This window comes from Mycetocola sp. Y444, assembly GCF_059445295.1.
Genome location: NZ_JCAIUB010000002.1, coordinates 1 through 56,931 on the forward strand (window position 1 = coordinate 1; position 56,931 = coordinate 56,931).

Consider the following 56,931-nt stretch of genomic DNA (forward strand, 5'->3'; position numbering starts at 1 on the left):
TCGTGATCGATAAAATTCACGATGCGTAGCGTCCACTATGTGGTTCTCGATGTACGGTCGAGAACCGAACAAGCAAACATGTTTGTTCGATTCAGCTTTTGACTAACGTCACAAGATGTTTCGGCGGCCATAGCAAGAGGGAAACGCCCGGTCACATTCCGAACCCGGAAGCTAAGACTCTTTGCGCCGATGGTACTGCAGGGGGGACCCTGTGGGAGAGTAGGACACCGCCGGACTTAACTTAGAAGAGCCCACCCCTCGGGGTGGGCTCTTCGTCTTTAACCCACCATCTTTACCGCACCGTCTTTAACCCACAGCACCACGGCACCACAACAGCGGCACCAGCACCAGCGCGAGCACCACGCCAGGCGCACCCCGCACCCCCGCAGCTCTCGACAACCAAGCCACCCAGCCGGGTGGCTTTTATTCGTTAACGCGCGGTCACGGCATCCGCGGCGCCGCATCACGGTCGCCCCCGCCCCAATGCTCGGCGACAAACGGCTGTACACCGGTGCCTCGGCGGGGGACGGTCGTTCGCGCTGCTCCGACAGAAGCGGCTGCTCTGACGATCGAACGCACGCCATTACTGGCCGGGGAGCGCGGGAACTGCCGCGGTGTCCCGATCTTCCGATGGGCCGTTTGGACTCCGCCGTTCAGCCGACGACCCGATCAGTCGATCAGGAAGTGGCTCGCGTCGGACGCCGCCGACCCGGGTTACAGGCCGAGGCTGAGTTAGCGCGAATGGGTTGGCGCGGGGGCGTGGCTTTCTGCGGGGACGCTCTTGTCAGCCGGGCGCTTCGCATCACGGCGTGTTCCACGAGCGAGGTCCGGCAGCGAAATGGGAGAGGTCAGTGCGACCTCCTCGGAGAAGTCCTCGGGCACGATCGACGACACGGGGAGTGGGCGACCGGCGTGCGTGACGACGAGGCGCCAGCGAGAGTCGGGGTGCACGCGCAACCTCAGCTGCCGTGCCGCCACCGCCCAGGTCAGCGCGAACGTGCAGGCGATCAGCGCCGCAACTCCGGCTGCGGCAAGTGCCCATCGAGGGCCCCACGCGTTGGCGATGCCGCCGACGATCGGGGCTCCGAGCGGAGTGCCACCCATCAGGACCGCCATGTACAGCGCCATCACGCGGCCGCGCACCGCGGCATTCGTCGTGGTCTGTACGAAAGCGTTTGCCGTCGTCAGCATGGTGACCGTCGCGAAGCCGATGAAGATGAGGGCGAACGCGAAGGTCCAGAACGTGGGCATGACGGATGCCGTAAACGCGGCGACCGAGAACAACCCGACGGCGGCGATGATGACACGCATCCGGGCGCGGTCGCGGCGCGCGGCGAGCAGGGCCCCGGTGAGCGAGCCGATAGCGAGGATCGACGACAGCAAACCGTAGTCGCCGGCGCCGCCGCCGAGCTCGACCGCCATCGTTGACGCGAAGATCGGGAAGTTCATGCCGAACGCACCCATGATGAACACGATGACGAAGATGACGCCGAGGTCGGGTCGGCTCAGAACGTAGCGGAAGCCCTCGGCGAGCTGTCCACGCTGGCGCGGTGCGCGCGGGCGGGCGCGCAGCTGGCTCGAGCGCAGCTTGTAGAGCGCGAACAGCACAGCGAGGAACGTGGCGCCGTTGACGATGAACACCCAGCCGGAGCCGATCACGACGATAAGGAGACCGGCGAGGGCGGGGCCGATCATGCGCGCGGCATTGAATGACGCGGAGTTGAGGGCGACGGCGTTCGACATGTTGTGCTCGTCGACGAGGTCGGAGACGAAGGTCTGGCGCGCCGGCCCGTCGACGGCGTTCACGATGCCGAGGAGGAGTGCGAAGACGTAGAGGTGCCAGAGCTCGGCGTGACCGAGGATGAGTAAGAGCCCGAGACCAACACCGAGAAGCATCAGTGCGCTCTGCGTGATCATAAGGATCTTGCGCCGGTCGAACCGGTCGGCGATGAGGCCGGTGATGGGCACGAGCAGCAGTTGCGGCCCGAACTGCAGGGCCATCGTGATGCCGACGGCAACGGCGTCGTTGTCGGTCAGTACCGTGAGCACGACCCAGCTCTGGGTCGTCGACTGCATCCACGCACCGATGTTGGACACGAGGGCGCCAATGAACCACAGGCGGTAGTTATAGCTCGAAAGCGAACGGAACATTGCACTCACTGGGTGGCGAGTCTCCTCATCAGGTCGGCGGCCTTGGCCAGGGTTTCTCTGTCGGCGGGATCGAGGGCGCGCAGCTGGTGGTTAAGCCAGGCATCCCTCTTCTTGACTGTTGCTTTGACGATTGCAGCACCGGCATCCGTCAGTTCGATGGTCACGCGGCGCTTGTCTGCGGCATCGGCGACCCGGGTGAGGTACCCGGATTCCTCCAGGCAATTCACCGTGCGGTTCATCGACGGCGCTGAAACGTGGTCGCGCTCCGCAAGCCCGCTCAGGGTGTGCGACCCGTGGGTGTACAGGCCTCCGAGCACCGAGAACTGGCCGTCACTGAGCTCGTCGTTAGCCCGTTCGGCGCGAAGACGCCTGGCCAGTCGGAACGTTGCCATGCGCAGGTCTGATGCCTGCTCCGCGATTGTCTTTGCCACAGAAGGACAGCTTATCAAATTACTTAGCGAAGGTAAAGATCTGATTAGCATCGCTAACTATGTGCCTGCTGCTGCGATCCGCCCTGTTCTGCGGATACGCTGGGGCGCATGACAGGCGACGATCACTCAGGCGCGGATGCCGCGACGCACGAAACGCGAACGGATGCCACGGCGCCCGAGTCAAGGACGCTGGTCGACGCCGACGGGGTCACCATTTACTACTACACCTGGTCAGTGCCGAATCCGAAGGGCGTCATTCACCTGAGCCATGGAGTGGGTGAACACGCCCGCCGCTATGCGCCGCTCGCCAGGGAACTCAACGCGGCCGGCTACACAGTCATCGCTCACGATCAGCGCGGACACGGCCAGACCGGAATTCATCACCTCGGAATGGGCAAACTCGGCGATCGCAACATACGAGCCGCGATCGACACCGCACAGTTCGTCGGCGAGCGGATTCGGGATGAGCACTCAGAGTTGCCCCTGGTGCTGCTCGCGCACAGCTGGGGCTCGATGATGGCGCAAAAGATCATCAATCGTGCGAGCATTTACGACGCTGTTGTTCTTTCCGGATCGTCGCTCGCCATCCCTGGCGTTGTCGGAGCCGGCAACTACAACCGCAGGTGGAAATCACCGACGGCGACCGGGCTGGAGTGGCTCAGTCGGGACGAGTCCGTGTGGGAGGGGTTCTCTGCCGACGAGTTCAACTTCGACATTGCCGTGACCCCGGTGTGGACGCCGGCGCAGGCGTTTTTTGTACTCGTTGGACTCCCGCCGAGAAAGATGCCCCGCGACATCCCGATGCTGATCCAGGGCGGTTCGGATGATCCCCTCGGCGGCACGCGGGGACTGACACTATTGCGCGACGCGTACGTCAAACGAGCGAAACTCAGCGACGTCACGCTGAAGATCTATCAGGGTGCCAGGCACGAGATATACAACGAGACGAACCGGGACGAGATCATTGCAGACCTCGTGGGCTGGCTCAACGCGCACACCGCTGACGTCCTGTCCGGACCTCAGTAGCGGTGGGCAGCAGCGCTCGCGGGGACGTTGAACGCATAGAGCCGCGCCTTCCCCGCTGTGTATTCGAGCGTGGTGACCGCGCCGTTCTGAACGACAGGCATGAGCTCGCGGTAGCAGTTCGGGTCGATCCCCAGCAGTGAACACAGTGTCAGCCGGAGCGCCGTGCCGTGGCAGCTGACGAGCACGCGACCCTGGGGGAACGCGGCCTCGATCCGGTCGAACGCGCGAAGGTACCGGGTGATGCCGTGAAGGCCCTGCTCGCCGCCCGGCAGCACCGCCTCGGCGGGCCTGGCGACGAAAGCGTCCACCTCCGTGGCATAGGTCGGTCGCAACTCGTCGAGCGTGCGTCCCTCGCCGACCCCGAACCCGACCTCGAGGAGATCCGGGTCTGTCTCGACGATCTGTCCGGTGACCCGGGCGCTCGGCTCGGCCGTGAGGATCGCGCGGCTCAGCGGCGACGAGTAAATCGCGTCGAGGCGGGCATCGTTCGCCCAGTCCGCGAGGGTCTCGGCCTCGCGCAACCCGTTTTCGTTGAGCTGCACATCGGCGGTGCCGGCGTATCGGTGGTCAGCATGCCAGACCGTCTCGCCGTGGCGGGCCAAAAACAGAGTAGTCATAGCCCCATTGTCACCCACGGTGCGCGATTCGGCGCCCTCTCCTCGTGCGCCTGCCACGGCTAGGCTGGACACATGCATGGTGAGTACAAGGTTCCCGGCGGCAAGCTCGTCGTTGTCGACCTCGATGTCGATGAGGGCCGGATCGCAAATTTCCGTCTCGCCGGCGACTTCTTTCTCGAGCCAGACAGTGCTCTCGAAGACATCAACAGGGCCGTCAACGGCCTTCCGGTCGAGACGGATGCCACGGCGCTGGCATCCGCGATCCGCCGCGGCCTTCCGGAAGGGGCGACGCTCCTCGGCTTCAGTCCTGAAGCCGTAGCGACAGCGATTCGCCGCTCACTCTCCGGGGCCGCAGACTGGCGTGACTTCCCGTGGGAGCTGATCCACTCGAAACCGGTTTCGCCACGGATGCACCTCGCCCTGGACGAGGTGCTCACCGCCGAGGTTGGCGCCGGGCGCCGCGGCCCGACACTCCGGATCTGGGAGTGGGAGGAGTCGGCCGTTGTTCTTGGCAGCTTCCAGTCGGTCAGGAACGAGGTCGACCTGGAACAGGCCAGGGCCAACGGATTCGACGTGGTTCGTCGCATCTCCGGCGGCGGCGCGATGCTCATGGGCAAGGGCCAGATCATCACGTACTCGCTCTACGTGCCTGCGGAACTGGTCAAGGGGATGACGTTCGCGGACAGTTACGCCTATCTCGACGACTGGGTGCTCAGCGCACTCCGCTCCGTCGGCATTGAGGCGACGTACCAGCCACTCAACGACATCACGAGCCCGAGCGGCAAGATCGGCGGGGCCGCCCAGAAGCGACTCGGCAACGGAGCTGTACTCCACCACGTCACCATGAGCTACGACATGGACGGTGAACTCATGGCGAAGGTGCTCCGCATCGGGCGCGAGAAGCTCAGCGACAAGGGCACGAAGTCGGCCGCGAAGCGGGTCGACCCGCTGCGCAGCCAGACCGGACTCAGCCGCGCCGAGATCATCGAGCGCATGAAGGCCACCTTCGTCAGTCTCACCGACGCCGTTCCCGGCGACATAACGCCCGAGGAATATGCCGAGGCCGAGGCTCTCGTAGAGTCCAAGTTCGCCACTGACGCGTGGCTGAATCGGGTGCCGTGACCGTGACCGCCGACGAGACGGCTGACGTCTCCGTCGTGAACGACCCGTGCCTCGTGAACGGCCCGTCCGTCGTGAACGACCCCGCTCCAGTGGCGAACATGGTCATCGAGGGCGACAACCTCCAGATCCTGCCCACCCTGCCTGACGCATCCGTCACCCTCGTCTACATCGACCCGCCATTCAACACAGGGCGGGAGCAACAGCGCCACGTGACCTCGAGCGTTCGCGTGGAGAACGGTGGCAGCACGGGGTTCAAGGGCAAGAGCTACGAACGCATCCGCGGAGAACTGCGCCGTTACGACGACACGTTCGACGACTACTGGACCTTCCTCGAGCCAAGGCTCCTCGAGGCATGGCGACTGCTCGCCGACGACGGCACCCTGTACCTGCACCTCGACTATCGTGAGGCGCACTACGCAAAGGTGCTGCTCGACGCCATCTTCGGCCGCGACTGTTTCCTCAACGAGCTGATCTGGGCTTACGACTACGGAGCGAAGTCCAAGAGCAAGTGGCCGACGAAACACGACACGATCCTCGTCTACGTGAAGAATCCGAAAACGTACTATTTCAACTCGGATGCCGTCGATCGCGAACCGTACATGGCTCCAGGACTCGTCACGCCAGAGAAGGTGGAGCGCGGCAAGCTCCCCACCGACGTCTGGTGGCACACGATCGTCTCGCCCACCGGCAGGGAGAAGACCGGGTATCCAACCCAAAAGCCCGTCGGGATACTGCGCCGCATCATCCAGGCATCCAGCAGGGAAGGCGACGTCGTCCTCGACTTCTTCGCCGGCAGCGGCACGACGGGCGCGGTTGCGTCGACCCTGGGCCGGCGCTTCATCATGATCGACCAGAACCCCGAAGCGATCGCCGTCATGCGAGCCAGGCTCGCGGCCGCTGACGTCGACTGGCGCACACTCAACGACAAGAAAGGCGATTTGTGAAGTTCAGGATTTTCACCGAACCGCAGCAGGGAGCAACCTACGACGACCAGCTCGCGGTGGCACAGGCCGCTGAGCGCCTCGGTTTCGACGCGTACTTCCGCAGCGACCACTACCTGAAGATGGGCGACCACTTCTCGGGGCTTCCCGGACCAACCGACGCCTGGACCACTCTCGCCGGACTGGCTCGCGAGACCTCGCGGATTCGCCTCGGCACCCTCGTGTCGAGCGTGACGTACCGACCGCCGGGCATCCTCGCCATCCAGGTGGCCCAGGTCGACCAAATGTCAGGCGGCAGGGTCGAGCTCGGGCTCGGAACGGGCTGGTACAAGGAAGAGCATGCTGCGTACGGAATACCCTTCCCGCCGAAGCGGTTCGGCATGCTCGAGGAGCAACTCGAGATCGTGACGGGGCTGTTCGGCACGCCGGTCGGCGAGAGCTATTCGTTCAGCGGCGAGCACTACTCACTCGAGAACTCGCCGGCCCTGCCGAAGCCCGTGCAGGACCGCGTGCCCGTAATCGTCGGCGGTGGAGGGCCCAAGCGAACCCCGGCGATGGCCGCTCGATTCGCTACAGAGTTCAACGCGCCGTTTGTACCATTCGACAAGATCGCCGCCACGTTTGCCGGTGTTCGCGGGGCCTGCGAAGCCATCGAACGCGACCCCGACGACCTCACCTACTCCGCGGCGTTTGTCGCCGCCGTCGCGTCAGACGAAGCGGGGTACGCCGGGCGGGCTGCCGCAATCGGCCGGGAGACCGGTGAGCTGCGCGAGAACGGCCTGGCCGGAACCCCGTCCGAGGTCATCGACCGGCTCGGCGCGCTGCAGGACGACGGGGTCGAAACCGTGTACCTGCAGATTCTCGATCTGTCGGACCTCGATCACCTCGAGCTGATCGCCGCCGAGGTCACGCCGCACTTCGCGTAAGCCCTGAGTACCTCGCCCGGTTCTACTTCTGGAGCTGGGCGAGGTCGGCCTCGAGGGCAACCCACGCGAGCATGGCGCACTTGACTCGCGCCATGTACTTGGCGACGCCCTCGAGCACGACGGCGTCGCCGAGCGGCTCATCGTTGTCCACTCCAGCGCCCTTCGAGTGCATGAGTTCACGGAACAGCTCGATCCGTGATCGCATCTCGTCGACGGAGAGCCCCGGCGCCAGGTCGTGCAGCAGCGAGGCTGATGCCATTGAGATGGAGCAGCCGGCACCCTCCCAGCTGAGCGAACGAACCACGTCGCCGTCGAGGTGAAGCTGCATCGTCAGTTCGTCACCGCAGGTGGGGTTCAACTGGTGGCTCGAGGCATCCGCTTCTGGCTCCAGGCCGAAGCCGTGCTTCTCGCGCGAGTGCTCGAGAATGACCTGCTGGTACATCCCTGCCAGATCTCCGGATGCCATTACTTCACTCCGAAGAATGCGCGGACGGATGCCATGGCGTCGATGGCCGCGTCGACATCGGCGGTCGTGTTGTAGAGATACGCGCTCGCACGGGTCGACGCTGTAACACCGAACCGGCGGTGCAGCGGCTGGGCGCAGTGGTGCCCGACCCGAACGGCGATGCCGCGGTCGTCGAGGAACTGGCCGACGTCGTGGGCGTGGACCCCTTCGACGTCAACGCTCGCGAGGCCGGCGCGGTGCACGCCGGCGGCGGACCCGAGCACGCGCACTCCGGGCAGCGCGCCGAATCCCTCAACGAGTCGTGCTCCGAGGGATGATTCCCACCGCTCGATCCGGTCCATGCCCACCGCCGTGAGGTAGCCGACGGCGGCGGCGAGTGCGATGGCCTGTGAGACTTTTTGCGTGCCTGCCTCGAACCGCTGGGGAGCGGGCAGGTAACCGGATGCCTCCATGGTCACCGTCGTGATCATCGATCCGCCGGTGAGGAATGGTGGCATCGCATCGAGCAACTCTGCCCGGCCGTAAAGCACACCGATCCCCGTCGGAGCGAGCATCTTGTGTCCGGAGAACACGGCAAAGTCCACGTCGAGAGCGGCAAGATCGAGAGCGCGATGCGGCGCGGACTGGCAGGCGTCGAGCACGACCAGCGCACCGACGGCGTGTGCCAACCGAACCAGAGTATCGACCGGGTTGATCACGCCGGTGACGTTGGAGACGTGGGTGAACGTGACGATCTTCGTGCGGTCGGTGATCAGGCGCTCCGCCTCCTCCATCCTGAGTGTGCCGTCATCGTTCACCGGGATGTAGCGCAGCGTCGCACCGGTGCGGGCGGCGAGTTCCTGCCACGGCACGACGTTGGAGTGGTGTTCACCCTCTGTGGTCAGGATTTCGTCGCCAGCCTTCAGAACGAAGCGCGCGGCATCCGCACCGCCACGACCGAGGCTGGCGTTGGAGAAAGCGTAGGCGAGGAGGTTGATGCCCTCCGTCGCGTTGGAGGTCCAGATGATTTCGTTGTCGCGCGCGCCGACGAAGCGGGCGACTGTGGCACGGGCGTTCTCGAACAGCTCGGTGGCGTTCGCGGCGAGGGTGTGCGCACCGCGGTGCACCGCTGAGTTGTCGTGCTCGTAGAAGGAGCGTTCGGCGTCGAGCACGCTCGCCGGCTTCTGTGAGGTGGCCCCCGAGTCGAGGTAGACGAGGTCGTTGCCGTTGACCTTCTGGTTCAGCGCGGGGAAATCGCGGCGGAGAACCAGCACCTCGTCGTCGGTCAGAGAGCCGCTGAGCTCCGTCGTCGCTGCGAGAGGGTGGGACATGCGGAACTCACGATCTTGGGTCGGATTGCGAAAGAGGCGAGGCAACGCGGTGCCTCGAGGCCTCTTTCAGTCAAGCGCAAACGGCGCCGGGCTATTCCTTCTATTGTGCTCCCCCGCGCTCGGAACAGCCACACCACCGGAAACGTGATTGCGCCGGGCGCTGGCGCTGTTCTCCGTCAGGCGGAGTCGCGCACGACGAGCTTCGTCGGCATGGTCGTCGCCGTGTCGATCTCTTCGCCGTCGATCAGCCGCACGACGATCTCCGCCATCTTTGCTCCCATCGCTGCAGGCGCCTGGTTAACCGTCGTGAGCGGCGGGTCGATGGTGCTCGCGTAGCGGTCGTCGTCATAACCGACGACCGCGATATCGCCGGGGATCGTCAGCCCTGCCTCGCGGATCACCGAGTACGCCCCTGCGGCGAGCTGGTCGCTGAATGAAAAGAGCCCGTCGATCGGAACTCCCCGTGCGAGCAGCCGTCGCATCGCTTCGGCGCCGTCATCCGGCGAGTAGTCGCCGTACTCGATGAGCGAGTCATTAAGCCCGGCGGAGGCGAGAGCCTCACGCCAGCCGGCAAGCCGGTCGATGCCGGGCGGCATGTCCTGCGGACCGGCGATCGTCGCGATCGAGCGACATCCCCGATCGATGAGCCGTTGGGTGGCGACACGGGCACCGGCGACGTTGTCGACGTCGACGTAGTGCCCCTCCGCGGTCTCGGGGTTGATCGGCCGACCACCGAAAACGATCGGCAACTGCTGCCCAAGGCGGGTGTACGAGTGGTCACCTGAGTGGTGCGAAACCACGAGGGCGCCATCGACGTTTCCGCCGAGCAGGTAGCGTCTCGTCTTGTCTGACTTGGTCTCCGACGCGATCAGCAGGTTGAGTGTGTAGTCGGTGTCGGCGAGGTACAGCGCAACGCCCTGAACCACCGATGCAAAGAACGGGTCGTCGAAGACCTTCGCGGCCGACTCCGGAACCACGAGGGCGATGACCTGGGTCTTTCGACTGGCCAGCGACCTCGCGGCCCGGTTCGGCACGTAATTGAGCTCGGCAATCGCGTTCTGGACGAGCGCGACCACCTCCGCTGTCACCTTGGGGGAGGAGTTGACGACGCGTGACACCGTCGCTCTCGACACCCCGGCGCGGGCGGCAACCATTTCGAGCGTCGGTGACTGCCCGGCGGATGCCGGCGCGCGTGTCGGTTCGATGTCTTGCGTTGTCATCCGCGTCACCCCCTCGGTCGTCCTACTCTAGTGTGCGAGCTCCGCCGTCTTGGCAGCAGCGATCATCTCTGCGTACGCCAGTCCCGAGTCCTTGATCGTCCGCTCCTGGCTTGCATAATCGACGCGGACGATCCCGAATCGCTTGTCGTATCCCCACGACCACTCGAAGTTGTCGAGGAGGGACCAGACGAAGTACCCGCGAACATCCGCGCCGTCGCCGATGGCGTCCGACACGGCCTGCACGTGGTCAACGATGTATTGCGTACGCTCGGTGTCGTGCACGCGCCCGCCCTCGAGAACGTCCTGGTATGCCGAGCCGTTCTCGGTGACGAAGAGCGGTGGCATGTTCGGGTATTCGCGGCCCAGCCGAACCAGCAGCTTGTGCAGCCCGGAGGGGTTCACCTCCCAGTTCATGGCCGTACGCGGCAGGCCGCGGCTCGGGAACGTGATGTACTCGGAGCCGATCCAGCACGACTTGATGTCGCGCTCGGTCGCGCCGGAGTGACCGTCTGTTCCTGAATCGTCCGGGTGGCCCGAGACCTGATCGTCGTGGTAATGGTTGACGCCGAGGAAGTCGATCTTCGTTCCGATGATCTCCATGTCGCCCGGCTGGATGATGTCGCGAAGGCCGAACTGCTCGAGGTCGTTGAGCGTGTCATCGGCGTATGCGCCGGTGACGATGGGGTCGAGGAACACCCGGTTCTGGAGTACGTCGAACCGGCGAGCTGCTTCGACATCGACCGGGTCGTTGGCGTCGAGGGGGATCGCGTTCGACAGGTTGAGCGTGATGCCGATCTGCTCTGCACCGAGTTCACGCAGCCGGTTCACGGCGAGACCGTGGGCCAGGTGCTGGTGGTGAATCGCTGAAACGGCGTCCGTCGGGTTCTGCCGGCCGGGTGCGTGAACGCCCGAGGCGTACCCGAGCAGGGAGGAGCAGAACGGCTCGTTGAACGTCGTCCAGTTCTTCACCCGGTCGCCCAGGGTGCCATAGACGGTCTCGGCGTAGTCGGCGAAGCGCTCGGCTGTGTCGCGGTTGGCCCATCCGCCCTTTTCTTCGAGGGCCTGCGGCAGGTCCCAGTGGTAGAGGGTCAGCCAGGGCAGGATTCCGGCGCCGAGCAGTTCATCGACGAGCCTGGAGTAGAAGTCGAGGCCGGCCTGGTTCGGCTCGCGGTCGCCCGGCACAACGCGCGCCCAGCTGGTGGAGAACCTGTACGAGTCGAGGCCGAGCTTTTTCATGATTGCGACGTCACCGGCATAGCGGTGGTAGTGGTCGACGGCGACCTCGAGGTCATCGCCACCGGCGATCGCTCCCGGAACGCGAGAGAAAGCATCCCAGATCGAGTCTTCCTTGCCGTCCTCGTGGCGTGCCCCTTCGACCTGGGCCGCAGCTGTTGCCGACCCCCAGATAAAGGTGGGGGGAAAGTTGAGTGCCATTAACCTTTCACTGCTCCTTGCATGATGCCTGAAATGAGTTGTTTGCCCGCCACGATAAAGAGGATGAGCAATGGGACTGTAGCCATAATGGCCCCAGCGAGCACTATCGAGTAATCGACGTACCGCGCCGACTGCAGCTGGCTGAGCGCCGTCTGCAGTGTGGGGTTGCTCGCGTTGAGGACGAGGAGCGGCCAGAGGAAGTCGGTCCACGCCGTCATGAAGGTGAACAGGCCAAGGATCGCCATTGCAGGCCTGGCCGCGGGGACCGCGACGTGCCAGAAGGTCGAGATCATGCTTGCGCCATCCATGCGGGCCGCTTCGATGAGTTCGTCCGGGATCACGTCCACCAGATACTGGCGCATGAAGAAGACGCCGAACGCCGTGACGAGGGTCGGGATGATCACCGCACCGATCTCTCCGGTCCAGCCGAGCGTCCTCATCACCATGAACAGGGGGATGATGCCGAGCTGGGTCGGAATCGCCATCGTCGCGATGACGAAGAGCATCAAGCCATCGCGGCCCTTGAAACGGAGTTTGGCGAACGCATAGCCGGCGAGCGTCGAGAAGGTGACGACGGACACCGTGATGATGCTCGAGATGAGCACGCTGTTGCCGAGCGCGAGCCAGAACGGCACCGTGTCGAAGACCTCACCGACGTTCTTCCAGAAGTTTCCTCCTGGCAGGAGCGGGGGCCAGGTCGAGCCGAACGCGGCGTTGCTCCGAGTGCCCATGACGAACGACCACCACAGGGGGTAGGCCGACGAGAGGAAGAACACCCCGAGCAGCGTGTAGGTCAGCCACCCGGGACGCTTGTCGATTCCGAAGAACTTCGCTTTGCGTCGCGTTGGCAGGCTCGGAGGAGTCTCCGTCTGGCGGGTGAGGGTGTTCGCGCTCATCGGTTACCCCTCTCTTCTGTCGGTGCTGGTGGGTCTGTCGGATTGGCGGGGCCAGGCGCGGGGAGCGTCTCCGCCACGACTGAGGTCGCAGCGCCGCGCTTCACGGCGTCCCGCGCTTCGCGCTGGCGGACCTTGAGCAGCCGGCGCTGTGCTCGTGCGTTCGCACCTCTGCCCTCTGCCGTCGCGATGCTGCGGGACAGGAGGAAGTTGATCAGGCCGAAGATCACGATGAGCAGGAACAGCAGCCAGGCAATGGCCGAGGCCTTGCCGAAGTTCTGGCGGAAGAAGGCCATCTCCCAGAGGTAGAGCACCGTGGTCTGGAACTGCCGCTGTGATCCGCCGGCGGTGACCGGGTCGAAGAGGCGGGGTTCCGTGAAGATCTGCAGGCCGCCGATTGTCGCCGTGATGATGACGAAGATCATCGTGGGGCGAATGGAGGGAAGGGTGATGCTGAAGAACCGGCGGAGAGCCCCAGCGCCGTCGAGAGCGGCAGATTCGTGGATGTCGCGGGGTACCGACTGCATCGCTGCGAGCAGGATCAACGCGTTGTATCCCGTCCACCGCCAGTTGACCATCGTCGCTATCGCGATGTGGCTTGGCAGCGTCTCGTTGCGCCACATGATCGGGTCGATGCCGAAGCTCTCGAGGATGTTGTTGATCAGTCCGTATTCCTCGCCGAAGACGTTCGAGAAGATCATCGCGACGGCGACCGGCGTGACGACGTACGGCAGGAGCACGCTCATCCGCCAGAACGTCTTACCCCGCAGGTTCTGGTCCAGCACCGCGGCGATGATGACGGCGGCGGTGAGCTGCGGAATCGAGGAGAGGAAGAAGATGCTCACCGTGTTGAACAGCGAGTTCCAGAAGAAACGGTCTCCGAGGACCGCCGTGAAGTTTCCCAGCCCCACGAACTCGCCCTGCCCCTTGAGCAGGTGCCAGTCGTACAGCGATACAACGAACGTATAGACCAGAGGGAAGAGACCGACGATGGCGAAGAGGATGAAGAAGGGGGCGACGTACAGGTAGGGGGAGGCCTTCACATCGAGGGCACTCAACCGGTGCTTCATCGACATGGGCGCCTTCTTGGGGGTGCGCGACGCGCGGGGAGATGGACTCTCGACCGGCGGCCGGTTCAGTGTGCTTGTCATGTTCTCGCGTCCAGGTGGAGGCCCCCGGACGGATCCGGGGGCCTCTTGGTCGGGTGCTTGCTAGTTGTTGACTACCAGGTCGTTGAGGAGCGAGATGGCTTCATCCCATGCCTCGTCGGCGCTCGTGGTCTTGCCCGTGTCGAGCAGCTTCAGTGCGGGGCCGAAGACGTTCTCCTGGATGAGCGAGTCGTCAGGTCCCTTGAACTGGGCTTCAACTCCCTCGGCGCGTGACGCGAGGATCGCTCCGGTCGGGGCGTTGTTGAACAGCTCGTTCGGAGTGGCCTCTTCTGCGAGCTTCTTCTGGGCTTCGATGGTGCTGGGGAAGTTGCCGGCTGCTTCGGACTGCTTCACCTGCTGCTCGGGAGCGGTCAGCCATTCGGCGAGGGCCGCGGCTTCCTTGGGGTGTTCCGATGATGTTGGGACCGAGAGGAAGGCGCCGCCCCAGTTGGACGCTCCGCCGGGGAAGACGTCGGCGAAGTCCCAGCCGGTCGAGGCGTCGCCGCCACCGGACTCGAGTGATCCCTTGATGGTGCCGAGCATCCAGCCCGGGCAGACGAACGTGGCGAAGGAGCCATCAACGAATGCCTTGCCCTTGCCCCAGTCCCACGCGGTCTGGTTGGCCGAGAGGCCGTTCGCCGTGCCGGCTGCGAGCTGGTCGAAACGCTCGCGCATTTCGGCGTTGTCCTCGATGTTGAGGTCACCGTCCCTGGTGTAGTAACCCTCATCCATCTGGTTCACCATGGAGTTCCAGACGAAGCCCGAGTGGTCGTACCAGGCTTTGCCGGTTGCAGCCTTGTACTGCTCACCGAGTTCGAAGTACCGTTCCCAGGTCGCTTCGTCGCCTCCGAAGAGTTCCGCGACGGCTTCACGGTCGCTCGGCAGTCCGGCGGCTTCGAAGAGCTTGCCGTTGTAGCAGAGACCCTGCGGGCCGATGTCGGTGCCGTAGCCGATGACACGGCCATCGGGGTCTGTGCCCTGATCGAACTTCCAGGGCACCCAGTTGTCCTTGATGTCGGCTGCGCCGTACTCGTTGAGGTCGACGAACTGGTCGGAGACCCCCATGATCTGTCCGAGCCAGCCTTCCTCGATCGCGACAATGTCGGTGAGGCCGGAACCGGCGGAGATCTTGGTGAAGGCGTCCGTGCGGGCGTTTCCGCCGGTGTCGATGTTGTCGGCCTTGATCGTGATGTTCGGGTTGGCTTTCTCGTACTCCTTGTAGAGCTCGTCGTACCCGAAGGTGCCGAACGTGGTGATGGACAGTTCGATCTTGCCGTCAGCGGAGTCGGCGCCTCCTGAGGCGCAGCCGGTGGCGATGAGTGCAAAGGCTGCGGCGCCGGCGATGCCGGACGCGAGCCTGGTGCGGCGTGAGAGGTTCACGATCACTCCTTTGTGTGTGTGGACTGGTGCAGCTGAGAGCGCTCTCATTTGCAGTGCTGAGAGCGCTCTCACGGATTAGTGGACAAGCTACGCGACCCTGCGCGCACGTGTCAAGCCTTTCTTTCGGGAGCACGGTCGGCCGACGTGCGGGGGAGTGTCACGGTCTTCTTTCGACCGCGTCGATTACCATGGGAATCAGCTCTCAACCAAAGGATTCTTCGTGCAAAACCCGTTCCAGTCCGTCAGCCCCCGCGTCAGGAAGCGCCGCATCGCGGTGCTGGCGGGCATCGTGGCAATGGGAACTGTCGTTGCCGGATGCGCAACAGAGACGGGCTCAACCGGAGCAACGGGAGATCGCCCGCAACCGTCTGTCTCCGCGACCCCCGACGTGGTCAGCCAGGTCAGCGCAGTGGAGCCGGCGACCGGATCGGTCACCGGTGGCACGACGGTTTCCGTTTCCGGCACCGGCCTCAAGAGCGCAACAGCCGTGACGGTGGGAGGCGTCCCCGCGTCGGATGTGACGGTGAAGGATGACACGTCGCTGAGTTTCGTGGCTCCCGCGGCCGTCAACTTCCAGCCTGTTGCCGCTGATGTCGTCGTTCTTGACGGGGAGACGCCGATCGGATCACCCGTGCCGCTGACGTATGCGGTGGAGACCGGTATCGACGCCCAGATGTCATACGCGATGACTCACTGGAGCACGTACAACGAGGCCGAGTGGGGCAACCTCAACCCGGTCGGCGGTGACTGTGCCAACTTCGTCAGCCAGACGCTGATCGAACGCGGCTGGGAGCAGACGGATGCCTGGCACAACAAGCGGGCCGGTGCCGACTGGACCCCGGCGTGGGGATACGTCCCCGCCATGGACGACTGGTTCGCCAGTTCCGAGGGGCCGGAGGCTACCCGGCTGTCCCTCGATGAGCGCGACAAGGTCAAGGTCGGCGACGTCGCCATGTTCGACTGGAACCTCAACGACACTCCGGACCACGTGATGATCGTGTCGAAGGTGTTCGTCGAGGGGGATAAGACCGTGATTCAGCTCGTCGGCCACAACAAGGACTTCGACTACAGGGACCTCGACACCACCATCACCGTCGAGCACCCGGGCGGAACCGCGTGGTTCTGGAGTATTCCCGCCTAACCGCCCCCTCTGGATCGGACCGCGCATGCACCGCACGAACCGGACGCCTCACGTGCTTCTCGCGCTCGCGCTTCTTGGCGTTGGGGCCGGACTCGTCGCGTGTTCTGCGACAGGTCCAGGGCAGCGGTCCCCGGACCCCGGCCAGCCGGTGGCGGCCTTTTACGGTGATTCGTACACGCAAGGGGTTGGCGCAAGCGATCCGTCACTCCGATGGTCGACACTCATCGCCGCCGACCGGAACTGGACCGAGTTCAACCCCAGCGTGAGCGGGCTCGGCTTCGTGAACAATCGCGACGCTCTGGCCGACGACCTCGTCGGGCTCATCGTCGATGAGAAACCCGACATCGTCATCGTCACGATGGGGCTCAACGACAACTTTGCTCCGCCGAGTGCGGCCGACGGCCTCAGGCAGGCCATCGGGGACGACCTGGAAACCTTCGCCGAGGAGCTTCCCGACGCCCGCCTCGTGGTCGTCGAGCCGTTCTGGTACACCGACGAGAGGCCCGAAACGGTCGACGCCATCATCGGCTGGGTGCGGGATGCCGCCACCGCCGTCGACGCGGACTACATCGAGGGAGCCTCGCGGTGGCTGGAAGGCCACCCGGAATGGATGTCGGCCGACGGCATCCACCCCAACGACGCGGGATACGCCGAGATCGCCGAGCGCATGGACGAGGAACTGACCGCACTCGGTCTGTAGTCAGTTGCCGAGAGCATCAGTTCCGGCCCAAAGCATCAGTTGCGCCGGGTGTTCTCGACCGCAACTGATGCTCTCGGGGTAGGAGCTATCCGCCGAGCGCCGCGTCGACGATGAGCTTCGCCTCGGCCTGGACCTGCTTCAGGTGCTCGGCACCCCGGAACGACTCAGCGTAGATCTTGTAGACATCTTCGGTCCCGCTCGGCCTCGCGGCGAACCAGGCGTTCTCGGTCACGACCTTCACCCCGCCAACGGGTGCGCCGTTGCCTGGCGCTGTGCTGAGCTTCGCGACGATGGGATCGCCGGCCAGCTCGGTCGCCGTGATCGCCGCTCCATCCAGCTTGCCGAGTGCCGCTTTCTGGGCTTTCGTGGCAGCGGCATCGACGCGCTCATACACCGGGTCGCCGTACTTGTCGGTGAGTTCCCGGTACAGCTCCGATGGGGTCTTGCCGGTCACCGCGAGGATCTCCGCGGCGAGCAGGCACAGCAGGATGCCGTCCTTGTCTGTGGTCCACACGGTGCCGTCCATCCGCAGGAAGCTCGCGCCAGCACTCTCCTCGCCGCCGAAGCCGACAGAGCCGTCGATGAGTCCGGGGACAAACCACTTGAACCCGACCGGCACCTCCCACAGCGTGCGGCCGAGTGAGTCAGCCACCCGGTCGATGATGGAGCTGGAGACCAGGGTCTTGCCGATCTTCGCGCCCTGATCCCAGCCGGAACGGTTGCGGTAGAGGTAGTCGATGGCGACCGCGAGGAAGTGGTTCGGGTTCATCAGCCCGCCGTCCGGCGTCACGATGCCGTGCCTGTCGGCATCCGCGTCGTTGCCGGTGAGGATGTCGTACTCATCCTTATGCGCGAGAACGGATGCCATCGCGAAGGAACTCGACGGATCCATCCGGATCTTGCCGTCCCAGTCGAGAGTCATGAACCGCCAGGTCGGGTCGACGTGAGGGTTCACCACTGTGAGGTTGAGGTTGTACTTGTCTGCGATCGCCTGCCAGTAGCTCACGCTCGCCCCGCCAAGCGGATCGGCGCCGATCTTGATTCCCGACTCACGAATCGCGTCCATGTTGATGATCGTCGCGAGGTCATCGACGTAGTTTGTGCGGAAGTCGTAGGTTTCGACGGCGCTCGGTTCGGCCATCTGGACATCGATCATTCCGTTTGCGATGATTTCGTTCGCACGGTTGGCGATCCAGCTCGTCGCATCGCTGTCGGCCGGCCCGCCGTGCGGCGGGTTGTACTTGAAGCCGCCGTCTGCCGGAGGGTTGTGGCTCGGCGTGACGACGATGCCGTCCGCCTGTTCCTCGGCGCCGGAGTTGTTGTACTTGAGGATCGCGTGGCTGAGCGACGGGGTTGGGACGAAGTCGTCGAACTCGTCGACCAGGACGCGCACGTCGTTGCCCACAAGCACCTTGAGCGCCGTGGTCTGCGCCGGGTGGCTCAGCGCGTGGGTGTCCGACCCGATGAACAGCGGACCGGTGATGCCCTGGTCTGCCCGGTATTCGACGATCGCCTGTGTGGTCGCGGCGATGTGATGCTCGTTGAAGGCCGTGTTGAGGGATGACCCCCTGTGCCCGCTGGTTCCGAAGACCACGCGTTGTTCCGGAATCGACACGTCGGGCTGCAGCTCGAAGTACGCCTCGAGAAGCGCCGTGACGTCGACGAGATCGGATTCAGCTGCTGGGGTGCCTGCTCGCTCATTCATGAGCCCATTGTGGCATCAGCGCCCCCTGCTCGTCAGGGCCTTGCGCCGGACCCCTCGGCGAGGAGGGTGGTATCGGCCGCAAGAGTTCCCGAGCCAGGCGTGATGCCGTGGCGCTCCCCGGTGATGATCTTCCGGATGTCGTAGAGGCTCTCTGTGCCGTCGCCGAGGTATTTGTCATGGTCGAAGTGGTGGGATGCTCCAACCGCGTCGTGCGCTTTCACCGCTGCCAGGATGGTGCCGTCTTCGAGCGTTGTGCCGTCGCTGCCGAAGAACTGAGCGCCCCATCCCGGTTCTGCTGGATTGGCTCGACCTGACCAGAACCGCCCGGTGTCAGCGAGCGCATCCTCGCGTGCCTGGGAGACGTACACCCGTTCCGGCTGCACGTGGAGGTCGGTGATCGTCAACCCGGCAGGAACACCGGCGGAACCGATGATGACGAACGAATTCACCCCGTAATTGCCATTAGCGAGAGCGAGGGCCGCGGTCGTCGAGCCGTAGGAATGGCCGATGACCGTCACCTCCGCAAGCGGCTCGGCTTCGTCCCGCACGGCGTCATACCCGGCGAGGGCGGCGGCGAGCCGTACAGACCCCGCCTCGGCGTGCTCGGTCGAAACCGTGTCGACGGGTCCCGGGCTCGCGTAACCCAGCCAGAGCACGGCGGCGCTGTCGACCGATGCCTCCTGCATCCGTTCGACGCCACGCAGGTAGTCCGACAACTGGAGCACGCTCGAGTCCATGCCCGGCACGAAGAAGCTCGCGAACTTCGCACTGTCGAGATCTCCGACCGCAACGGCAGCGAGCGGGGGGCCGGCCACCGTTCCATCGAGCTCGATGAGGTAGTGCGGCACCGAGTCGGACAGATCGGCCCCGGACCCGAATCGTTGAACGAGGAGATCGACGCCGCGCAGCCTGTCGGTCGCCTCCATGGTGATGTGAGCGCTCTGGGCGTCGCCCGAAGAAAGGCTGTGCCCAAGCGCGAGCCGCAGGTCCGCTTCCGCCTGGTCTTTTAGATCGGCGAGCCGCGCCACGTTTGCGCTGCTGCGGTCGACATACGAAACCCCGCCGAGGTTGCCGATTGCGTCCGGCCGATCCTCGACCAGGCGGTTCCGGAAGTCGTCGGGCAGGTCGGTCCAGAGCGCTGCGACCTGGCGCGGCTTGAGCGCCTGCAGTGCACCCACGGCGGCGTCGAGATCGCCGGAGAACTCGGTGGCGAATCCGAGGCCGGACAGGGAGCCGATGACCCTCATGGACGGCGAGTCGGATGCCTGTGACCTGGCATGCTGACCGGTGAACGAATGGTGAACCTGGCTGGCGAGCCCCGGGCCGGTGATGAGCAGCGCGAGCACCGTTGTCGCACCACCGAGGCGGGACAGTCGGGACGCGCCACGAAGCGCCGACTTACCACTGTTGACCGCGGATGCGACCACCCTCAACGAATACAACCGACTACTCCCCGCACAACGACCGGAATGTCGCTCCCCCTGGTACGCGCGCGTAGCCAGCCTCGAAAGCATATCGATTCGTGCAGGCCGTGCACAGTCCCACATTCGGGGCGCTTCACCGATACTCCACCGTTGGTGGAGAGACTGGCCGGTAGGCTCGATTCTATGGCACAGACCCGCGACCCGGTTTCGCTCCGCACGTACAGCTACCTGGGGCCCCGCGGAACGTTTACCGAAGCCGCCCTCGCGCAGGTGCCTGAGGCGGTCGGCCAGAACTGGCGGTCGGTCAACAATGTTGGTGAAGCGCTCGGAGATGTCATCGCCGGGCGAAGCGATGGAGCGGTCATCGCCATCGAGAACTCCATCGAGGGTGGGGTTTCCGTCGCCCAGGACGCCCTCGCAACAATGCCGGGGCTTCGCATCGTCGGTGAGTACCTCGTGTCGGTGAATTTCGTCCTCGTCGCCCGTCGCGGAACGCGGCTCGAGGATGTCAGGGTTGTCAACGCGCACCCGGTTGCTTACGCGCAGTGTCACCAGTGGATGGACGCAACGCTCCCTGATCACGGGCACATTCCCGCCACGAGCAACGTGGCCGCGGCATCCGCCCTGTTCGAAACCGAACTGGCAGACGCCGCCATTGCGCCGCCAGGAATCGTGGACTCGTACGACGTCGACGTGCTCGCCGAGGCGATCGGTGACAACCCGAATGCCGTCACGCGGTTCCTCCACGTGAGCAGGACAACCCGGATTCCCGACGCAACCGGGGCAGACAAGACGAGCCTCGTCGCCGAGCTTCCCGTCGACCGTGCCGGTGCCCTGCTCGAGCTGCTGCAGCAGTTTTCGACGCGCGGTGTAAACATGAGCCTCATCGAATCGAGGCCGATCGGCGATGAGCTGGGCAGGTACCGATTCATCATCGACGCCGACGGTCACATCAGCGACGAGCGGGTTGCGGATGCTCTTCTCGGCGTCAGGCGGTTCAGTCCCGGTGTCATGTTCCTCGGCTCGTACCCTCGTGCGGACAAGTCCCCGATCGTCTTCGATGAGAAGTACTCGGACGAGGTCTTCGTCGACGCACGCGAATGGTTGCGGGAACTTCTCGCCGGTGAGTCCGACGGAACCGCGGCGGCGGCTTCGTTCGCTGGCTAGAATCCGAGTCAGGCATTCCGCGCGAAGGAGCATCGGATGAGCGACGAAGGCGGGTTCGACCCCAGGTACAGTCCGGAGTTCCAGCGTGGCTACGAGCCCAGCCGACGCGATCGGGCCGGTGAGTCGCCGCAGGCCCCAGCCCGGGTAGCGCCGATGCCCGTTGCCCCGGTTCCCGATCTGGTTGTTCGGCAAGCCGAGGGGCCGGACCGGATCGAAACGTTGCTTTCCGGCGGCACGGATGCTGCGGGCGATGCCGAGGACGTGGCCCCACCCGCTGAACTGCGCCCGTGGCGAAACCCCTACCTGATCAGCCTCGCGGTCATCGGGACCGTGATGACGATCGCGGGGGTGACGCTCTATCGCTGGGCGGTCACCCAGATGTACTCCGGGCAGATCGGCGGAGGACAAACCAGTGAAGAAGCGCGCTTGGACTGGATTTGGGTCCAGGTCGCGTGGGGCATTGCCCCGCTCCTGTGTATCGCCGGAGTTCTGACCGTGATCGGCGTTGTTTTCTTCCTGGCGACCAGGTGGACGCCCGTGAGACACAGGACCAGCGGTTCGGACGGCGAGCTGGACGGATAGCTCGCTCGTGGCATCCGTTCGGCACCGTCGTCGACGTCATCGGGCCCGCTGGATCGCCGGCGCGGGAGCCCTGCTGGTGATCAGCGGCCTTGGCCTGCTGCTTGGCGACGCGCAGGCAAGGCTGGACGCTGCTGAGCGGGTTATCTCGCTGACCGCGGAAGAGCGTGAATTTTTCGGCGAGGATGCGGACGCGATGGTCGGATCATTTGTGGTGTCATCGCTCATTCAGAGTCTGGTGTCTGGCTCTGGCACGCCCACGTTCGACGTGACGGTGACGGAGGCGGGAATCGAGGGCCGTGAGGTCTCGATCATTCAGTCGTCATCGTCGATGGTCTCAGTCTTCGACGGGAGCTGGCACGCCGCTCCTGCCGCGATCCCGGTGTTCGCCGGGATCGCGTTGCTCGTCGTCGCGCTCTTCGAGCGAGCGGCCAGGTGGCGACCGCAGCCCGATGCTGAGCGGCGAAATTGACTGGCGCGCCCGGCGCGATCAAACTGTTCTCGGTCGAACAACGACCTTTCTCGCGCGTCGCACCCCTCCTCATCCGGAATCTGGCTGCCGTGCGTCGCCCGGGCGGTGTTGCCCGTTTTCCTGATCAGAAAGTTCTCCCTTGTTCCAAACCTCACCCAGTTCAGAAGCCATTTCCGAGGTGTATGAGACCGCCGTCGCCCGCAACGCAGGGGAGCCGGAATTCCATCAGGCCATGCACGAGGTGCTCGAGTCGATAGCGCCAGCGCTTGACGATCACCCCGAGTTCCTCGAGGCGGGAATCCTCCAGCGGATCGTCGAGCCCGAGCGTCAGGTCATGTTCCGCGTGCCGTGGACCGACGACCAGAATCGCGTGCAGGTCAACCGGGGTTTCCGGGTGCAATTCAACTCAGCGCTCGGTCCGTACAAGGGCGGTCTCCGGTTCCACCCGACGGTGAACCTGTCGATCATCAAATTCCTCGGTTTCGAGCAGATCTTCAAGAACGCGCTCACCGCGCAGGGGATCGGCGGTGCCAAGGGCGGAAGCGACTTCAACCCGCAGGGCAAGAGCGACGCCGAAATCATGCGGTTCTGCCAGAGCTTCATGAACGAGCTCTACCGCCACCTCGGCGAGCACACCGATGTGCCGGCCGGTGACATCGGCGTCGGCGGACGCGAGATCGGCTACCTCTTCGGCCAGTACCGCAAGATCACCAACCGCCATGAGTCCGGCATGTTCACCGGGAAGGGCACCGGATGGGGCGGCGCCGAAGTCCGTACGGAGGCCACGGGCTACGGCGCGGTGTTCTTCACCGAGGAGATGCTCGCGACCAGGGGTGAATCCATCGAGGGCAAGACCGCCGTCGTGTCCGGCTCCGGCAACGTCGCGATCTACGCCATCGAGAAAGTGCAGCAGCTCGGCGGACGTGCGATCACGGCATCCGACTCTTCCGGTTACATCGTGGACGAGGCCGGAATCGACGTTGACCTGCTCAAGCAGATCAAGGAAGTCGAGCGGCTGCGCATCGCCGAGTACGCCGAGCGGCGCACGAGTGCACGGTTCATTTCGGGTGGAAGCGTGTGGGATGTGCCTGGCCAGATCGCCCTGCCGTGCGCCACGCAGAACGAGCTCTCGTTGCGAGACGCCGAGGCGCTCATCGCCAACGGCGTCGAGGCTGTCGCGGAGGGCGCAAACATGCCGTGTCTGCCAGACGCCGTGCACGCCTTCCAGCAGGCCGGTGTGCTGTTCGGTCCCGGTAAGGCGGCAAACGCCGGCGGCGTGGCCACGAGCGCACTCGAGATGAGCCAGAACGCATCGCGTCAGCGCTGGAACTTCAGCGACAGCGAGGACCGCCTGCACAACATCATGCGCGGGGTTCACGCTGCGGCTTTCGAGGCTGCCGACCGTTACGGTCGCCCCGGCGATTATGTCGTCGGCGCCAACACGGCGGCATTCGTGAAGGTCGCTGACGCGATGCTCGCGCAGGGCGTCATCTAGCGGCGGATGCCTGCGGGGCCGGCCGACGGCATCCGACCGTCCGCGGGGACGCGGACGCGCCCACCTTGCTCGGCCAGAAACGGCTGGTGACCCGGTTGCTCGGCCACAAACGGCTGGAGTTAATCGCGAGAAGCAACCGTTTTTGTCCGGGCAGGGCGCGTGCGACCATGTGTGGCCGAGCAGCGCCCGTTGCCTAGCCGATCCAGCCGAGCATCCGCAGTCGTCGCTCGACTCGACGCCGCAGCCCGGGCAGGTCGGCGAGGTCGTCCCCGGTGAATTGCAGTGTCTGCCAGCCTTCGTCGCCGATGTCGTTGGCCCGGCGCACGTCACTTCGCCATTGGCGGATGTCGGTGCGGTGCTGATCGCCGTGGTACTCCAGCTCGAGCTTCTGTTCGGGGAACGCGAGGTCGAGATATACCGTGCGGCGCGCCAGTGTGAGGAACACTTCGTGGTTCGCGAGGGGAGTGGGAAGCCCGCTCAGCGCCAGGTCGACGCGAACCAGTGATTCGGGGCGAGACCGAGAGTGGTCGGAGGTGAGGGCGAGCGCTCGCCGCAGCACCCGGCGTCCTGCTCGCGAGGTGTATGCGTCGACAGCACTGGCGAGCTGCGCGGCGGTCGTGCGTTGTGCCTCGTGCCAGAGGAGGAAATCCGCCGCCGCGACCAGATCGGGCAGATCCAGCATGGCAGCGAGCTCGCACCAGGTGCGCTCAACGGTTGTGACGGGCAGGCCGGCGAGCGTGGTGACGTCGCTCTGCTCCATCCTGGCGCTGTGCCCGTGGACCCCACGCCGACGCAGAGCGCGTCCTGGCGATCGGACCGTGACGTGGATCGCTGCGTCGGGTGACAGTGGCAGGGGCATGCCGTGGAGGAGCGCGGCGGTTCGGTGGCTGAGGGCCGCACCCCGCGGCATCCGTGTTGCCATCGCCCGGCACGCAAGTTCGAGGTTGAGACTGGTCGTGGCGAGCACCCTGATGCCGTGAAACGGCGCGACGAGGGACTTATTCCGCATCTGCGCGCGCGTGAAGCCGTGCTCGTATGCGTCTGCCACGGAGAACGCGGAGGGCAACGCGCACGGCAGTGGTTTACGGAAGGTCACGGCATCGAGGATGCCCCACGGCGTGGAGGCGCGGCAGGCTCGATCCACGCCTGTGGAGGTCAGGGGTCACCCGGCCGCCGGTTGAGGGATGGACGGGTTGCGCGGATCCCCCTTTGCTCGGCCAGAAAGGGCTGGTCGCGCGCTGCTCGGCCAGAAACGGCGGGAGCTTTCGCGAAAGTTCGACCATTTTCGACCGAGCAACGGCGCGGGCGGTGAGTGTGACCATTTCTGGCCGATCAACAGGTCGAGCAGCAGCCGGAGCGGCAGGAGCGGCTAACGCACCCGGACGGCCAGCGCCCCCGGGTCGGTCGCGAACCGCACCCCGGCCACGATGCCGAACCCGTCGCCGTCGAGCTCGATGGCGCGGGGTTTCTCGAGCGACACCGTGATGCCGGCGCTCCGCAGGTAGGTGATCGTCGACGAGTTCCCCGACGTCGCCTTGATGATGCGGCGGCCGATCACCGACTTGCGGAGCGGACCATTGTCGACCCGCAGCCTGCGCGCCACGTCGATCCAGCCCACCGTTCCGCGGGGCTGCAACACGGCGACGTCGAGCAGTCCGTCATCGACGACGGCGTCCGGCATCATCTCGAGCCCGCCGGTCAGCGTTCCACAGTTGCCGAACAAGATCGTCGAGACGTGGGCGCTGTGCACGGGCTTGCCCTCGAGCTGGTACCGAATACGGAACGGCTTTGCCCCCGGCAGCACACGGATGCCGGCGTCGACGTAGGCAAGCCAGCCAAACGATTTCTTGAGCGCGTCGCTCGTGTTCGCCATGATGTCGGCGTCGATTCCCATGCCGGCCATCACGAGAAAGCCGTGCTCTTCGATGCTGCCGTCGGTGCGGCTGAGCGTCGCAATGCCGAGGTCTATGTGACGTGTGTTTCCCTCGAAAGCGATGCGGATGGCATCCGCAGTGTTGGTGATCGGCACGCCGATGTTGCGCGCGAGGACGTTACCCGTGCCGCGGGGGAGGAGCGCGAGCGGAACGCCGGAATCGCGGAGGCCCTCTGCAACGCTTCGCACTGTGCCGTCTCCGCCGGCAGCGAGCACCATGGCCGCACCGGCGTCGACCGCCTGCTGGGCGATGCCGCGCCCCGGGTCCTCGATGCTCGTCTCGAACCACAGCGACTCGCCCCACCCGGCGGCGGTGGCTGCGGCGTCGATCTGGCGACGCAACTCCTGGATGCGGCCCTTGGTCGGGTTGAAGATCACAGCGGCGCGAGGGGACTCTGTGCTCGTCATATCTTCAACGGTACCCCGCGCGGCTAGACTTGCCAGCGTGATTGATCCAGTGCTCCTCCGCGAAAACCCAGACCTCATCCGGCGTTCGCAGGAGGCGAGGCGATCGCCCGTCGACCTCGTCGACCAGGCCCTCGATGCCGACCGTGAACGCCGCACGGCGATCACCACCTTCGAGGAGCTGCGCGCCGAGCAGAATGCGTTTGGCAAGACCGTGGCGCAGGCGCCCAAAGACGAGAAGGCGGCGCTCGTCGCCCAGGTCAAGGGCCTGTCCGAGCGGGTCAAGCTCGCGCAGCAGCAGGTGACGGATGCCGAGACTCGCTTTAACGAGATCGTCGGCGCGATCCAGAACCCGATTATCGACGGCGTGCCCGCTGGCGGCGAAGACGACTTCGTCACCCTTCGAGAGGTCGGTGAGAAGCCGACGTTCGACTTCGAGCCGAAAGACCACCTCGAACTCGGCGAACTCCTCGGCGCCATCGACATGCAGCGTGGCACCAAGGTCTCCGGCGCTCGCTTCTACTACCTCCGCGGCATCGGTGCCCGCCTCGAACTCGCCATCATGAACATGGCACTCGATCGCGCGCTGACCGAGGGGTTCATTCCGCTCATCACCCCGACGCTCGTGAAGCCCGAGATCATGGCCGGAACCGGGTTCCTCGGCGCCCACGCCGACGAGGTGTACTACCTTCCCGCCGACGACCTCTACCTGACCGGTACGAGCGAGGTGGCGCTCGCCGGATACCACTCCGACGAGATCATCGACGTGGCGGATGCCCCGATCCGCTATGCGGGCTGGTCCACCTGCTACCGCCGCGAGGCTGGCTCGTACGGCCGCGACACCCGCGGAATCATCCGGGTGCACCAGTTCAACAAGCTCGAGATGTTCGTGTACACGACACCGGAAGAGGCAGAGGCCGAGCACCTCCGTCTGCTCGGCTGGCAGGAAGGCATGCTCCAGGCCCTCGGCCTGAGCTACCGCGTTATCGACACCGCCGCCGGCGACCTCGGCTCGAGCGCCGCACGCAAGTACGACGTCGAAGCCTGGGTTCCGACGCAGGACGCGTTCCGCGAACTCACCTCAACCTCCAACTGCACGACGTACCAGGCGCGCCGCCTCAACATCCGTTACCGCGGTGAGAGCGGCAAGACCAGCCCGGTCGCGACCCTCAACGGCACCCTGGCAACGACCCGCTGGCTCGTCGCGCTCCTCGAAACCCACCAGCAGGCCGACGGATCGGTCGTTGTTCCCGAAGCGCTCCGCCCGTACCTCGGCGGGCTCGATGTGATCCAGCCGCTGTGAGCGAAGCCGGTTTCCTCGTCGCGCTCGACGTTGACGGCACCCTGCTCCACGAAGATGGATCGATGTCGGATGCCGTCATCGATGCCGCTCGCGCGGCATCCGCCCGCGGTCACCAGCTGATGCTCGCAACGGGGCGCAGCTGGGAAACAACCCTGCCTGTCGTCGAGCAGCTGGGAATCGACCCGGAGTACGTCGTCTGCGCGAACGGCGCACTCGTCATGAAACGCGACCAGGGAGCGGTCGGTGGATACCACCGGCATCTCATCGAGACCTTCGATCCGAGCGACGTGCTCAAGACCATCCGATCCCACCTCGCCGACGGCCGATACATGGTCGAGTACCCGAGCGGATACCGCAGATACACGGTCGGAATGACCGACTGGAATCTCGAGAACGCCGAAGAGGTCGAGTTCGAGGGGCTGTTGAGCGAGCCGGTGACGCGAGTGGTGGTCGTCTCTCCAGAGCATGATGAACTCGAGTTCCTCAAGATCGTGGAGAGCATGGGCCTGCACCAGGTCGCGTATGCCATCGGCTGGACCGCGTGGCTTGACATCGCTCCGCTTGGCGTCAACAAGTCGACCGCCCTCGAGAGGGTACGTGGATGGCTCGATGTGCCGCGGGATCGCGTCGTCGCCGTTGGTGACGGCCGCAACGACGTCGAAATGTTCGAGTGGGCGGGAGCCCAGGGGCGAGCGATCGCCATGGGGCAGGCGCCGGACGAGGTCAAAGCGGCGGCGACCGAGGTGACCGGGTCGGTTGCCGATGACGGACTCGTGGCCGTTCTCGAGTCGCTCTGAAGCCCGGATTAGGGCTGCGGGTACTCGGTTCTCACTCAGGGACCGTCCAGAATGCCCTGTGAGTATGGACTTGCCCTGATCCGCTAGGATCGAGTGTTGCGTGCTGTCCCGACAGCGCGGCATGGAGGGCTGTCCGAGCGGCCGATGGAGCCAGTCTTGAAAACTGGTGGGCAGAAATGTCTCGTGGGTTCGAATCCCACGCCCTCCGCCAAAGCCCTGCCGACCCGAAAGGACCGTCGAGTGAGTGAGCCTTCACGCCGTACCCGGCGGACCGAACCGGTCTCAACGATCGCCAGGCACGGCCGGCTGAAGAAGTCCCACCCGATCCGGACCATCATCAAGGTTCTCTCCGGCGCGCTTGCCGTTCTGCTCGTCAGCGGAACCGCCGTTTCGGCGTATGCGCTCTGGGACATCGCGAAAGACGTGCAGCCATCCGTCACGCTCGCGAATGAGACGCCGGGTGTCTCGGCTCCGAACATCGACGCGATCGAGGGTGGCGTCAACCTGCTTCTCGTCGGCAGCGATAGCAGGGCCGGCCAGGACGGTGTATTCGGTGACCCGAATAAGGAAACCAGCGTCCTCAACGACGTCACGATGCTGATGCACATCTCGGAGGACCACACGGCGGCGACGGTCATCAGCTTCCCGCGCGATATGTTCGTCTCCATTCCGGAATGCCCGAAAGAGGACGGCGGCACGTACAAGGCGCTGGCTTCGCAGAAGATCAACTCGAGCCTGCAGTACGGCGGACTCGCCTGCACCGTGCTCACCGTTGAAAAGCTGACGGGCATGAGCATTCCATTCGCCGCCGAAGTCCAGTTCAACGGTGTTATCGAGCTGTCGAACGCCGTCGGGGGAGTCGACGTCTGTGTCGCCGAACCGATCGACGACGACTACACCCAGACCTACCTCGACGAGGGAACCCACACGCTTCAGGGCATGGCGGCGCTTCAGTTCCTCCGCACACGTCACGGCGTTGGCGATGGATCGGACCTTGGACGGATCAGCAATCAGCAGGTGTTCCTCTCCTCGCTCGTACGTCAGTTGAAGAGCAGTGAGACGCTCACCGATCCGACGAAGCTCTTCAGCATCGCCAAGGCCGCCGCGGGCAACATGACCCTCTCGAACAGCCTCTCGAACGTCAACACGATGGTGTCGATTGCCATGGCGCTCAAGAACATCCCGCTCGAGCAGGTCGTGTTCGTGCAGTATCCCAACGCCGCCGGAACGAGTGGCGGACAGAGCGGCGTCCTTCCGCTGAAGGCCCCGGCAAAGCAACTGTTCGATGCGCTCGCCGCCGACCAGCCGATTACGCTCACGGGTGACACGGGTGTCGGCTCCGTTCTTGACCCGAATGCACCGGTCACCGAAGCACCTCCTGCCCAGACTCCCGCTCCCGAAACGCCGGCTCCGGATGCCACTCAGCCGGCATCCCCGGAGACCCCGGCCGCGCCCGATGTCGTCGCGTTGCCCGAGGCAGTGCAGGGCCAGACTGCTGGCGACTACACGTGCTCCAAGGGAAACAACTAAAGCTCACGCGTCCGGGGTATCAGGGTTCCGCGACCGTGGCGGTTTAGAGTGGTGCTGTGAGCCACCGACGAGCGCCGATGATGAAGCATGGACGGCAACCTCGGCGGGGTGCGGCAGCAGTGCTGTTGAAGACAACGGCGATTGCCCTCGCCGTTGTCCTGGTGAGCGGCGCGTCGGTTGCCGCGTGGATTGTCTACGACCTGGCGTCCAACGTGTCGTCCAATGCGGTCGATATCACGCAGCCCGATGCGGCCGGTGATGCCGTCCCGAACATCGGTGCCATTGAAGGCGGCTTCAACATGCTCGTTGTCGGTGCGGACAACGATGAGAACCAGGACAGGGGCGCGTACGGGAAACGTGATGTCACACTCAATGACGTCAATGTGCTTCTGCACGTCTCGGAGGACCACTCCTCAGCTGTCGTCGTCAGTTTTCCGCGCGACCTGGTTATTCCGCAGCCGAAGTGTGTCGATCCCGAAACCGAGGAGACTGCGCGCGCCGTCTCAGCCCAGTCGCTCAACGCGTCATTCGGCAGGGGCGGATTGTCCTGCGTCGTTGCAACGATATCTGAACTGACCGGGCTGGAGATCGAGTATGCGGCGCTGATGTCATTCGACGCCGTTGTGCAAATGACCAATGCCGTCGGCGGGGTCCCTGTCTGTCTTACGGAGCGTGTGCGCGACAGGTATTCGGGGCTGGACCTCCCCGCTGGAACGACGACTATTTCCGGCGCGACCGCGCTCGCCTTCCTTCGCACCCGTCACGGAGTTGGTGATGGCAGTGACCTCGCGCGCATCGGTTCGCAGCAGCAGTACATCTCGTCCCTTCTGCGCACGATCAAGAGCGATGACACACTCACCGACATCACCAAGTTGTACGGGCTCGCTCAGGTGGCGGCCAAACACGTGAAGCTGTCCACGTCGCTCACGAACGTGAACCAGATGGTCGCGATGGCGAGGACGTTCCAGACGATCGACCTCGATAAGCTGGCGCTCGTTCAGTTTCCCGTGGTGACGCACCCGGACAACCCCAACAAGGTGGCTCCCAACAAGTCAGTGGCGAAAACGTTGTTCGACGCGATCGCCGAAGACGCGTCATTCGCGCCGGACCCGAACGTCGAGAGGAACGGCGTTGAGGCCGACCCGAACGCGCCTGCCCCGCCCCCTGTAGCGGGTCCGCCCGCTACAGAATCGCCGGCTCCTCAGCCGCCGACGACCGCCCCGTCCGATCCGGGCACAGGTGGGTCGCCGACGCCGACGCCAACTCCGACCTCGAACGTGATCGAAGGGCTCTCGGGCCAGACCGCCCTCGAACAGACCTGTTCGGTCGCGAATCGATAGCGGTCAGCTGTCGTTTTTCGCCCGCGATTCGGAACACGGCACATCACCCGTTATGATTGAGCCTGTGCATCCGCCTGTCGGCATGCACATGGAGACGTCGCATAGTTCGGCCTAGTGCACCACCCTGCTAAGGTGGAGTCCTCGTAAGGGGACCGCGGGTTCAAATCCCGCCGTCTCCGCCAGATCAAAACCCCCTGATGGCCCGGAAACACTGGCCATCAGGGGGTTTTTGCTGGCCTTCTCCGGGGCGCTTGCCCACGCTTTGCCCACGATCGATTGCATCACTTCCTCATTGAGCCGAGTGGCAACGGTATCGAGCTCATCGTCGAACAAATCGGCGTAAGTATCCAGCGTCATCGTTGCGGACGCGTGCCCGAGCATCCTTTGAACGGCTTTGACGTTAGCGCCTGAGCTGATTGCGAGTGAAGCCGCTGTGTGTCGAAGATCGTGGAGGGTCATAGGTTCCAGGCCACTAGCAGCGAGTGCTGTCTTGAACCAGGACTTTGAGCCTGCCGAGACACGCGTCCGACGCATGTGCAGCCCATCGCGACCCGGAAGCAGAAGTTCGCTCTTATTTTTCCCATCCATCCGGGCCAGTATCGAGGGAACCAAGAATGCTGGAAAGGGCACCGAGCGGACCTTGTGATTCTTAGGGGTACCGACATGGATGACCCCCGCCACCTCCACGGCGTTCTGCGAGACGCTCAAACGACGCCGTACGAGGTCGACGTCCCCAACGCGAAGGCCCGCCAGCTCGCCCCAGCGAAGGCCGGTGTATGCCAGCAAAAGCACCAAGAGCCCGCGCTCTCCGCTGTTGGCCGCAAGGATGTGAACTTCGTCATGGGTGAGGTAGACATTTTTGCGCTTCGGCTTGCGGGGGAGGTTCACGTCTTTTGCGGGGTTTGCAAGGATGCGCCTGTCCTTTACGGCGGACTCCAGAATTGCGGACAAGACGCCGAACGTTCTGATTACGACGGTGGCGCTGCGCTCTGCTGAGAGTCCTGAAACCCATTCCTGGATTTCGGTGTGGCGGATACTACCGACCGCCCGCGCTCCCCACTTCGGTTGGACTCGCAGCCGCCATGCGTCTGCAACTGGGCGGTACGACGACGGCTTCAGATGAGTCTGAGACTCAAGCCAGCGAGGTCCCAGTTCGTTGATGGTGACGCGTGCGGACGACGCATCGATAAAGTCCCCCCGCGCCTTGCTCACTTCGACAGACGCAAGAAACAACTCTGCGTCCCGCTTGGTTCTGAAGCCGCGCTTGTCAGTCTGCGAGTGGTCGGGCTTGCGGTAGCGAGCTCGCCACCGTCGTCCGGAGGCGGTCTCATAGGGGCTTACCGTTCCCATCGCCACTCCCAGGCTTTGCTTCGCTCGCTCAGGTCAACACCCAGGCCTTTCAGGGCGGATTGCAACGATTCAGCCGTTGCGCGACGTTCCTCAACGTTCGTCTCTGCGCCACCTTCTGCGGACTTCTCGGCGATTTCCCTCATGACTGACTCATACTCCTGCATTGAGCCCATGATGGTCTGCGTCACGACTCCCGCTGGGCCGCTGGAGCTCCCAACCCTGCTGGACGTGCCCGATACTGAAGACGCCCAGTCCATCAAGTCGACGACGCACGCCTCGTCCTCAGTCTCACCGGTTGCGACCACCTGCACGCGCATGTAGGGGTGATCAATGGGCAAGGCGAGAGCGATCGGTGGAACGTGGAGCGCCCAAGCGAGTGCAAAGAGCTGGTCCACAGTGACGTCCGGTTTTCGCCCACTCTCGATGTTCGCGATCACTCCGCGAGAAAGCTCACCGCCGAGACGATCGCTGAGCTGTTGAGCGCTGAGGCCTTCGAGGCGGCGGTATTTGGCGAGCCGGTCACCGAAGCCGGTTGATGGTCGTTGTGTCATATCAACACAGTAACGCTTCACTTGACACAAACGCAATCACGTGGGTACTGTCTGAACACGGCACAACTTGTGTCACCAAAACACAGGGAGCGAAATGAATGGACTGATGAGCCCCGACGACGTTGCGGGTTACATTCCGGGTATGACGGTGGGCGCACTGGCGCAGCTTCGCTACACGGGGAAGGGTCCTCGGTATTACAAGCCGACACCTAAGACGGTGGTGTACAAGGAGAGCGACGTCGTGGACTGGCTGGAATCTTCGGCGCGCCGCGGCACCGCGATGGAGGCGATCTAAATGTCTCAACACGGCGAAAAGGCTCTCGAAATCGGTCGGGATTTCGAGAGCCAGGAGACCGCGGCCCCAGCTAGGGAAACGATCAACAGCGACGCTATCAGCTTCCCGGATCTTCCGCGCGGCGCTTGGGATCGTTGCTCCGGCGGTCGCTTCGCGAAGGAATAGGCATGAGTATTCAGGCCCTGAACTTCGCATGGTCCTGGCCTATGTCGTCAACCCAGAAGCTGGTCCTCCTTGCGATCGCCGATTTCTACAACCAGGAAGAGCATCGTGCCTGGCCGTCGATCGACACAGTGGTTTTCCGTACCTGCCTTAGCCGTAGCAGTGTGAATCGCAGCGTCAAGGAACTCCGAGCGATGGGGATTCTTGAAGTCGAGACCTGGGTTGACGCAACATCTGGGAGGCAGCTAACCAACCGCTACTGCCTTCCTCTCTTGGACCCTGAATCGGAGGCGGAGCCGGGTCCGGTTCGAGCTCTGCCCAAACCGGATGGGAGGGGAGGGTGGAAGTATGTGCGGCTCCAAGTTGGGTCCGAGGTTCGCGAGATCGCCAGTTGAAACCCGGGAGGGCGTCACGGGGAAACCCTCCGGGGTGTCATGCTGCGTCAAAGGTGGGTCACGGTGGCACCCAATCCATTAGATAACCCTTACTAGAACAATCAACTGAACTTAAAGCGCGCGCTGCGGCGCAAGAGCAAATGAGGATGAATGAGTAGTCAATTTCCAATGCCCCCATATTTCGGAAACAGTCGTCCCGATCTCGTCCAAGTCAAGCCGGAGGCGGAGGTTCACGACGCGCTCCGCGCGGCTCTCCTTAGCGATCGACCGGTGTACGTGGAATGGCCCGGAGAGGTTGTCGAGCTGAATGGAGCGATCGTGGGGATGACACCCAGTCGCCGCATCGAGATCAACGCCGTCGTCGAACCAATTGATACATTGGATGGTACAATCGACTAGTTGGGCCTCGGATGCCAGCGCCCCGGCTCCTGTGGGCCGGGGCGCTTTCTGCTACAATGGGCGGTACAATCCGCAGGGATCGCGCCCGACAGGGGCACCAATGGGCTACCAGCCGCCGTCCGCAGGGACACAACGCAAGCCGCAGGGCGAGCGAACCAGCGACTTTGGAGTCGCCAGCACAGAACCGTAGAAGCTGACCGCAGGGACAGGCTCCGGTGACGTCGTCGCGCAATCGCGCACGTTCACAAATCGCTCGCCTGCGCCTATAGGGGCGGGGCATGTCCGAGAGGATTCCAATGTCCATCTTTACAACTACAAACGGAGCAAATGGCATCTTGAGCCTGCTCCAGTCCAGCCTCATTACCCCTCTGGGAAAGGCGTCGATCGCGGCGAGGGTTTCCACTCCGCTCCACACCAAAGCGGGTCGCGTGGAAGTTCCGGTCATGACCGAGGACCCATCGGCCGGTTGGTATGCGGAAGGCACGGAGATTTTCGCGGATGACCCGGAGTTCGAGACGATCACTGTCTATCCTTCGAAAGTTGCGGGCATCACTGGAATCTCCAACGAGTCCATCGCCTCGGGTTCCAGCGACATCGCGTCCAGGGCGTTGGACGCGCTCGTGCGGGACGTCGCTACAAAGATCGACGTCGCCTATTTCGGGTCCTTGGCGGCTCCTGCGCCCGCAGGCCTGGGCTCGCTTGAAGGGGTAAACGATCTCAGTACCGATCTCGCCGACCTCGACGTCTTCGAGGCGGCAAGGCTCGCAGCTGCGGGGATCGGGGAAATCGTCTCAGGCTTCGTTGCTTCCCCGGCGACGCTTCTCAAAGTTGCCACGTTGAAGGAAAGCAGTGGATCGATTCGGCCTCTGGTGCAATCGTCTCCTGTTGCTGGAGCGGCTGACGTCACCCCTGAAGCAGTGAGTCTCGCGGTTGCAGGAACCCGTCTCTACGCATCATCCGCTGTGGCGGACAACGTTATATGGGGCGTTCCTTCCCGAGCTAGCGTGCTGGTTCTTTCAGGAGAACCTGACCTCGCCACCAGCGGTGACGCCGGGTTTTCACGCGACATGACATTCGTTCGAGTCACTCAACGGGTCGGGTTTGCCTTCGTGCGGCCTGCCGCGATTCAGAGGATTACTGTCACCGAATAGACCTGCTGGGGGCGGGCTATCTGGACCGGATAGTTGCGGTACGGGCTCGCCCCCAGCCCTATGGAGCATTTGAACCTCGCGACCACCGTTGACCTCGAGACGTCCTTGGTTCGTTCACCGACGCCGGCAGAAGCCAAATACGCGTTGCTATTCGCGCGAGGATTGAGGATCCTCCGGGGCAACCGTGCCGACGTCATAGATCAGCGCGATCGCGAGCGGGAGTATCAACAAAGGGTCGTAGCTGTCCTGGCTGACGTGGTTGCGCGTGTCCTTCGAAATCCCGTGGCATCTTGAGCGAAAGCCAGGCGGGATATGACTACGAGGTAGATTCGGCGGTGGCATCGGGGCTCTTGCAGCCAACCGTCGCCGAGCTCGAGCTCATCGGAGCGGTCACGTCGGCCTGTTGGACACGGACATCGGGCATGGACAGCTGCGGCGCAAGCCGTTTCCAGACCACGCCTCGCGTTCATCCATTTCTGTGCGGCGGGTAGGCGGCATAATCGCTGCATGCAGAGCCTTGACGAATCAATCCGCGCAATCATCCGGGAAGAGGTGGAGCGGCAGCTGAAGGAGCGCGCCGCCCAGTTCGATCTATCAAGAATCGGTCAGCCCGTGGAATCGAGAACCGTTGATGAGTCGTCTTTCCGTCTGTACTCTGTGGCGGAGGTAGCGAAGCTTCTCGGGACGTCCAGAGGCTTTGTATACAGCCGTATCAACTCCGGAGATCTGGGCATAGTAGAGCTAGGGGACGCTGTCACGAAGCACCGCGTACGGGCCAGTGAGCTACGTCGTTTCATTGAGGCCAGGGTCAAGCGCTCTGGGTCGGCGCTTCAACGCGCCCAGCCCAGCGGCTCAGAGTTGAATTAGACCGCACTCGGAGCGCTTCCATACTGCTGTTCGGCCTGCACCAATGACTTCCATCCGAACCAGGCACCGGGGGCAGTTCGGGGCGTCTAAATCCCTGTCCATAGCCCGAGGCTACTCACCCCTGAGAATGCCCACCAGCCCCGCTGGCTCACCCTACGGATGAAATCGAGGCTCCGTCGTGTAGAGCCCGTATGTGGCATCTGTCAGCGTCATTGATGGCACAACGCATACCGTCGAAATGCCCGAAGCGAATTCCTGGATGAGAGCATCCGAGGGCATGCCAGTGCCGTCATCGATTTTGTTGCGTGCCGACGTGAGAATGTCTGCTGCTGCAGCGAACTTCTGCTTCGAAGTCATCTCTTCATTCCAGTCGTCGCATGTGGTGTTCGAGTAGCTCTGCGACCAAGTTTGCGTGTATTTGGAGATCTCCGTGTCGACCTCTGGGCCTTCAGCGGCCGAATTCGACGCGACGGTGACGCCAATTATCAGCACCAGAAGTGCTCCAACAGCGACCAGTACGATCACCCAGCTTCTCTTCGCTGCCCCGCTGCTGGAACTGGGCGATAGGTTCGGTGGTTGGGATGGAACGAATGCTGGTCCGGTCATGGGGCCCTTTAGTCGCGGTTGAGGTCCAGCGGGAACCGCTCTCACGTCTGCGGCCCATGCATGTTGGGTTCAACGTATCTTCCGAAGCGTCGGTGCGCATCGCCCACTTCGGGGCCGAGGGGGTACCCCGCACCCCCTCCCTGTCCGCGGTAGGCCCGCTTCGCGTATAGCGGCTGACAAGTTGTACGGGTTTTCAAGTCGATCGTCTACAGGCGAGGGGACGCCCCGTTATGGGGCTGCGCCTGGAGCGGTTCCAAACAGGATATATGCGCCAGAGTTGGGGTGATTCGGAAATTCGAATCGCAAAGACGGGGGACTGCTTATGGCGCAGGAATGGGAAATTGCGGTTGGCGAAGCGCAGAAGCGCACCGACATGCAGAAAGTCTATGGCGGTGGTCAGCGAGGCGGCATGGAGCCCTCGGCAAGGACGCCAAACGTGCTGCTTTTCACCAGTCCTTCGGGGGAGCAGTTCGGTTACACGTTCGATGGATGGCACGAGGACGGAACTTTCCACTACACCGGGGAGGGGCAAGTGGGCGACCAGGTGATGACCGATGGCAATCGTGCGACTCTCGCACATCGGTCAGCCGGTCGGGCGCTACGTCTGTTTCAGACAGACGGCTCGCTCGTCACCTACATCGGGGAGTTTGAGGTCCCAGACGAGTCATACGTGTTTGTAGATGAGGCACCTGATAAACACGGGGATCTACGCTCCGTATTCGTGTTTCGTCTCGTTCCGATTGGGGAGACCCTTAGATCACCGGAACTCCTGGCTCCTGTTGAGGTGTCGGCTGGGATGATCCCTATTGAAGCTACGAACATTGCCGGGTACGTGGCGCGACGCCCAGATGAACCAGTCGAGGTTGTCCGCCGGGAGGCAGAGCTGGTGAAACGATACGTGAACTGGCTGGCAGCCACGCAATCGCAGGAGGCGGTGCGCCATAAAATTCCGACTCCCGCAGGAACGATCATGTACACCGATGTTTTCAATCTGGCGACTGACGAGTTGATCGAGGCCAAGGCATCTTCGTCCAGACATAATTTGCGCATGGCGTTGGGTCAGATATTGGACTACGCGCGATACGTGCAGCACGAGGGCCTTGCAATCCTGGTGCCTACCCGTCCTGCGGTCGACATGATGGATCTCCTGCGCAGCCACGGGGTCGCAGTCATTTGGGAGACGCTTGGTGGCGGGTTCGTTCGTGGGGACTAGTCGCCACGACCAAACGAGGGGCGGGAAGTCGTCTCACGGAAAGCGTTGCGCGCTTGCAACGGAAAGCGTTGCGCGCTTGCAACGAAAAGCGTTGCACGAGTGCAGGGGGAAAGCACCGCGCGACTAGGCAGGTCACTATGCGTGCTCGGCGCGCAAAACCGAGACGATTCGCGGGGTGAAACCCTCGCCGGCTCAGCACAGGGAAGCACAACGGTGGGTCTGAGCATTGCATGTGAGCATATGGGATGGTTTGCGCACGCGCCTACGCTTTGGATAGAGTTGACGCAACAGCGCCCCGCCAAGGCTAGAACCTCTAAAACAAGGTTTCCTGAAATAGGCGGGGCCATTTTTTGTGTGTGGGGCAATAGGCTCTGCTGGTGAAGAAATTCCATACGCTGGATCAGCAGCGGAAAAAACTGGAAACTAACGGTCTGGCGGTGCCAGATCCGGCGGCTGCCAGCGCCGCGCTTTTGGACAGAAACTACTTCCGTCTGAGTGGCTATTTTCGCCAGTTCCAGGTGGAGCCGGACGCAAAAAGAGATGCCTTCATTAGCGGGACCACTTTCGATGACGTCATCAATGTCCACGATCTTGACATCGAGCTCGCAAGGATATTTCTTCATCAACTCGGCTGTATCGAGCGCTCCGTGCGCGCTCGATACGCGTATCAGCTTGCTGAGCAGTTTGGCCATGATGCCTTTTACCTGCAAGACGCGTTCTACACGGAAATTTCGGAAAAGCAGCGCGTTGATACCCAACAGCTGGAAAATCAGTTGAGCCGCAGTAAATCCCGAACACTGAATCCCTACCGCGACGGGGACGATTTTTCAGCCGTCCCTGTGTGGGTAGCGTTTGAAGTCTTGTCGTTTGGGTCGTTGTCGAAGATCATGGTCTATGCAAAAGATGACTCGGCGGCTAGGAAAGTCGCTGAGTCCTATTCCTTGCCGTGGGACGGTTTTCTAAACACGGTCCACAGCCTTTCTGTCCTTCGGAATCGTTGCGCGCATCACGGCCAGATTTGGCATCGACGTCTAGATATTCAAACGCCCATTCAGAAGAAACAGAGGCGCGGTGAACCCGACTTCGACGACAAAGGCCCACATGCGGCGGTGATCGCAATGAAGCGATACGCAAAGGGGGGACTGGGAGACTTGAGGTTCGCGGATGAGATCTCGAAATTCCAAGACGCCCATCCCCGCTTTTACGCGGGCGTGTTGAAGCCCGAACCGAAATAGCGGCTTGCGAGCTACTTCATTTTTCGGAGAGCTTCGCGAATCGCGTCGTCGAATTCGAACAGGTAGTCGCGGATGCCATCTGGGAGTCCGTGTATCTGATCTGTCTCGGTGCTAGTCAGCCACTGCCCGCGCGGCGGCTTCCCCTCATACTCATCGGTCCAAGCAGACCCGAGCGACTGTTCCCTGATCATGCGTCCGTTTTCGTCACCGACCCAAGCGCGGAAATCGACGCGTGCTCCCTCCGTGGGTTCGATTCGGTATACAACGATTGGCCGCCTACGTGCGATTGACTTACGTGCCATGAAATGCCTTTCGGTGTGGTGCCGTCCTACGGGACTCTATTAGGACATTGCACGTGTCCATGAGCGTTACCCAAGGACTGGGGGCAACGTCCGTCATCGGTGCCCACCGTTTGCCCACAATCGAGTGCGAGTCCACTTGTCCGAGAGGTCGGAACCTGATCGACAACGGCCAGAAAATCGGGCTTGGCAAAGCCAGGCCGCTAGTTACTGCCGCTGAAGTTAGGGTTCAAATCCCGCCGTCTCCGCCACCACCCCCACTCTTCGAGTGGGGGTTTTGTGTTGCCCCGCTCGCGCTCAGGAACCCCTCAAGGCCGCTGTGACAGACTGGGCGGGAACCTTTGGCATCGCCGACGTGGTCGTTGCCGCAGTCCAATCCACTGTGGAGACTCTATGCATTCGCTTTCCCACGCCGCCAGCGTCATCGCGGCCTCGGCTGACTCGTCGTCAGCTGGCGTCGCAGACGGAATCGCCGGATGGGCGATCTCGGTCATGGAGGCCCTCGGCCCGATCGGCGCGGGAATCATCGTTTTCCTCGAGAGCGTTTTCCCTCCGATCCCCAGCGAGATCATTCTTCCTCTGGCCGGTTTCACCGCGAGCCAGGGAAACTTCAGCATTGTCGAGGCGATCGTGTGGACGACCGTCGGCTCGGTTCTCGGTGCTTTCCTGCTCTACGGGCTCGGCCGATTGCTCGGCCATGACCGCACGATGTGGCTCGCTGCCCGCATCCCGTTCGTCGACCCGGACGACATCACGAGAACCGTCGAGTGGTTCGGGCGGCACGGAAAGAAAGCCGTGTTCTTCGGACGGATGCTGCCCATCTTTCGGAGCCTGATCTCCATTCCCGCGGGCATCGAGAGGATGAACCTCGCCGTGTTCGCGGTTCTCACCCTCGCGGGATCATTGATCTGGAACAGTATCTTCGTGATCGCCGGATTCCTGCTCGGTGAGAACTGGAGCGCGGTCCTGCAGTACGCGGACATCCTCAAGTACCTCGTCGTTGCGGGTGTTGCCTGCCTCGTTGCCTGGTGGGTCGTGCGCACCGTGCTGCGATACCGTGCGCGCCGGGTAGCACTCGCGGAACAGCCCGAGGAGATGCCCGCGCCTGATCTGGACCAAACGCAGCAGCGATAGAGTCCTCGTCCTCCGTGGGCGGCTAACCTCTGGTGAACATTTCTCGCTGGGCACCCCTTTGGGGCGCGCTGTCCCCTAGGTTGGAGTGGTCAACCACATGCCAGCAGGACGCGACCCGGGGTCTGTCCTGCTCGAAAGGACTGAACGTGAACAACCGCACCGTGCGATCGACGTCGATTGCCGCACTTCTCATCGGCGCCGTCGCCCTCACCGGCTGCTCCGCGGATCCGGAAGCATCCTCATCGGAAGCTCCGGCGGAATCCGGCGGAACGCTCATTGTCTACACGAACTCCAACTCGGACGGTCGCGGCGAATGGGTCACCGAGAAGGCCGCAGAGGCGGGCATCGAAATCGAGATCGTTGGTCTCGGTGGAGCCGACCTCGCCAACCGGATCGTCGCGGAGAAGAACAACCCTGTCGGCGATGTTGTCTACGGGCTCAACAACATGTACTTCGAGACGCTCAAGGAAGAAGAGGCGATCACCGCCTACGAGCCGGCCTGGGCAGCAGAGGTCGACCAGGAGTCCGGTGACCCCGACGATGGCGCATTCTGGCCGCTCGTTGAGCAGGCGATCGTCACGGTCTATGACACGAACAGCGTGAGCGAATCTGACGCGCCGACCGAAACCAGCGACCTGTGGAGCGACAGCGCCTACGAGGGGCGCTACGAGGTCAACACGGTCCTCGGCCAGGCGACACCGCAGCTGATCCTCGCCGGTCTGCTGACGCAGTACGTCGACGAAGACGGAGATCTCGGAATTTCTGACGAGGGCTGGGAAGAGGTCGAGAAGTACTTCGCCAACGGTTCGCCCGCTGTCGAGGGAACCGATCTCTACGCTCGCCTGACGCGCGGCGAGGTGGACTACGGGGTCATTCCCTCGAGCGGCATCACCGCACGCGACGCTGAGTACGGAACGAAGACCGGGGTCATCTCGCCCAAGATCGGCGTGCCGTACGTCACCGAGCAGATCTCCGTCATCGCCGGTACGTCGAAGGAAGCACAGGCAGAGGAGTTCATCGACTGGTTCGGCAGCGCCGAAGTCCAGGGCGAGTTCGCCGCCGAGTTCTCGGCCTACCCGGTCAATGAGAAGGCCCGTGCCTCGGCTCTCCCCGAGGTCATCGAGCTCATCGACTCCCTTGAGAAGCAGGACATCGACTACGGATTCGTGCGCGAGAACATCAGCGCGTGGGTCGAGAAGACCGAACTCGAGTACCTGCCCTAACCGCTCGTCCTTCCCGTCTCTGGGGTGAGGCGGACGCGGGTAGTCCGCGGCCGTCTTTCCCCCTCAACCGCCGTTTATCGTGGAACGGTCTGCTGGAGCCCAGATGATCACGTACGACAACGTCGAAGTCCGGTTCGGTGAGCACGTCGCCATTCCCGACCTCAACCTCGAAATCGCCGAGGGCGAGTTCTTCACTCTCCTTGGCCCATCGGGCTGCGGCAAGACAACGGCACTCCGAACCCTCGCGGGCTTCATCGAGCCGTCACGCGGCAGGATTTTTATCGACGGTAAGGATGCCACTCGGCTGCCGAGTGAGAAACGCCGCGTCGGTATGGTGTTCCAGAACTACGCACTCTTCCCCAGCATGAGCGTCGGTGAGAATATCGCCTTCGGTCTGGCCGTTCGCAAGACCAAGAGGGCGGAAGCCGATCGACTCGTCGCTGAGATCGCCGACCAGGTCGAACTCACGCGTGAGCAGCTCGACAAGAACGTCGCCGAGCTCTCGGGTGGCCAGCAGCAGCGAGTGGCCATCGCACGAGCGCTCGTCCTCAAGCCGCGCATCCTCCTGCTCGACGAGCCGCTCTCCAACCTCGACGCCAAACTGCGTGTGCAGTTGCGCGAACAACTGAAGAACCTCCAGAGCGAACTCGGGATCACTACGGTCTACGTCACCCATGACCAGGAAGAGGCCCTGACGATGAGCGATCGGATCGCCGTCTTCAACAAGGGCGTCGTCGAACAGGTGGGCACCCCGGAGGAGATCTACGACCGGTCGCGAACGGAGTTCGTGTGCACCTTCGTCGGAGCCATCAATGCGCTGTCACCTGACTTCGTCCAGCGGCTCGTCTCAGCTGGCGCCTCTGGGCTCGACCCGGCGAAGCCGTCGTACCTTCGCCGGGAGAAGGTGTCTCTGTACCCGCCGCGAACAGGGGAAAACAGTATCCGTCTGGATGGCATTGTCGCGGCGCGCACCTACCACGGTGCGTACAGCACCTACGCGATCGAGTCGGGTGCAACAACGCTGCTCGCGATGGTGACGGAGAACGGCGACGCTCTGTTGGAGCCGGGTTCGACGGCCGACCTCTACGTCGACCCGACCTCGATCCTGCAGTACTGAGGAGTCGACATGCGGAACTCATCGCTCGGGGCCATGCTCCGCTCACCGCTCGTGATCGTTGTCTCGGTGGTGCTCGTGTGGTTCATCGTCACCTTCCTGCTGTTCCCGAACATCAACCTGCTGGTGTCGACGTTCTTCCCCGGCGGCGAGTTCAGCGCCCGCGCGGTGGAGAAGCTCGTCAGCTCCGAGCGCGCCATGAAGAGCCTGTGGCACAGCTTCCTGCTCGCGATCACTCTTTCGGTGACGGTCAACGTTGTCGGCATCTTCATCGTGCTCGTCACGAAGTACTTCCAGATCCGGGGCGCCCGCGTGCTCTGGCTTGGCTACGCCACCACACTGATTTACGGCGGCATCGTGCTCGCCGCCGGCTACAACTTCATCTACGGCCGGTACGGGTTCATCACCAACGCCGTTCGCAACGTCTGGCCAGAGGTCGATCCGAACTGGTTCTCCGGCTTCTTTGCCGTTGTGCTCGTGATGACGTTCGCGACGACAACGAACCACATGCTGTTCTTGTCCTCGGCACTCGCGAAGGTCGACTACCAGACCATCGAAGCGGCGCGGAACATGGGAGCGTCGACCTGGCGCATCCTATGGAAGATCGTTTTGCCCGCCCTCCGTCCGATGATTTTCGCCGTCACGGTGCTGACCTTCCTCACCGGTCTCGGCGCGCTCACCGCACCGATCGTGCTCGGTGGTCCTGACTTCCAGACCATCGCACCGATGATCGTCACGTTCTCGAAGAGCACCAGTTCCCGTGACCTCGCCGCGCTCCTCGCGATCATCCTCGGCGTCGCTACGATCATCCTTCTCGCGGTCATGAACCGCGTCGAGAAGTCGGGCGTCTACTTCTCCGTCGCGAAGGTCGCGACCCCGCTGCAAAAACAGCGAATCCCGAACCGCGGTGCGAACGCGATCGTCCACATCATCGCCTACGTCCTCTTCGTCATCTACGCGGCGCCGGTGCTGCTCATCGTCCTGTTCTCCTTCGTCGATTCGACCGCGGTGCTCACCGGGTCGATCACGCTCAGTTCGTTCACCCTCGACAATTACGCGACGGTCTTCGGTACTCCTGCCGTGCTCCGGCCGTTCGTCGTCAGCGTCGTCTACAGCGCGCTCGCCGCACTCATCGTCGTCGGCGGGCTGCTGTTCGTCTCGCGGGTGATCCAGAAATATCGGAACCCTGTGACATCCGTTCTCGAATATCTCCTGCACATTCCGTGGATTCTGCCGACGATTCTCATTGCGCTCGCACTCGTGATGACGTTCGACCGGCCCAACCCGCTCATCGGTGGCCAGGTGCTCACGGGCACCGCCGTGCTGCTGCTCGTCGCGTACATCATCGTGAAGATCCCGTTCACGCTGCGGCTGCTCAAGGCGGCGTTCGCGTCGATTCCCGATTCACTTGAGGATGCCGCTCGCATCCTCGGTGCGAAGTCACTGTTCACCTTCCGCAAGGTGTTGTTCCCGCTCGTGATTCCGACGGCCGCCGCGATCACCGCGCTCAACTTCAACAGCCTGCTCGACGATTACGACGCCGCCGTCTTCCTGTATCACCCGCTGTACGAACCGCTCGGCATCGCCATCAAGGCGAGCACCGAGGGTGAGAACAACCTCGACTCGATGTCGATCACCTTCGTCTACACGGTGCTGCTCATGATCATCATGGGCCTCACGATGTATCTCGTGTATGGCCGCTCTGCCGGCGCGAAGAAGCGCCGTTCTCGGTTCAGCGTCGTCGGCGGGCCGTCTGCGGCCGGTCCGGGTGCAGCGGGCACGGATGCAGCAGGCACGGATGCCGTGGCAACCGCGGGGGCAAATCCTCGTTCCTGAGTGATGCGTGCGTTCCTGACCGAAGATCGGCGCGGGCTTTTTGCATCCTGCGCAAATATTGCGGTTTTCTTACCCCGGTCTGGGGCCAATCCTGACGCAGCTGCCGGAGGGTAGTCCTTGCAAGGGGAGAAACCCCTTGTCGTGTTGCCAGGCCGCCCGAGGTCGGCACGCGGAGCGACCGTTCTGCGCTGCTGCGCTTACCCGATCGCGCAGCTCAGACCGGAATGATGACGCACTCCCGAAGATAAGCCGGGCGTGCGTTCAGGAAGGTTATTGTGAAGACTCACACCAAACTACTCGCCGGCTTCAATGCCAGCGTTCTCGTGGGAGCCGCCCTAGTGCTCTTCGCGGGAGCAGCACCGGCGTCCGCGCACACACCGAAGGTAGTTGCGACGTGCGACAGCCTGACAGTGACACTCAAGAACTATGGCGCGACCGCCAAAAACTCCGCCAAGGTGACCATCGACGGCAAGACCGTCGAGAACGCAACCTTCGGTAAGGAATTCGTCAAGGCATACAAGTTCGACGACCGGACAGTTGCCCACAGCTACACCGTCGTCGTCGACGCACCTGGCACCACTTACGACGTCACCGAATCGAAGAAAAGCGAGCCGTGTCCAGCGCCAGCAAAGCCTCCGGTAGTCAAGCCTCCGGTGGTTAAGCCTCCGGTGGTCAAGCCACCGGTAAAGCCTCCAGTCGTTACACCTCCGGTAGTCACACCGCCGGTCGAGGAACCGCCGGTTGTTGTTCCGGAGAAGCCCAAGCCGCTCGAGAGCGCCAAGTCGGTTGAGGACGTCAACTGCGAGAGCAAGACGGTCAAGACCACCACCACGACCGTAACCACCGGTTGGACGCTCGATGAGAAGTCCAACACCTGGGTCAAGGACGAACCGAAGACCACGGTGAAGGAAACCGTACGGGACGCAACAGCCGGTGAGTGCCCTGTCGAGACTCCTCCGACGAAGGTAACACCGCCGGTCACCGACACGCCTCCGACGGCCGTTACGCCTCCGGTCACCCCTCCGGCGCCTGCGTCGACCACTCCTCCGGTTGCCGACACCACTCCGGTTGCTGACGCCCTGCCGTCAACGGGTGCGGATGCCGCCTGGGCGCTCCCGCTCGCGGGTGGCCTGCTTCTCGCTGGTGGCGCACTGATGCTCGTGCGTCGTACACGCCGCGCTTAAGCACACAGCTGAACACAGGAACGGCCCGGAGAATTCTCCGGGCCGTTCCTCTGTTGCGGGTGCCGCCTGGCTCTCGGCGCCGCTCGCTCCTGCGGCATCCGTCACGGGGTAGGTGCCGAACGCAGAACGGCCCGGGAAGCCAGAGCTGCCCGGGCCGTGCTGTCGGTGAAACGTTACTTCTGCTGGCGTGCCTTCTCGTCGGCAAGGGCGCGCTGCCCGGCCTTCTTGTCGTTGATGCGGCTGTTCTCGGCACGCACCTCGGCCTGGGTGGCGCGCTCGGCCACGAGCCACGCCGGGGGAGCCTCGAGGAGTGCGGTGATCTCGGCCGTCGTGAGCGCGGCGTCGTTCATCTCGGCGCGTGCGAGACCGGACACAGAGACGCCGAGCTTGCGGGCAACCTCGATGCGGGGGTGCGGGCCGTTCTTGCGCAACTCGACGAGCCATTCCGGCGGCGAGCTCAGCAGCTCATTGAGCTGTTCGCGGGTGACCGGGTTCGAGCGGAATTCTTCGGGAGTTGCCGGCAGGTAGACGCCCAGCTTCTTAGCGGCCGTCTCCGGCTTCATCGTTTGGGGGGTCTTGTTCGTTGCCATGTTCCCAGCTTAACCGCCAACCGGCACTGTGGAGCGCGGGAGGAGGCATCCGTAATACCCTGAACAGACCGCCGCACACCGATGCGGTGGGGATGGAAGAGGACCGATGGATACTGCCGAGACGCCAGGACCGCGGTTCACGATAGCTTTTGTGCCCGGGGTGACGCTCGCCAAGTGGGCAACCGTCTGGCAGGAACGCCGCAAGGATCTGCCGCTGGCCTTCGCGCCGACCACCGAAACGGATGCCGTGAGCGTGCTTCACGAAGGAACCGCTGACGTCAGTTTCGTGCGGATGCCGGTGGACGACACCGATCTCAGCCTGATCCCGCTCTACAGCGAGATCGCCGTCGTCGTTGTACCCAAGGACCACGATCTGGCGAAGCTCGAATCGGTGACGGTGGCCGACCTTGCCGATGAGCACCTGCTGCAGGACCCTGACGAGGTGCCCGAGTGGCGCGACGTCGCGGCCGAGGTGCGCGATGGATCGCGTCGGCCGTTGCCCGAACTTCGGTCGGTCGAGGACGCGATCGAGCTCGTTGCGGCCGGAGTGGGAATCGTCATTGTGCCGCAGTCCGTCGCGCGGTTGTATGGGCGTAAGGATGTCGTCGCTCGGCCCGTCACAGACGTCGCCGAGACCCGGATCGGGCTGGCCTGGCTCGCCGAGGAGACGACTCCGGATATCGAGGACTTCGTCGGTGTGGTGCGGGGGAGGACCGCGCGGTCGTCCCGTGCTCCACAGGAAGAGCCGGAGAAGGCGCCACCGAAGGAGCGCAAACCCCAGCAGAAGCCGAAGGCGAAGCCGTTCACTCCGCGCCAGGGCCGCGCCCCGAAGAAGCTGGGCAAGGGCCGCAACCGGGGTCGCGGGCGCTCCTAGCCAGCGCTACGCAACGGTCGTGCCGAATGCGAGCCCGAGCAGATAGGTGATGGCGGCAGCGCCGTAGCCGATCGCGAGTTGACGCAGCGCACGTTTGAGCGGTGACGCTCCCGACAGCACACCAACGACAGCGCCCGTCATCAGCAGGGCGATGCCAACGAGGGTGGCGGCGACCGCAACGGCACCGAGCCCGCTCATGCCGAACAGGTACGGCAGCACGGGGATGATCGCGCCGGACGCGAAGAACAGGAAGCTTGAGAGCGCGGCGCCCCGTGCGGAGCCGATCGAATCGCCTGTCTGGGCAGACAGGGTGCCGGTGTCGAGCCCGACGTGCACGCAGTCGAGGTTGTTGAGCACCTCGCGGGCATGCTCGGCGGCCTGCTGGGGCGCCATCCCGCGCACCCGATAGACGTACTGCAGTTCGTTCGCGTTGACGTCGAGCTGGGGGAGCACCTGCCTGGCGGTTGGGTCTGGCGTGGTCGAGTCGAGCAGTTCGCGCTGCGAGCGGACGGACACATACTCACCCGCGGCCATCGACAGGGCACCGGCGAGCAACCCGGCAACACCCGCGGCGAGGACAACACCGGTGCCGACGCCGGTCGCACTCATGCCGAGCACGAGCGCGAGGTTGGAGACCAGGCCGTCGTTGGCTCCGAAGACAGCGGCGCGGAACGTTCCCGACATGTTGTTGCGGCCGCGTGCTGCCAACCCGCGCACGATCTCGGTGTGCAGGCGTTCGTCGGCCGCCATCGCGTCTGTCGCGTCGGCATCCGCTTCGTACGGAGATCGCGATTCAGTCCGCTGCATCAAGGCGAGCACGAAGACCGAGCCGAAGCGTTTCGCGAAGAAGCCGAGCAGTCGGGTGCGCAGCGCCGTACGGGTGGGCTCGTTCGCGTGCTCGCCGAGCAGGTCGATCCAGTGAGCTTCGTGGCGGCGTTCCGCCTCGACGAGGCCGAGAAGGATCGCGCGTTCCTCGCCGGTACGCCGACGGGCGAGTTCGCTGTAGACGGATGCTTCGGCGCGTTCGTCGGCAAGGTACTGTCGCCAGCGTTTGATGTCGGATGCCGTCGGCGATGTGCGGGGTTCGGTCACGGTACTGCTCCTGAATCGGGTGACCGACGATTCCGGGGTGCGGAAACTTCGGCCATCGTTGAGATGTGGCCGAAGGTCTCGCTCGCCCGCAGTGCGCGGGTGGGCTGCCGGGTCGAAAGACCAGTGTGTCGACAGACCGCGTCGCCGTTTCTGGAGTGAAGCGGCGGTGGGAACTACTCCCCTTCGCTGGGAGAGAGTCTACCCCAGCGAGTTCTGCTGGATCGGGGTTGGCCGGGCATCACCTGAGCGCACTTTCAACGTACGCTCATAGGTATGGCACGAAGCAATAAGAAGCGGCCGAGCATCAGGGAGTCGGGTGGCTTCACCAACTGGCTCAACAACTCGCTGCGGCCGTACATTGGCCCACCTCCGCTCGGGCCATACAACGAGGAGCCGTTGCCGCCCGCCTCGGCGTCGGCGTGCCCCCTCTGCGGTCAGCTCATGTCTCTGCACATCGTCGACCGCAGTGGTGAGCGCACCCAGCTGTACTGCCCGACCGGTGACGACACGGCGGCCAGCGCGTAGGATCACCCGCGTGGAGCATCCGCGACTGTTCGAACCGGGTGACGCGGTCGTCGACCGCGTGCGGCAGATCTGTGCCGAGTATCCGGAGTTCGCTGAGGTCGAGGCGTGGGGCCGACCCACATTCCGTGCGGGCAAGAAGCTCTTCGCGGTGATGGGCTCGTCGATGGATCGCCCGCACACCCTGGTGTTCAAACCTGATCCCGACGAGCGGCCGGCTCTTCTCGAAGACCCACGGTTCTTCGTGCCTCCCTATTTCGGGCCGGGTGGCTGGCTCGGCGTCGACCTCGTCGAGGCTGATGTCGATTGGGAGTTCATGGCGGAACTCATTGACGAGTCGTATCGGCAGATCGCGCTCAAGCGCCAGATCGCAGCGCTCGATGCGCGCGGATTGCGTTAGGGGATTAACGAAACGGATGCCGTCCCGCGTGCGTGCGGGACGGCATCCGTGTGAAAAATGGTGGCGGTCGGAGCGCCGCGGGTCAGTCGGTTGCGGTGAACTCGTCGTTACGCCGGTCGATCGCCTCGGTGAGGCGCTCGAGCTGTGCCGCGAAGCTCTCGAGTTCGTCGACCTCCCAGTCGGTCAGCAGCGGATACATGACCGACCTGCCCGACGGATTGACCGAGCGCATACGACGGCTGCCTTCCTCGGTCAGCACGAGGAAACGGGCCCTGCCGTCGGACGGGTCGGTGCGCGTCTCGACCAGGCCGAGCTCTTCGAGCTGCCGGATATGCCTGCTCACAACGCTCCGATCGACCACCAGGCGTTCGGCCGCGACACTGGCCTGCACCGAACCGCATCGCTGGATCAGCCGGAGCAACTGAAAGCCGGCAGGCGGAAGGGTGGGGTCGATCGCCGCTGCCGCGTTCTTCAGGATGAGCTGAAGCTTGCGCGACAGGGCACCCATGTTGACCTCGACGCCCACGATGGCCGCTGAGTGCCGGTCGGAGTCGGGGGAGACGTTCGTCGCATCCGTGGTCATGGTATCCTCGTCGGATTCGATGTCGCGCCATCATCTTCCGGCTTCACGGTCGGGATCTGACCGGTTGGATTGGCGAGGCCGACCGGGGGGAGCGCAACACTCGCCGTCGAGACATCGATGAGGATGTCGCTGGCGTCGCGGTCGTGCGACGTGTCGACGGGCTGCTTCTTCAACTGCACGGCGTTGAGCTTACCGAGCGGTGCGTTCGGAATGAAGATCGTCGCGATGAGAGTGACGAGGGTGAGCGGAACGGCGCAAAGGAAGACGAAGCCAACCCCACTGCCGTACGCACTCTCGACGACGCTCTGCAACACCTCGGGCAGCTCGTGGATCTGCGGGATTGTTCCGCTGCCGAGGTACTTCCCAGCAAGGGCCTGGTCCGTCGGCGCGAGGGCACCGACGTTCTCCTTGATGCTCTGCGCGACGACGGTGCCGAGCACCGATCCGAGTACGGAGACGCCGATGGTGCCGCCGAGGCTCCGGAAGAAGGTGACGGCGCTGGTGGCGACGCCGAGGTTGCGCACCTCGATCGTGTTCTGAACCACCAGCACGAGGTTCTGCATCAGCATGCCGAGACCCGCACCAAGGACGGCCATGTAGATACCAACGAGGACGAGGTTGGTGTCGTAGTGGAGAGTGCCGAGGAGGACGGAGCCGATGACCGTGAGGACTGCACCGGTCACCATGATTGCCTTCCACTTTCCGCGACGGCTGATCATGCCACCGAAGATCGTCGAGGAGATGAGCAGACCGGCCATCATCGGAATGGTGAGCAGCCCGGACTCTGTCGGCGTGGCTCCGCGGGCGAGCTGCATGTACTGCGCGAGGAAGACTGACGTGCCGAACATGGAGACACCGACCGAGATGCTGGCGATCACGGAGAGCGTGAACGTGCGGTTCTTGAACATGCCGAGAGGGATGATCGGTTCAGGCGACTTGAGTTCAACGACGACAGCGCCGACCAGAAGGATGACAGACCCGAGCACCATCAGGAGGCTGGGTAGTGAAATCCAGTCGAACTGCGTGCCGGCGAGCGACACCCAGATCAGGAGGAGCGAAACGCCGGCGGCGATGAGGATCGCGCCGAGGTAATCGATGTGAACCTTGCGCTTCGGCTGCTTGGGCAGGTGGAGCGTGCGCTGCAGCAGGACGATCGCGATGATCGCAATCGGCAACGCGATGAAGAAGTTCCAGCGCCAGCCGAGGGAATCCGTGACCAGGCCACCGAGGAGCGGTCCACCCACGGTTCCGACGGCCATGACGCCGCCGAAGAGGCCGGCGTACTTGCCACGGTCGCGCGGGCTGATGATGTCCGCCATGATGATCTGGCTGAGCGCGGCGAGTCCGCCACCACCGAGACCCTGCAGTACGCGGAAGAGGATGAGCGTGTCGGTGTTCTGCGAGAAACCGGCGGCAGCTGAGCCGATGACGAAGAGGCCGAGTGCAAGCTGGATGAGCAGCTTGCGGTTGAAGAGGTCAGCGAACTTTCCCCACAGCGGGGTGGAGACGGTTGTTGCCAGGAGGGTCGAGGTCACGACCCAGGTGTATGCAGACTGGTCGCCCTCGAGCTCGGAGATGATGAGGGGGAGGGATGTCGCGACGACAGTTCCGGCGAGGATCGACACGAACATGCCGAGAAGCAGACCCGAGAGGGCTTCGAGCACCTGACGGTGGGTCATGGTGCCGTCGGCGGAAGCGGTCCGTTGTGGTTTTATCGGTGCGGATGACCGTGAAGCTCGAGGCATGTGACTCCTGATGACGCGGGGAAGCTTTATTGACAAACGTCAACTATAACATTGACAAACATCAATTATAACCCGCGCTAAGGGTTCTGTCACGTGACCGTCGCTGCCTCGATTGGCGCGGAGCCGCCGGGTCATGTAGTCTCTAATACGGCCTGCGGAGCGAGAGATTGTCTCCCGGTCAAGCCCATGCGCCCGTAGCTCAACGGATAGAGCATCTGACTACGGATCAGAAGGTTGGGGGTTCGAATCCCTTCGGGCGCACGTTTAGCCCCGGAAAGACGCCGATTATGGCTGTCTCTCCGGGGCTTTTTCGTTGGTGCCCCACACTATCCCCACACTTTGAATTGCTGACCGGGTTCTGTGCCCGCGTTCCCTGGGCTTGTTCTGGGAGCCCGGTATGCCCCGGGTTCGGTCTGACAGGCCGTTACGAGAGCACGGGTGCGTTCCACCTAGACAGTGATCTCCCACTCGGCGGCTTGCGCTTCCCGGGCCTCACGTTCCGTCGACGGCGGGAAAACGTTGCGGTAGCTGGAAATCTCACCGGTGATGACCTTGACGATCACGTCCACCATTTCCTGCGGGTCGCCCTGCCCCGGGTAGGTGAACGTTGGTAGCTGCCAACCCGGCAGGACCGCCGTCTCCGGGTCGTACCAGTAGGACGACGCTTCGATCGCGGTGTCGTTGAAACCGGTTTGGAAGGGCCCGGGCTCCACAGTCGCCACGGTGATGCCGAGGGGCTTCAGCTCCTCCCGCAACGTGGCGGCGATCGCTTCGATCGCGTACTTCACCGCGGTGTATGCGCCGCCGAAGGGCTGGGCCAGCAGGCCGGCAATGGAAGAGTTGAATACGATCTTGCCGCTGCCGCGAGCGGCCATCTGACGGATGAAGCGCTTCGTCAACTCCAGGGGAGCAAACACGTCCGACTCGAAGTTCGCCCGAATGAGCGACATCGGCATGTCGGTCAGATTTCCGATGTAAGCCACAGCCGCGTTATTGAACAGCACGTCGACGTCATAGCGGAGCGCGTGCGCAACGTCGACCTCGTCGAAAAGGTCGAGCTTGATGACCTCGATGTTCTCCATGCCGGCGGCCGCGATCTCTTGACGCAACTGCGTCGCCTGCGGCCATATCTGCACCCCCGCGATAACCCGATACCCGAGACGGGCCAAATCGAAGGCGGCGAGTCGGCCGAAGCCAGTACCTGCGCCGGTAATAAGAACGGTATTCATGTCGGCCTTCTTTCGTTAGTAACTAACTGGTTGGTAGTTAAGGTAAAGGCGCGGTGCGTGGATGTCAACTAGCTAGTTAGTTATTAATGCGCATGACGTCGCCGAAGGGTGAACCGACGACGACTGTTGAGCGCCACAGCCGAGGTCGCCCAGTATGAGCTGGAGGCTACCGAGGCTGAAACTTCCGCCGCCATGCGGCGAACCGGTGCGAACTTGCCAAAGCGGGGAGGCCGAGCACCAACACGAACGCGTTAGAGATCAGGGGTAAGGGAGCAGGCCACACACGCCCATGGCGGATTCATGAAACTTGGAAACGTCACGCGCGAACGGATACTCGCTGCAGTGACGTTGAGTTCGCGCAGTTCGGGATTGAAGCCATCGAAGGCTCTGCCTCGCCCACTCCGGTATCTCGGACGGGTGCGTCAGTGCGCGACTCCAAGCAGGCACCAACTAGTTAGTTCTATCATGGTCACTATGAGAAAAAGAGGGGAAGCGAGCCGAGCCAGGATCCTTGAGGCGGCGCAGGCCGAGTTCGCGCAGTACGGTATTGCCGGAGCTCGCGTGGCTCGAATCGCGGACAACGCAGGGGTCAACAAAGCACAGCTGTATGCCTACTTCGTCAGCAAGGAATTGCTGTTCGACGCTGTCTTCGCTGAGGCAATCAACTCGATCATGGACGCCGTCCCCTTCACCCCGGAGGATCTGCCCGGGTACGCGGTCGCGCTCTACGACGACCACCTCGAGCACCCGGAGTTGGTGCGGCTGGCCACGTGGTCTCGGCTCGAGCGGCGGCCCACGGGGCATCTCAGTAGCGAGCTGTCGACCGAATATGGCAACAAGGAAGTCGCTATCGCGGCGGCGCAGGATGCCGGTCTCGTCGACGAAAAGTTCGATCCCTTCGACGTCATCGCGAGCGTGGTCGCCATCTCGATGGCCTGGTCGCCGGCGAGCACCGTATTCGCCGCAAGTCCGACGGATCCTGCCGCTGAGCACGAGCGCCGCCGGGATGCCTTGCGGACAATCGTCGCGCGAGGATTCGCGCCGTCGACTCAGCAGATCTGATCAACTCACTACCGAGGGTCTCGTGAGCGAGTCCATCAATCCACTCGGTGCATACCCTGTGGCAGAGCTGGCCGGCATCGTTGATGGCGGCACGCGTCGTGTGCCGCGCGCATGAAGAGGCGTTGAGCGCGAAAACGACGAGCAGGTACACGCGGAGCGGCACGGCGACCGACGCGAGCCAGAGGCGCTTCACAGCTCCTTCATGTCGAGGGCGAATCGGAACCGGACGTCGTTGCGTTCGAGTCGCTCGAGTGCTGTGTTGACGTCGCGCGCGGGCAGGACCTCGACGTCGGCGGTGATGCCGTGCTCATTGCAGAAGTCCAACATCGCCTGTGTTCCCGTGGTTCCTCCGCCGCCTGCTGAGGCGATGCTCCTTCTCCCGAAGAGCAACGCGAAGGGGTCGAATTGCAGGGAGCCGAGCGCGCCGAGAGCGCACAGGGTCCCGTCGAGCGCGAGGGTGTGAAGGTACGGGGTGAGGTCGTGTGGCGCCGAGGCGGTGTCGACGATGAGGTCGAACCGGTTCGCTTGCTCCTGCATGGCCGCCTCATCTCTAGATACGACCACTTCGTCCGCTCCCAGGAGTTCCGCACCGGCGGCCTTCTGCGCGGATGTGGTGAACAGGACGACGTGGGCGCCGAGTGCATGGGCGAACTTCACGGCGAGGTGTCCGAGGCCGCCGAGTCCCACGATTCCGACGGTCTTGCCCGGTCCGGCGCCCCAGGCGATGAGGGGCTCCCAGACCGTGACTCCCGCGCACATGAGGGGAGCGACGCTGGCGGGGTCAAGCTTGTCGGGGAGGGCGTAGACGAACTTCTCCTTCGCTACGTACTCAGTCGAGTACCCGCCTTGAGTCGCCGTTCCGTCGATGCGGTCGGTGCTGCCGTAAGTGAGGGTGGGGTACTCCAAGCAGTAATTCTCTTGATTGGCAAGACACATGTAGCAGGCGCCGCACGAATCGGCGAGGGTTCCGACAGCGACGGGGTCTCCCGCCCGGAATCGAGTGACGTCGGTTCCTATCGCCGTGACGAGGCCGACGAATTCGTGCCCTGGGACGAGGGGCTTGTTCCCGTTGCGGTGGATCTCGTTGAGGTCGGAGTGGCAGACTCCACAGAAAGTCACGTCGATGGCGACATCGTCTCCACGCAGATCGCGCCTCTGAATGGTCTGAGCAGTGAGGGGCTGGCCGTCCGTGACAGCGACGAGTGCAGTGGTTTCTCGCATGGGATCTCTTCTTTCTTAGTGGAGTGCGGTTGGCGAGGAGGAGTGGACGGATGCGTTTCGGGGAGGCCGGTGCGGAGCTGTGACGGTGACGCCTCTGCGCCGCACCCTGCTGGTCGGAGTCCGATGACGACGGTGTTCTTCTCGTGCGTCTTGGGGTTGGGGTCGATCGTGTGGAGCGCGCCCCCGGACGCGGCGGGCACCCAGAAGCCACTGACGAAGAGCTGGTTCGCGACACCGGCGATGAAGACCGGTCCCGGACGCGTCCCAGGGTCGAGGCGAAGAGAGAGGAACATGGTCAGTTCTACTAACAAACTAGTCGGTTACTGATTTGTCAATAACGTAAGGCCTGCCCGTCCGAAAGTCAACCAACCAGTTAGTCAAACCAGCCGCGGAGGTAGTCTCGCTTCACGCGCCGGACGGCGATGATGTCACCGACACAAGGATCCTGGCGATCGCTCTCGCTCAAGATCCCGAGCTCCGCAGCGGGTTGAGGCGCGCGCAGCTGAGCTGGTGCCGTCCTGGCTGCAGCGCTACCACTCCGCCACCACCCGGCTCTCAGAGGCGGCCCGGGAGGAGTTCGACCGCGTCCGACGTCAGTCCAGCTCGCCCGAACGAACTAATTTCACAATCCCGCCGGGCGCGAACGGTGACCGGCGAGGGGCGACCCATAAGTGGCATGTCCTCTCCGATGAGTTCGGCAACTACCGAGCTGACCTGCAGTCACTCGAGCAGTACGTGCTCGAGACGGAGCTCTGCCATGCAGCTGTCGTTTGGTACCGCAACCCATCGAATCGGGCCAAGATCGCTCTCGTCATTCCCTGGCAGAAGCGGGACGGCTGGCACAGTCTGTACATCGACTTCCTCTTCGTCCACGCATCCGCGGGAGTGCTAAGGCCTTCGATTGTTGACCTGCACGGTGCGTTCATTACGAAGCCGTCGGCAAGCTCAGGGGCCTTGCCGCATACGTCGAGAAGCACCCAGATGTGTTTCACCGTGTGCAGGTCGTTGACCAGCTCGAGGGCCGGTACCGAAATGCTGGATCTGCTCGACGATGGTGTGCGTGCCGCTCCTCACGTACAAGGGCAAGGACACCGACGATGCCGCTGAGCTTTGATGCGCTCAAACCGGTACTGATCGCATCTGCAATGCCCGCCGGAACCCCTCCGGCCGTGCCTCGCTGAGTCATTACTCACGTCGCCGAACCGCTTCGGCGCCGACCGTGATCCGAACCCAGCAACTGCCCAAGTGCTGGGCGGCCCGGTCGGCTGTGGGACGGTTCGAGATGGTCCCGCTTGCTTCGTCACGTTCGTCCGCTCTCTCTACGGATCAAAAGGGCTGGGGGTTCGAATCCCTTCGGGCGCACGGTATGCCCCGGAAAGACGTCGATTACGGCTGTCTCTCCGGGCTTTTTTGTTGGCGCCCTGCGCCGGTCTGGCTCGCCGCTGGCCTGGCAGCGGGATCTCGACTCAGCGCTGTGTCGCTGCACTGCCATGGTCGTCGCCAGCCTGAGTTGATTGAACTCCGAGATTACGGATGCTCAAGG

The 56,931-nt window shown here is 63.6% G+C and carries 52 protein-coding genes, 3 tRNA genes, 1 rRNA gene and 1 pseudogene; 34 read left to right on the forward strand and 23 right to left on the reverse strand.

From position 1 onward, the window contains the following. Positions 1-119 precede the first annotated feature (119 nt). Positions 120-236 (forward strand): 5S ribosomal RNA (rrf, locus tag AC1C2M_RS06750). A gap of 496 nt (positions 237-732) precedes the next feature. On the opposite strand, the gene AC1C2M_RS06755 is transcribed toward rrf, so the two are convergent. Beyond that, positions 733-2,151: an MFS transporter gene (locus AC1C2M_RS06755; RefSeq protein ID WP_495435705.1), complete on the reverse strand. Its 1,419-nt coding sequence runs from the start codon at positions 2,149-2,151 to the stop codon at positions 733-735. 5 nt (positions 2,152-2,156) lie between these two features. Next, positions 2,157-2,582 (reverse strand): MarR family winged helix-turn-helix transcriptional regulator, encoded by a 426-nt coding sequence (locus AC1C2M_RS06760; protein ID WP_495435706.1) that lies wholly within the window; start codon positions 2,580-2,582, stop codon positions 2,157-2,159. A 108-nt stretch (positions 2,583-2,690) separates the two neighbouring features. On the opposite strand from AC1C2M_RS06760, the gene AC1C2M_RS06765 reads away from it, so the two are divergent. Beyond that, positions 2,691-3,608: an alpha/beta hydrolase gene (locus AC1C2M_RS06765; protein ID WP_495435707.1), complete on the forward strand. Its 918-nt coding sequence runs from the start codon at positions 2,691-2,693 to the stop codon at positions 3,606-3,608. Here AC1C2M_RS06765 and AC1C2M_RS06770 read toward each other — a convergent pair. Beyond that, positions 3,602-4,225 (reverse strand): histidine phosphatase family protein, encoded by a 624-nt coding sequence (locus AC1C2M_RS06770; protein WP_495435708.1) that lies wholly within the window; start codon positions 4,223-4,225, stop codon positions 3,602-3,604. The two genes, AC1C2M_RS06765 and AC1C2M_RS06770, sit on opposite strands and share 7 nt — an antisense overlap. 72 nt (positions 4,226-4,297) lie before the next feature. Here AC1C2M_RS06770 and lplAB point away from each other — a divergent pair, with 72 nt between their 5' ends. The 3 genes from lplAB to AC1C2M_RS06785 all read left to right on the forward strand — a co-directional run bounded on the left by lplAB (position 4,298) and on the right by AC1C2M_RS06785 (position 7,214). Next, positions 4,298-5,347, forward strand: a complete 1,050-nt coding sequence (gene lplAB / locus AC1C2M_RS06775) for a lipoate-protein ligase LplAB (RefSeq protein ID WP_483404995.1) — start codon at positions 4,298-4,300, stop codon at positions 5,345-5,347. A 98-nt stretch (positions 5,348-5,445) separates the two neighbouring features. Next, on the forward strand, positions 5,446-6,291 hold the full coding sequence (locus AC1C2M_RS06780; protein ID WP_495436477.1) for a DNA-methyltransferase: 846 nt from the start codon (positions 5,446-5,448) through the stop codon (positions 6,289-6,291). Next, complete coding sequence (locus AC1C2M_RS06785) at positions 6,288-7,214, forward strand: LLM class F420-dependent oxidoreductase (protein WP_495435709.1); 927 nt, start codon at positions 6,288-6,290, stop codon at positions 7,212-7,214. The genes AC1C2M_RS06780 and AC1C2M_RS06785 overlap by 4 nt, the downstream gene beginning before the upstream one ends. Positions 7,215-7,236: 22 nt before the next feature. Here the strand turns inward: AC1C2M_RS06785 and sufU are convergent, their stop codons facing one another. The 7 genes from sufU to AC1C2M_RS06820 all read right to left on the reverse strand — a co-directional run bounded on the left by sufU (position 7,237) and on the right by AC1C2M_RS06820 (position 15,065). Then, positions 7,237-7,680 carry a Fe-S cluster assembly sulfur transfer protein SufU gene (gene sufU / locus AC1C2M_RS06790; protein WP_495435710.1) on the reverse strand — a complete coding sequence of 148 codons (444 nt, stop codon included), beginning with the start codon at positions 7,678-7,680 and terminating at the stop codon, positions 7,237-7,239. After that, the gene (locus AC1C2M_RS06795; protein ID WP_495435711.1) at positions 7,680-8,990 is read right to left on the reverse strand and encodes a cysteine desulfurase; all 1,311 of its coding nucleotides are present in this window, start codon (positions 8,988-8,990) and stop codon (positions 7,680-7,682) included. The genes sufU and AC1C2M_RS06795 overlap by 1 nt, the downstream gene beginning before the upstream one ends. Before the next feature lie 176 nt (positions 8,991-9,166). Next, on the reverse strand, positions 9,167-10,210 hold the full coding sequence (locus AC1C2M_RS06800) for a LacI family DNA-binding transcriptional regulator (protein ID WP_495435712.1): 1,044 nt from the start codon (positions 10,208-10,210) through the stop codon (positions 9,167-9,169). A gap of 27 nt (positions 10,211-10,237) precedes the next feature. Beyond that, complete coding sequence (locus AC1C2M_RS06805) at positions 10,238-11,644, reverse strand: GH1 family beta-glucosidase (protein ID WP_495435713.1); 1,407 nt, start codon at positions 11,642-11,644, stop codon at positions 10,238-10,240. Then, positions 11,644-12,540, reverse strand: a complete 897-nt coding sequence (locus tag AC1C2M_RS06810) for a carbohydrate ABC transporter permease (protein ID WP_108389933.1) — start codon at positions 12,538-12,540, stop codon at positions 11,644-11,646. The genes AC1C2M_RS06805 and AC1C2M_RS06810 overlap by 1 nt, the downstream gene beginning before the upstream one ends. Continuing rightward, positions 12,537-13,688 carry a carbohydrate ABC transporter permease gene (locus tag AC1C2M_RS06815; RefSeq protein ID WP_495435714.1) on the reverse strand — a complete coding sequence of 384 codons (1,152 nt, stop codon included), beginning with the start codon at positions 13,686-13,688 and terminating at the stop codon, positions 12,537-12,539. Before AC1C2M_RS06815 ends, AC1C2M_RS06810 begins: the two co-directional genes overlap by 4 nt. 60 nt (positions 13,689-13,748) lie before the next feature. After that, entirely contained in the window at positions 13,749-15,065 is a 1,317-nt protein-coding gene (locus AC1C2M_RS06820; protein WP_495435715.1) for an ABC transporter substrate-binding protein, read from the reverse strand. A 220-nt stretch (positions 15,066-15,285) separates the two neighbouring features. On the opposite strand from AC1C2M_RS06820, the gene AC1C2M_RS06825 reads away from it, so the two are divergent. Next, the gene (locus tag AC1C2M_RS06825) at positions 15,286-16,206 is read left to right on the forward strand and encodes an amidase domain-containing protein (RefSeq protein ID WP_495435716.1); all 921 of its coding nucleotides are present in this window, start codon (positions 15,286-15,288) and stop codon (positions 16,204-16,206) included. 25 nt (positions 16,207-16,231) lie between these two features. After that, on the forward strand, positions 16,232-16,906 hold the full coding sequence (locus tag AC1C2M_RS06830) for an SGNH/GDSL hydrolase family protein (protein WP_495435717.1): 675 nt from the start codon (positions 16,232-16,234) through the stop codon (positions 16,904-16,906). 85 nt (positions 16,907-16,991) lie between these two features. On the opposite strand, the gene pgm is transcribed toward AC1C2M_RS06830, so the two are convergent. Together pgm and AC1C2M_RS06840 are read right to left on the reverse strand one after the other, a co-directional pair. Beyond that, positions 16,992-18,611 carry a phosphoglucomutase (alpha-D-glucose-1,6-bisphosphate-dependent) gene (pgm, locus tag AC1C2M_RS06835; protein WP_483405005.1) on the reverse strand — a complete coding sequence of 540 codons (1,620 nt, stop codon included), beginning with the start codon at positions 18,609-18,611 and terminating at the stop codon, positions 16,992-16,994. Between the two features lie 32 nt (positions 18,612-18,643). Continuing rightward, positions 18,644-20,038 carry an alpha/beta hydrolase gene (locus AC1C2M_RS06840; protein WP_495435718.1) on the reverse strand — a complete coding sequence of 465 codons (1,395 nt, stop codon included), beginning with the start codon at positions 20,036-20,038 and terminating at the stop codon, positions 18,644-18,646. A 180-nt stretch (positions 20,039-20,218) separates the two neighbouring features. On the opposite strand from AC1C2M_RS06840, the gene pheA reads away from it, so the two are divergent. The 4 genes from pheA (at position 20,219) to gdhA (ending at position 23,748) form a co-directional block, all read left to right on the forward strand. Then, a complete protein-coding gene (pheA, locus tag AC1C2M_RS06845) occupies positions 20,219-21,202 on the forward strand; it encodes a prephenate dehydratase (protein WP_483405007.1) in 984 nt (327 codons plus the stop codon). A 36-nt stretch (positions 21,203-21,238) separates the two neighbouring features. Further along, positions 21,239-21,784 carry a hypothetical protein gene (locus AC1C2M_RS06850; RefSeq protein WP_495435719.1) on the forward strand — a complete coding sequence of 182 codons (546 nt, stop codon included), beginning with the start codon at positions 21,239-21,241 and terminating at the stop codon, positions 21,782-21,784. Between the two features lie 7 nt (positions 21,785-21,791). After that, a complete protein-coding gene (locus AC1C2M_RS06855) occupies positions 21,792-22,253 on the forward strand; it encodes a hypothetical protein (protein WP_495435720.1) in 462 nt (153 codons plus the stop codon). Between the two features lie 169 nt (positions 22,254-22,422). Beyond that, positions 22,423-23,748 carry an NADP-specific glutamate dehydrogenase gene (gdhA, locus tag AC1C2M_RS06860; protein ID WP_483405876.1) on the forward strand — a complete coding sequence of 442 codons (1,326 nt, stop codon included), beginning with the start codon at positions 22,423-22,425 and terminating at the stop codon, positions 23,746-23,748. A 193-nt stretch (positions 23,749-23,941) separates the two neighbouring features. Here the strand turns inward: gdhA and AC1C2M_RS06865 are convergent, their stop codons facing one another. Together AC1C2M_RS06865 and AC1C2M_RS06870 are read right to left on the reverse strand one after the other, a co-directional pair. Continuing rightward, positions 23,942-24,844, reverse strand: a complete 903-nt coding sequence (locus AC1C2M_RS06865) for a hypothetical protein (RefSeq protein WP_495435721.1) — start codon at positions 24,842-24,844, stop codon at positions 23,942-23,944. Positions 24,845-25,117: 273 nt separating this feature from the next. Then, positions 25,118-26,089 (reverse strand): diacylglycerol/lipid kinase family protein, encoded by a 972-nt coding sequence (locus AC1C2M_RS06870; protein WP_495435722.1) that lies wholly within the window; start codon positions 26,087-26,089, stop codon positions 25,118-25,120. 37 nt (positions 26,090-26,126) lie between these two features. On the opposite strand from AC1C2M_RS06870, the gene serS reads away from it, so the two are divergent. The 6 genes from serS to AC1C2M_RS06900 all read left to right on the forward strand — a co-directional run bounded on the left by serS (position 26,127) and on the right by AC1C2M_RS06900 (position 31,238). Further along, a complete protein-coding gene (serS, locus tag AC1C2M_RS06875) occupies positions 26,127-27,389 on the forward strand; it encodes a serine--tRNA ligase (RefSeq protein WP_495435723.1) in 1,263 nt (420 codons plus the stop codon). Beyond that, positions 27,386-28,186 (forward strand): HAD family hydrolase, encoded by an 801-nt coding sequence (locus AC1C2M_RS06880; protein WP_495435724.1) that lies wholly within the window; start codon positions 27,386-27,388, stop codon positions 28,184-28,186. Before serS ends, AC1C2M_RS06880 begins: the two co-directional genes overlap by 4 nt. Before the next feature lie 123 nt (positions 28,187-28,309). After that, a tRNA-Ser gene (locus tag AC1C2M_RS06885) sits at positions 28,310-28,397 on the forward strand. Positions 28,398-28,426: 29 nt separating this feature from the next. Next, on the forward strand, positions 28,427-29,716 hold the full coding sequence (locus tag AC1C2M_RS06890; protein ID WP_495435725.1) for an LCP family protein: 1,290 nt from the start codon (positions 28,427-28,429) through the stop codon (positions 29,714-29,716). A 56-nt stretch (positions 29,717-29,772) separates the two neighbouring features. After that, positions 29,773-31,056, forward strand: a complete 1,284-nt coding sequence (locus tag AC1C2M_RS06895; protein WP_495435726.1) for an LCP family protein — start codon at positions 29,773-29,775, stop codon at positions 31,054-31,056. A gap of 90 nt (positions 31,057-31,146) precedes the next feature. Then, a tRNA-Ser gene (locus AC1C2M_RS06900) sits at positions 31,147-31,238 on the forward strand. A gap of 202 nt (positions 31,239-31,440) precedes the next feature. Here AC1C2M_RS06900 and AC1C2M_RS06905 read toward each other — a convergent pair. Together AC1C2M_RS06905 and AC1C2M_RS06910 are read right to left on the reverse strand one after the other, a co-directional pair. Beyond that, positions 31,441-32,406, reverse strand: a pseudogene (locus AC1C2M_RS06905) (site-specific integrase); the annotation flags it as partial. After that, the gene (locus AC1C2M_RS06910) at positions 32,394-32,957 is read right to left on the reverse strand and encodes a helix-turn-helix domain-containing protein (RefSeq protein WP_495435727.1); all 564 of its coding nucleotides are present in this window, start codon (positions 32,955-32,957) and stop codon (positions 32,394-32,396) included. The gene AC1C2M_RS06910 and the pseudogene AC1C2M_RS06905, both read right to left, overlap by 13 nt. 106 nt (positions 32,958-33,063) lie before the next feature. On the opposite strand from AC1C2M_RS06910, the gene AC1C2M_RS06915 reads away from it, so the two are divergent. From AC1C2M_RS06915 to AC1C2M_RS06930, 4 genes are all read left to right on the forward strand, one after another. Continuing rightward, positions 33,064-33,252 carry a helix-turn-helix transcriptional regulator gene (locus tag AC1C2M_RS06915; protein ID WP_495435728.1) on the forward strand — a complete coding sequence of 63 codons (189 nt, stop codon included), beginning with the start codon at positions 33,064-33,066 and terminating at the stop codon, positions 33,250-33,252. Between the two features lie 206 nt (positions 33,253-33,458). Further along, on the forward strand, positions 33,459-33,809 hold the full coding sequence (locus AC1C2M_RS06920; RefSeq protein ID WP_495436479.1) for a helix-turn-helix domain-containing protein: 351 nt from the start codon (positions 33,459-33,461) through the stop codon (positions 33,807-33,809). 677 nt (positions 33,810-34,486) lie between these two features. Beyond that, a complete protein-coding gene (locus tag AC1C2M_RS06925) occupies positions 34,487-35,359 on the forward strand; it encodes a phage major capsid protein (RefSeq protein WP_495435729.1) in 873 nt (290 codons plus the stop codon). A 507-nt stretch (positions 35,360-35,866) separates the two neighbouring features. Continuing rightward, positions 35,867-36,226: a helix-turn-helix domain-containing protein gene (locus AC1C2M_RS06930; RefSeq protein ID WP_495435730.1), complete on the forward strand. Its 360-nt coding sequence runs from the start codon at positions 35,867-35,869 to the stop codon at positions 36,224-36,226. Positions 36,227-36,379: 153 nt separating this feature from the next. On the opposite strand, the gene AC1C2M_RS06935 is transcribed toward AC1C2M_RS06930, so the two are convergent. Next, a complete protein-coding gene (locus AC1C2M_RS06935) occupies positions 36,380-36,751 on the reverse strand; it encodes a hypothetical protein (RefSeq protein ID WP_495435731.1) in 372 nt (123 codons plus the stop codon). A 403-nt stretch (positions 36,752-37,154) separates the two neighbouring features. Between AC1C2M_RS06935 and AC1C2M_RS06940 the strand changes: the two genes are divergently transcribed. The 7 genes from AC1C2M_RS06940 to AC1C2M_RS06970 all read left to right on the forward strand — a co-directional run bounded on the left by AC1C2M_RS06940 (position 37,155) and on the right by AC1C2M_RS06970 (position 46,070). Beyond that, a complete protein-coding gene (locus tag AC1C2M_RS06940; protein ID WP_495435732.1) occupies positions 37,155-38,045 on the forward strand; it encodes an SRA domain-containing endonuclease in 891 nt (296 codons plus the stop codon). 377 nt (positions 38,046-38,422) lie between these two features. Continuing rightward, complete coding sequence (locus AC1C2M_RS06945; protein WP_495435733.1) at positions 38,423-39,280, forward strand: Abi family protein; 858 nt, start codon at positions 38,423-38,425, stop codon at positions 39,278-39,280. Positions 39,281-39,972: 692 nt separating this feature from the next. Next, the gene (locus AC1C2M_RS06950) at positions 39,973-40,713 is read left to right on the forward strand and encodes a DedA family protein (RefSeq protein WP_495435734.1); all 741 of its coding nucleotides are present in this window, start codon (positions 39,973-39,975) and stop codon (positions 40,711-40,713) included. A gap of 146 nt (positions 40,714-40,859) precedes the next feature. Then, positions 40,860-41,936 (forward strand): extracellular solute-binding protein, encoded by a 1,077-nt coding sequence (locus tag AC1C2M_RS06955; protein WP_495435735.1) that lies wholly within the window; start codon positions 40,860-40,862, stop codon positions 41,934-41,936. A gap of 103 nt (positions 41,937-42,039) precedes the next feature. Beyond that, the gene (locus tag AC1C2M_RS06960) at positions 42,040-43,053 is read left to right on the forward strand and encodes an ABC transporter ATP-binding protein (RefSeq protein WP_495435736.1); all 1,014 of its coding nucleotides are present in this window, start codon (positions 42,040-42,042) and stop codon (positions 43,051-43,053) included. A 9-nt stretch (positions 43,054-43,062) separates the two neighbouring features. Beyond that, positions 43,063-44,886 carry an ABC transporter permease gene (locus AC1C2M_RS06965; RefSeq protein WP_495435737.1) on the forward strand — a complete coding sequence of 608 codons (1,824 nt, stop codon included), beginning with the start codon at positions 43,063-43,065 and terminating at the stop codon, positions 44,884-44,886. A 275-nt stretch (positions 44,887-45,161) separates the two neighbouring features. Continuing rightward, entirely contained in the window at positions 45,162-46,070 is a 909-nt protein-coding gene (locus AC1C2M_RS06970; protein ID WP_495435738.1) for an LPXTG cell wall anchor domain-containing protein, read from the forward strand. A gap of 173 nt (positions 46,071-46,243) precedes the next feature. On the opposite strand, the gene AC1C2M_RS06975 is transcribed toward AC1C2M_RS06970, so the two are convergent. Continuing rightward, positions 46,244-46,660 carry a DUF5997 family protein gene (locus AC1C2M_RS06975; RefSeq protein ID WP_483405021.1) on the reverse strand — a complete coding sequence of 139 codons (417 nt, stop codon included), beginning with the start codon at positions 46,658-46,660 and terminating at the stop codon, positions 46,244-46,246. A gap of 106 nt (positions 46,661-46,766) precedes the next feature. Here AC1C2M_RS06975 and AC1C2M_RS06980 point away from each other — a divergent pair, with 106 nt between their 5' ends. Further along, positions 46,767-47,534: a LysR family substrate-binding domain-containing protein gene (locus AC1C2M_RS06980; RefSeq protein ID WP_495435739.1), complete on the forward strand. Its 768-nt coding sequence runs from the start codon at positions 46,767-46,769 to the stop codon at positions 47,532-47,534. Positions 47,535-47,540: 6 nt separating this feature from the next. On the opposite strand, the gene AC1C2M_RS06985 is transcribed toward AC1C2M_RS06980, so the two are convergent. Beyond that, complete coding sequence (locus AC1C2M_RS06985; protein ID WP_495435740.1) at positions 47,541-48,626, reverse strand: VIT1/CCC1 transporter family protein; 1,086 nt, start codon at positions 48,624-48,626, stop codon at positions 47,541-47,543. A gap of 273 nt (positions 48,627-48,899) precedes the next feature. Between AC1C2M_RS06985 and AC1C2M_RS06990 the strand changes: the two genes are divergently transcribed. Continuing rightward, complete coding sequence (locus AC1C2M_RS06990; RefSeq protein WP_483405024.1) at positions 48,900-49,151, forward strand: hypothetical protein; 252 nt, start codon at positions 48,900-48,902, stop codon at positions 49,149-49,151. A 10-nt stretch (positions 49,152-49,161) separates the two neighbouring features. Beyond that, positions 49,162-49,548, forward strand: a complete 387-nt coding sequence (locus AC1C2M_RS06995) for an MmcQ/YjbR family DNA-binding protein (protein ID WP_495435741.1) — start codon at positions 49,162-49,164, stop codon at positions 49,546-49,548. 82 nt (positions 49,549-49,630) lie between these two features. Here the strand turns inward: AC1C2M_RS06995 and AC1C2M_RS07000 are convergent, their stop codons facing one another. Together AC1C2M_RS07000 and AC1C2M_RS07005 are read right to left on the reverse strand one after the other, a co-directional pair. Beyond that, positions 49,631-50,131 carry a MarR family winged helix-turn-helix transcriptional regulator gene (locus tag AC1C2M_RS07000; RefSeq protein ID WP_495435742.1) on the reverse strand — a complete coding sequence of 167 codons (501 nt, stop codon included), beginning with the start codon at positions 50,129-50,131 and terminating at the stop codon, positions 49,631-49,633. Next, positions 50,128-51,810: an MDR family MFS transporter gene (locus tag AC1C2M_RS07005; RefSeq protein WP_495435743.1), complete on the reverse strand. Its 1,683-nt coding sequence runs from the start codon at positions 51,808-51,810 to the stop codon at positions 50,128-50,130. Before AC1C2M_RS07005 ends, AC1C2M_RS07000 begins: the two co-directional genes overlap by 4 nt. Before the next feature lie 254 nt (positions 51,811-52,064). Here AC1C2M_RS07005 and AC1C2M_RS07010 point away from each other — a divergent pair. Next, positions 52,065-52,137 (forward strand) — tRNA-Arg (locus AC1C2M_RS07010). Positions 52,138-52,325: 188 nt separating this feature from the next. On the opposite strand, the gene AC1C2M_RS07015 is transcribed toward AC1C2M_RS07010, so the two are convergent. Next, a complete protein-coding gene (locus tag AC1C2M_RS07015) occupies positions 52,326-53,105 on the reverse strand; it encodes an SDR family oxidoreductase (RefSeq protein WP_495435744.1) in 780 nt (259 codons plus the stop codon). 474 nt (positions 53,106-53,579) lie between these two features. Between AC1C2M_RS07015 and AC1C2M_RS07020 the strand changes: the two genes are divergently transcribed. Beyond that, complete coding sequence (locus AC1C2M_RS07020; protein WP_495435745.1) at positions 53,580-54,167, forward strand: TetR family transcriptional regulator; 588 nt, start codon at positions 53,580-53,582, stop codon at positions 54,165-54,167. 189 nt (positions 54,168-54,356) lie between these two features. Here AC1C2M_RS07020 and AC1C2M_RS07025 read toward each other — a convergent pair whose 3' ends face one another. Continuing rightward, positions 54,357-55,388: an NAD(P)-dependent alcohol dehydrogenase gene (locus tag AC1C2M_RS07025; RefSeq protein ID WP_495435746.1), complete on the reverse strand. Its 1,032-nt coding sequence runs from the start codon at positions 55,386-55,388 to the stop codon at positions 54,357-54,359. A 510-nt stretch (positions 55,389-55,898) separates the two neighbouring features. Here AC1C2M_RS07025 and AC1C2M_RS07030 point away from each other — a divergent pair. Next, a complete protein-coding gene (locus tag AC1C2M_RS07030) occupies positions 55,899-56,495 on the forward strand; it encodes a hypothetical protein (RefSeq protein WP_495432421.1) in 597 nt (198 codons plus the stop codon). The last annotated feature ends 436 nt before the right edge of the window (positions 56,496-56,931 follow it).

Excerpts from the sequence above, each read along its gene's own strand:
- AC1C2M_RS06920 (WP_495436479.1), top strand. The coding sequence starts at position 33,459 with ATGTCGTCAACCCAGAAGCTGGTCCTCCTTGCGATCGCCGATTTCTAC.
- AC1C2M_RS06805 (WP_495435713.1), bottom strand. The coding sequence starts at position 11,644 with ATGGCACTCAACTTTCCCCCCACCTTTATCTGGGGGTCGGCAACAGCT.
- AC1C2M_RS06770 (WP_495435708.1), bottom strand. The coding sequence starts at position 4,225 with ATGACTACTCTGTTTTTGGCCCGCCACGGCGAGACGGTCTGGCATGCT.
- AC1C2M_RS06810 (WP_108389933.1), bottom strand. The coding sequence starts at position 12,540 with ATGAGCGCGAACACCCTCACCCGCCAGACGGAGACTCCTCCGAGCCTG.
- AC1C2M_RS06925 (WP_495435729.1), top strand. The coding sequence starts at position 34,487 with ATGTCCGAGAGGATTCCAATGTCCATCTTTACAACTACAAACGGAGCA.
- pgm (WP_483405005.1), bottom strand. The coding sequence starts at position 18,611 with ATGAATGAGCGAGCAGGCACCCCAGCAGCTGAATCCGATCTCGTCGAC.
- AC1C2M_RS06910 (WP_495435727.1), bottom strand. The coding sequence starts at position 32,957 with ATGACACAACGACCATCAACCGGCTTCGGTGACCGGCTCGCCAAATAC.
- AC1C2M_RS06990 (WP_483405024.1), top strand. The coding sequence starts at position 48,900 with ATGGCACGAAGCAATAAGAAGCGGCCGAGCATCAGGGAGTCGGGTGGC.
- AC1C2M_RS06830 (WP_495435717.1), top strand. The coding sequence starts at position 16,232 with ATGCACCGCACGAACCGGACGCCTCACGTGCTTCTCGCGCTCGCGCTT.
- AC1C2M_RS06940 (WP_495435732.1), top strand. The coding sequence starts at position 37,155 with ATGGCGCAGGAATGGGAAATTGCGGTTGGCGAAGCGCAGAAGCGCACC.
- AC1C2M_RS06815 (WP_495435714.1), bottom strand. The coding sequence starts at position 13,688 with ATGACAAGCACACTGAACCGGCCGCCGGTCGAGAGTCCATCTCCCCGC.
- sufU (WP_495435710.1), bottom strand. The coding sequence starts at position 7,680 with ATGGCATCCGGAGATCTGGCAGGGATGTACCAGCAGGTCATTCTCGAG.
- AC1C2M_RS06965 (WP_495435737.1), top strand. The coding sequence starts at position 43,063 with ATGCGGAACTCATCGCTCGGGGCCATGCTCCGCTCACCGCTCGTGATC.
- AC1C2M_RS06950 (WP_495435734.1), top strand. The coding sequence starts at position 39,973 with ATGCATTCGCTTTCCCACGCCGCCAGCGTCATCGCGGCCTCGGCTGAC.
- pheA (WP_483405007.1), top strand. The coding sequence starts at position 20,219 with ATGGCACAGACCCGCGACCCGGTTTCGCTCCGCACGTACAGCTACCTG.
- AC1C2M_RS07025 (WP_495435746.1), bottom strand. The coding sequence starts at position 55,388 with ATGCGAGAAACCACTGCACTCGTCGCTGTCACGGACGGCCAGCCCCTC.
- AC1C2M_RS06800 (WP_495435712.1), bottom strand. The coding sequence starts at position 10,210 with ATGACAACGCAAGACATCGAACCGACACGCGCGCCGGCATCCGCCGGG.
- AC1C2M_RS06915 (WP_495435728.1), top strand. The coding sequence starts at position 33,064 with ATGAGCCCCGACGACGTTGCGGGTTACATTCCGGGTATGACGGTGGGC.
- AC1C2M_RS06930 (WP_495435730.1), top strand. The coding sequence starts at position 35,867 with ATGCAGAGCCTTGACGAATCAATCCGCGCAATCATCCGGGAAGAGGTG.
- AC1C2M_RS06850 (WP_495435719.1), top strand. The coding sequence starts at position 21,239 with ATGAGCGACGAAGGCGGGTTCGACCCCAGGTACAGTCCGGAGTTCCAG.
- AC1C2M_RS06870 (WP_495435722.1), bottom strand. The coding sequence starts at position 26,089 with ATGACGAGCACAGAGTCCCCTCGCGCCGCTGTGATCTTCAACCCGACC.
- AC1C2M_RS07015 (WP_495435744.1), bottom strand. The coding sequence starts at position 53,105 with ATGAATACCGTTCTTATTACCGGCGCAGGTACTGGCTTCGGCCGACTC.
- AC1C2M_RS07005 (WP_495435743.1), bottom strand. The coding sequence starts at position 51,810 with ATGACCCACCGTCAGGTGCTCGAAGCCCTCTCGGGTCTGCTTCTCGGC.
- AC1C2M_RS06980 (WP_495435739.1), top strand. The coding sequence starts at position 46,767 with ATGGATACTGCCGAGACGCCAGGACCGCGGTTCACGATAGCTTTTGTG.
- AC1C2M_RS07020 (WP_495435745.1), top strand. The coding sequence starts at position 53,580 with ATGAGAAAAAGAGGGGAAGCGAGCCGAGCCAGGATCCTTGAGGCGGCG.
- AC1C2M_RS06795 (WP_495435711.1), bottom strand. The coding sequence starts at position 8,990 with ATGTCCCACCCTCTCGCAGCGACGACGGAGCTCAGCGGCTCTCTGACC.
- lplAB (WP_483404995.1), top strand. The coding sequence starts at position 4,298 with ATGCATGGTGAGTACAAGGTTCCCGGCGGCAAGCTCGTCGTTGTCGAC.
- AC1C2M_RS06765 (WP_495435707.1), top strand. The coding sequence starts at position 2,691 with ATGACAGGCGACGATCACTCAGGCGCGGATGCCGCGACGCACGAAACG.
- AC1C2M_RS07000 (WP_495435742.1), bottom strand. The coding sequence starts at position 50,131 with ATGACCACGGATGCGACGAACGTCTCCCCCGACTCCGACCGGCACTCA.
- AC1C2M_RS06975 (WP_483405021.1), bottom strand. The coding sequence starts at position 46,660 with ATGGCAACGAACAAGACCCCCCAAACGATGAAGCCGGAGACGGCCGCT.
- AC1C2M_RS06960 (WP_495435736.1), top strand. The coding sequence starts at position 42,040 with ATGATCACGTACGACAACGTCGAAGTCCGGTTCGGTGAGCACGTCGCC.
- AC1C2M_RS06780 (WP_495436477.1), top strand. The coding sequence starts at position 5,446 with ATGGTCATCGAGGGCGACAACCTCCAGATCCTGCCCACCCTGCCTGAC.
- AC1C2M_RS06755 (WP_495435705.1), bottom strand. The coding sequence starts at position 2,151 with ATGTTCCGTTCGCTTTCGAGCTATAACTACCGCCTGTGGTTCATTGGC.